Consider the following 56,663-nt stretch of genomic DNA (forward strand, 5'->3'; position numbering starts at 1 on the left):
GCCTCGCAACGGCGGCTGAAGCCAACGCGGCCACGGATACCGACTCCGCCCGCCAGCAGAGCGGCAGCGTGTCGGCCCGTGTGCAGGATCAAGCCACGCCTGCTGCCAGCGGCCGTGATGAACTGCGTCTGTCCAAGGCCGACCGCACCGGTAAGGCCGGGGCGGCCGCGGCCCGCGATGAGGAACTCGTCGCCAAGGAGCGCGCGCTCAAGGAAATGGAGTCGCGCGTTGCACAGTTGGAGAAGAATCTCTCTGACATGCAACGCCTGGTTGAATTGAAGAACGCTGAACTGGCCAAGGCTGCCAGCGCTGCCAAGCCGGCCGCTGGTGCTGCGCCGTCGACGGCTGCTCCGGCAGTGGCGGCAGCCAATGCGCCGGCTCCCGCGCCGGTGGCAGCCGCATCGTCAGCGCCGGCTCCTGCTGCCGCTGCTCCCGCAGAAACGGCAGCCGCTGCACCGGCTTCCTCGACGACGGCCGCGGCGGCAGCTTCTGCACCGGAAGCGGCATCGGCGCCGGTGGCTGCAGCCTCGGCACCGCAGGCTGCCAGCGCCCCGATGGCGGCTGCCTCGGCTCCCGCCGCCGCGCCGAAGAAGGCGCCGGTCGTGGTAGCCCCGCCGCCCCCGATTCAAGAGGAATCGTTCCTCTCGTCGCTGCTGGGCAACCCAATGGCTCTGGGCCTGGGCGGCTTGGTGGTCGCCTTGCTGGGTGGTCTGGCGGTGTATCGCCGTCGCCAGCAGAAGCCTGAGCAGGCACATGGCTTCCAGGACAGCCTGTTGTCGCAGGAAAGTACCGTGATGGCGGGTGCCAACTCGCTGTTTGGCGCGGCCGGTGGTCAAAGCGTCGACACCTCGCAGCACAGCGTGTTCGGTGCGGATTTCCGCATTGGCGGCGGCAACGAGAGCAATGAAGTCGACCCGATTGCCGAGGCCGACGTTTACATCGCCTACGGTCGCGACGTACAAGCCGAAGAAATCCTGCGCGAGGCTCTGGAACAGCATCCGGAGCGCCAAGCTATTCGCCTGAAGTTGATGGAAATTTACGCCAATCGTCAGGACGCCCATGGCTTCCAGACCATTGCTGAAGAGATGCTGGCGCAAGTTGGCGCGGCCTCTTCGGAATGGGCAGAGGCTGCTGCGATGGGCCGCAAGTTCGACCCAGCTAACCCGCTGTACCTGACGGTGCAGGGTGATGGAAGCCATGTTGGTGCCGAAGCGCATGCGGAACCGAGCCACGCTGGCGCCGCAGTGGCAGGTGCCGCCGCCCTGGCCGGTGTGGGCGCCGCAGTGGCTGCCGAGGCCTTCAGCCCGACGGTGACGGGGCAGACTACCCGTCGCGGGGACGACTGGACCACGCTGTCTCCAGATCTGGACCCGTCCGCACCGTCGACCAAGGCACCGCAACTGGCCGATTTCGATCTGCCGCTGGAGTCGTTCCCGGCGCCGGCAGCAGGCGAGCCGATCACCGCGCCTGAAGAAGCATCGGACATCTTCAAGGTGCATGCCGAACCCGAGGCGGATCTGCCGCAGTTCAACGCGCACGCTGGCGAGGCTTATCAGCCCGTCGCCGCGCCCCCGCTGCATATGGATCTGTCGGATTTGTCGCTGGATTTGAACCCGACGCCGCCCGCCGCAGAAACGGCGGCTCCGGCAGCCTCGGTTGCCGCGGAGGAAAGCCTGCCGAGCTGGGCTCAGCCGACCGATCTGTCGCAGGCTCCGATGCATTTCGAATCCGAGCCGCATCACGCCGAGGTCGCGAACGACGAACCGCAATCGGCCATCCGTCTGGACACCAACCTGCCGCACACGCTGTCCGGCGAGCACGGTGCCGACGGTGTGCGCGATCTGCAGATCAAGTTCGATCTGGCCAAGGCGTACATCGAGATCGGCGACAAGGAAGGCGCTCGCGAACTTCTGCAGGAAGTGCTGGACTTGGGCGATCCGTCGTTCCACGCCGAGGCGCAAGCCTTGATGCGCCAGATCGGCTGACGCAACGCGTTTTACGCCATCGACAGCGCCGGCAGGGTGGTATCCTGCCGGCGTTTTTCTTTCCGCACGAGGATTCACAAGGCATGACGCGCATCGCGCTTGGCATCCAGTACGACGGTGCCGCGTTTTCGGGTTGGCAATCGCAGCCGCACGGCAACACTGTGCAGGACGCGCTGGAGGCGGCGCTGCGGCAGTTTGCCGGCGTGGCGCTCCCGACCACGGTGGCCGGCCGCACCGATGCGGGTGTGCATGCGCTGGGCCAGGTCGTCCACCTGGATACCGACCTCGTGCGCGAGCCGTTCTCGTGGGTGCGCGGCACCAACGCCTTTCTGCCGCCCACGGTGGCCGTGCGATGGGCGCAGGAGATGCCGGAGGATTTCCACGCGCGCTTTTCCGCCCATCGCCGCACGTATTACTACGCGCTGACCTTCGGCCCGACGCGCGCACCGCTGCTCGAAGACAAGGCCGGCTACGTGATGCTGCCGCCTGGCCAATCCCTTGACGTGGCAGCCATGAGCGAGGCTGCACAGGCGCTTGTTGGCGAGCACGATTTCTCGTCTTTCCGTGCGGCCGAATGCCAAGCCAAGTCGCCCGTCAAAACGATGTACTCGATCGAGGTGCGAGGCGAGGGCGAATGGGTATTCGTGCGCATTCGCGGCAGTGCATTCCTCCATCACATGGTGCGCAACATCATGGGGTGCCTGGTGGCGATCGGGCGTGGCCGGCAGCCGGCATCCTGGATGCGCGATGTGCTGGCTGCCCGCCGCCGCGTAGCCGCCGCCCCGACTTTTATGCCCGACGGGTTGTATCTGGCTGAGGTCGGCTATCCTGACGTCTTCTCGTTGCCGGCATCTCCGGCATCGTCCAGCCTGTTTCGTGGCGTGTTCGACGAATACGCCGGCCCGTGAATTCCGCTTCCGCCATGCCGTTGCACCGTACCCGTATCAAGCTGTGTGGCCTGACCCAGCCGGCCGATGTCGACCATGCCGTCGCGCTCGGCGCCGATGCGATCGGGCTCGTTTTCTATCCGCCCAGCCCGCGTTACGTCGCCATCGAGCGCGCGGCTGAGCTGGCGCGCCGCGCTGGTCCATTCGTCACCGTGACCGGCCTGTTCGTCAACGCCAGCGCGGATGATGTGGCGCGGGTGCTCGACCAAGTGCCGCTTACGTTGCTTCAGTTCCACGGTGACGAGTCGGCAGAGCTTTGCGCTGAGATTGCCGGAAAGGTGGGGCTGCCCTGGCTGCGCGCCCTGCGTGTTCAGCCCGGGGCCGATTTGGTAGAATTCGCCGATCGGTTTGCCGCTGCCCAAGGTCTGCTGCTCGACGCATTTGTTGAGGGTTATGGCGGTGGCGGCCACGTCTTCGACTGGACCCTCATTCCTCCGCAATGGCTCCCGCAATCGCCATCCTTGCCAACCACAAGCGCCGCTCCTCGGCTCGTTTTGAGTGGTGGGTTGAGCGCGCAAAACGTCGCTGGCGCGATTGAACGCGTGCGGCCGTACGCTGTTGACGTCAGCAGCGGGATCGAGGCCGCACGGGGCGTGAAAGACCACGCCCGGATGACCGCGTTTGTGCGTGCGGTCCGCGAGGCCGATGCAGCCCAGGGCGCATCGGTTCAGGCTTGAGCCGATCTGGCCGGTTTCTCGCGACGTACGCCTTCCTGAATATCTCCGCCGACAGGTCTTCAACCTGATCTCGGCGGATGCCTCGAGAGATTGCCATGTACAACCTGCCCGACGCCCACGGCCATTTCGGCCCCTACGGCGGTACCTTCGTTGCGGAAACGCTGTCTCACGCGCTCGATGAATTGCGCGACGCCTACGCGCGTTACCAGCACGATCCCGAATTCGTCAAGGAATACGAATACGAGCTGAAGCATTTCGTTGGCCGTCCGTCGCCCATCTATCACGCACGCCGCCTGACCGAACACTGCGGCGGTGCGCAGATCTACCTCAAGCGCGAAGACCTGAACCACACCGGCGCGCATAAGGTGAACAACGTCATCGGCCAGGCACTGCTGGCACGCCGCATGGGCAAGCCACGCGTGATTGCTGAAACCGGTGCCGGCCAGCACGGCGTGGCCACGGCCACGATTGCCGCGCGCTACGGCATGGAATGTGTCGTCTACATGGGCAGCGAAGACGTGCGCCGCCAAGCTGCCAACGTCTACCGCATGAAGCTGCTGGGCGCGACCGTGGTGCCGGTGGAGTCGGGCTCGCGCACACTCAAGGACGCGCTGAACGAAGCGATGCGCGACTGGGTGACCAACGTGGCTGACACCTTCTACATCATCGGCACGGTGGCGGGCCCGCATCCGTACCCGATGATGGTGCGCGACTTCCAGGCCGTGATCGGCGAGGAATGCAAAGTGCAGATGCCGGAGATGACCGGGCGCCAGCCCGATGCCGTCATCGCCTGCGTGGGCGGCGGCTCCAACGCCATGGGCATCTTCTATCCGTATATCGACCATGCCGACGTGAAGCTGATCGGCGTGGAAGCGGCGGGCGAGGGCATCGAAACCGGCCGCCACGCCGCGTCGCTCACGGGCGGCTCACCGGGCGTGCTGCACGGCAATCGCACCTATTTGCTGCAGGATGAGGACGGCCAGATCATCGAGACGCATTCGATTTCGGCCGGGCTCGATTATCCGGGCGTCGGTCCGGAGCACGCCTGGTTGAAGGATGTGCAGCGCGCGGAATACGTCGGTATTACCGACAAGGAAGCGCTGCAGTCCTTCCATGACCTGTGCCGCATGGAGGGCATCATCCCGGCGCTGGAATCGAGCCATGCGCTCGCGTATGCGTGCAAGCTGGCGCCGACGCTGCCCAAGGACAAGATCCTGCTGGTGAACCTGTCCGGCCGTGGCGACAAGGACATGCATACCGTCGCCGAATTCTCCGGCATCAAACTCTAACGGCACTGGCACACGCATGACCGAGCGCGCCATCGACGGCATCTTCAACGAGGACTGCATTACCGGGGTCGGGCATCTGGCCGACGGCAGTGTGGACCTTGTCATCGCCGATCCGCCGTACGGGCTGGGCAAGGATTACGGCAACGACTCCGACAAGCTGTCGGGCGACGCGTACCTCGCCTGGTCCGAACGCTGGATCGATGCGGTGCGGCCAAAGCTGGCGCGCAACGGATCGCTCTACCTGTTCTGCACGTGGCAATACGCGCCCGAACTGTTCGTCATGCTCAAGCGGCGCCTCACGATGGTCAACGAGATCATCTGGGATCGCCGTGTGCCCAGCATGGGCGGCAGCACGCGCAAGTTTTCGTCGGTGCACGACAACATCGGCTTCTTTGCTGCCTCGCGCGATTACTACTTCGACGTCGACGCCGTGCGCATTCCGTACGACGCCGAGACGAAGAAGGCGCGCAGCCGCAAGCGTTTCGAGGGCAAGAAGTGGCTGGAAGTCGGCTACAACCCGAAAGACGTGTGGAGCGTGTCGCGCCTGCACCGGCAAGACCCGGAGCGCGCAGAGCACCCGACGCAGAAGCCGCTGGAACTGGTGGAGCGCATGATCCTGGCAAGCTGCCCGCCGGGCGGCTTGGTGCTGGACCCGTTCCTGGGTAGCGGCACCACGGCTGCGGCATGTGCGCGGCTTGGACGCCGCTTCGCCGGCTTCGAGATCAACGCCGACTATTGCCGCGTGGCACGCGAGCGCGTGGCTGCCGTGCATGCCGCCGCTGCCGCCAACGCCCAACCGACTGAATCGCAGGCGCCTGAGACCATCAAGGTTGCCTGACACACTGATCCCGCTATGTCCCGCATTGCTCAAACTTTTTCGCAGTTGTCCGCACAGGGTCGCAAGGGCCTGATCCCGTTCATCACGGCGGGCGATCCGTACCCCGAGATGACCGTCGACCTGATGCACGCGCTGGTCAAGGGCGGTTCCAACGTCATCGAACTGGGCGTGCCGTTCTCAGACCCGATGGCCGACGGCCCTGTCATCCAGCGTGCGTCGGAGCGCGCATTGGTCAACAAAGTCGGCCTGCGCACGGTGCTGGAGTATGTGCGCACATTCCGCACCACGGATTCAACGACGCCCGTGGTGCTCATGGGCTACGCCAACCCGATCGAACGCATGGGCGTGGATGCCTTTGCCAAGGCTGCATCCGAAGCGGGCGTCGACGGCGTGCTGGTGGTTGACTATCCGCCCGAAGAGTGCGAAGCCTTTGCCAAGACCATGCGCGCCGCCGGCATCGATCCGATCTTCCTGTTGGCGCCCACGTCCACCGAGGCGCGCATCGCGCAGATTGCCCGCGTGGCGAGCGGCTACATCTACTACGTGTCGCTTAAGGGCGTGACAGGCGCGGCCACCATCGACCTGGACGCGGTCGCCGCGCGCATCCCGCAAATTCGCCAGCACGCGAGGTTGCCGGTGGGTGTCGGGTTTGGCATCCGTGATGCGGCAACAGCACGCGCGATCAGCGGTGTGGCGGATGCGGTAGTCATCGGATCCCGCATTGTGCAATTGCTTGAAGAAGCACCTCGCGAACAAGCGGTACAATACTTGACTGATTTCATCGCAGAGATTCGCCAGGCGCTCGACGCCTGATCTCGGCGACACTGCATTCAAGGAGCACGCATGAGCTGGCTGGACAAACTGCTTCCGCCCAAGATCCAACAGACCGATCCGTCGCAACGCAAGGGCATTCCGGAAGGCCTCTGGGTCAAATGCCCGGCCTGCGAGTCGGTGCTGTACCGTACCGACGTCGAAGCCAATCTGCACGTCTGTCCCAAATGCGATCATCACATGCGCATTGGCGCGCGTGCCCGTCTGGACGCGCTGCTGGACGCCGAGGGCCGCTATGAGCTGGGCCAGGAGATCCTTCCGGTCGACGCGCTCAAGTTCAAGGACAGCAAAAAGTACCCCGACCGCATCAAGGCGGCCATGGACAACACCGGCGAGACCGATGCCATGGTCGTGCTGGGCGGCGCCATCCATGCGCTGCCGGTGGTGGTGGCTTGCTTCGAGTTCGAGTTTATGACGGGCTCGATGGGCTCTGTAGTGGGCGAGCGTTTCGCGCGTGGCGCACAGATGGCGCTGGAACAGAAGGTTCCGTTCATCTGTGTGACGGCGTCAGGCGGTGCGCGCATGCAGGAAAGTCTGCTGTCGCTCATGCAAATGGCCAAGACCACTGCGATGGTCCAGAAGTTGGCGGAAGCCAAGTTGCCGTTCATCAGCGTGCTGACCGATCCCACCACGGGCGGTGTGTCTGCCAGCTTCGCCTTCATGGGCGACGTGGTGATCGCCGAGCCCAAGGCAATGATCGGCTTTGCCGGCCCGCGTGTGATCGAGCAGACCGTGCGCGAGAAACTGCCGGAAGGCTTCCAGCGCGCTGAGTTCCTGCTGACGAAGGGCGCCATCGACATGATTGTCGACCGCCGCAACATGCGCCGCGAGATCGCCGAGCTTCTGGCGCTCCTGCAGAAGCAACCGGCCGACGCACTGGCCTGATGCAGCACATCTGTTGAACCGAAGCGCGGGCGTGAGTCCGCGCTTCTTGTTTTTGCGCGGCCCGTTTCCGCGAAGCCGCGCCACTTATTTCGCATGCCTACATTCGACACGTTGCCCGACTGGCTGGCCCACCTGGAAACCGCACACCCGGTCGGCATCGACATGGGCTTGGCCCGCATCAGTCGCGTGCGCGAGGCGCTCGGGCTGGAATTCAAGTCAGTCGTCTTCACGGTGGGCGGCACCAATGGCAAGGGCTCGACCTGCGCGATGCTGGAGGCGATCCTGCTGGCCGCCGGCTACAAGGTGGGTTGCCATACTTCGCCGCACCTGATCGACTTTAACGAGCGTGCTCGCGTAAATGGGGAGATCGCCACAGACGCGATGTTGCTGCCGCACTTTGAGGCGGTGGAGCGTGCGCGCTGCAGCTTCCCCGAGCCCGTCAGCCTGACCTATTTCGAATTCACCACGCTGGCGATCATGCATCTGTTCGCCAATTCGGGGCTCGATGCGGTGGTCCTGGAAGTCGGCCTGGGCGGCCGGTTGGATGCGGTCAACATTATCGATACCGATTGCGCCATCATTACCAGCGTCGATCTCGATCACATGGCCTACCTGGGCGATACCCGCGAGGCGATCGGCTTTGAGAAAGCCGGCATCTTTCGCGCGGGCAAGCCGGCGATCTGCGCTGACCCGGTGCCGCCGATTTCCGTGGCGAAGCACGCCGAGGCCATTGGCGCGGATCTTTGGCTGATCGGCCGCGATTTCAATTTCCAAGGTGACAAGCAGCAGTGGGGCTTTAGCGGCCGCGGGCGCCGTTGGCCGAGCCTCGGCTATCCGGCATTGCGCGGGGCAAACCAGTTGCTGAACGCTTCGGCCGCGCTGGCGGCGTTGGAATCAGTGCGCGACCGGTTGCCGATCTCGGCGCAGGACGTGCGTCTGGGGTTGTCGCAGGTGGTGTTGCCGGGGCGCTTCCAGGTCTTGCCGGGCCGTCCGTCCGTCGTCCTGGACGTTGCGCATAACCCGCACGCGTCGGCTGCGCTGGGGCAGAACCTCGAGAACATGGGTTTCTACCGCTACACCTACGCGGTGTTCGGTGCGATGCAGGACAAGGACATCGCGGGTGTTCTCGGGCACATGCTCGACAAGGTCGATCACTGGTGCCTGACCGACTTGCCGACGCCGCGCGCCGCGAGCGCTGCAAGCCTGGCGCAAGCTCTGGCCGACTGCGGTTTCCACGCAGGCAAGGAATCGAGCGTGAGCACATTCAGCGATCCCGCCACAGCCTATCGCAACGCCATGGAGCGGGCGACCGAGGATGATAGAATCGTGGTCTTCGGATCGTTCTACACCGTTGCCGGCGTGCTGGCGGAGCGCAAGAGTCGCGCGCACTAAAACCGGGGCCCTCATGGGACTGTTTTCCATCTTTTCCTCCCGCAAGAACGCTGAAGGCGAACGCACACGCGGCGCAGCCGCCGGCAGTGCTGCCGATGTGGCTCGCGATGCGGTGCGTGGTTCGCGCGCATCGTCGACTGCTCGCAGCCGCGCCTCCCGTCGCACCGACGATGACGACGACGGCCTTGATCCCGAACTCCCGCAAAAGCAACGCGCTCGCCGTCGGCTGATCGGCGCCTTGGTGCTGGTTGGCGCTGCCGTCATCGTGTTGCCCCTCGTGTTTGATGCCAAGCCGCGCCCCGTGACCGATGCCGTGGCCGTGCAGATCCAGGATCAGCCGGTTGATCGTGGCGCCAAAGCCTCGACCGATGAGCCGAAGGTCGCCAGCCGGCGTTCTGCGTCGCGTCCGGCAGCCTCGTCGACGGATCAGGCGCAGGCGCTTGACCAGGGCGAAGAGGTGGTTGCGAGCAACGACGCGCCGTCGGAGGCTCAGAACCCGCCGGCTGCAACTAAACCGACGACACCGCCCAAGCCTGTCGCCAGCCTGACGCCACCTGCTGAATCCAAGCCCGCGACGAAACCCGCCCAACCGGCAGCCCAGCCCACACAGCAAACGGCCGCAGCGAGCACCGATGCCAACGGCGGCAAGTTCATTCTCCTGATCGGCGCGTTTGCTTCCGAGGACCGCGCCCGCAATTGGCTGGGCAAGCTCAAGGGCGAGAAGATTCCCGGTTACATCGAACACAAGAAGGTGCCTGAGAAGGGCGATCTGGCCTTGCTGCGAGCGGGTCCGTTCAACGATCGTGCATCCGCCGAAGCGGCGCAGAAGCGTGCTGAGCAGATTGGCCTGACGCCAAAACTCGTGCAGCAATGACGATGCGGCCGAACGTGTACTCAGCGCGCTCGTCAGATTTGCTGATTCATCACGCCGCATTCCGCCACAGTCAATCCAAGCCGCTGCCCGATGCAACCGACTTTCTTTGACTACGGTGTGCTGTTCATCATCGTCACATCGGCGCTGATTGGGTTGTTTCGCGGGCTGATCCGCGAAGTGCTGGCGTTGCTCGGGTGGTTGTTTGCCGCGTGGGTGGCGTACACGTTTTCAGGCGTGGCGGCGGGCTGGATGCCGGAATCGCTGCCCGGTGGGCCAGTCGCACGCACCATTCTCGGTTTCGTCCTACTGTTTATCGTGACGGTGATTGCAACTTCGCTGGTGGGTGCGCTGCTCTCGGCGGCCCTGGCGAGCGCGGGGCTCAAGCCGGCGGATCGCGGTCTGGGTATGGTGTTCGGGTTGGCACGCGGTGGCGTGATCATCCTCGTACTGATGACGGTGGCCGGTTTTACCAGCCTGCCTGAGCAGCCGTTCTGGCGCGATGCGATGACAAGGCCTTACGCGGAGCAGGCAGCACAGGCGGCCAAGCCGTTGTTGCCACCGGATGTCGCGAAGTATGTTCACTATTGATCTGGAGCGTCTGGCCACAAGCTAGGCAATCCGGGAAGCTTTTTCGGCGCCCGCAACGGGTGTGGGCGCCACCAAATACGTTCTCGCTGGAGTTCGACATGTGCGGTATCGTTGGGGTGGTCTCAGCCACGCCCGTCAATCAGCTGATCTACGACAGTCTGTTGCTCCTGCAACATCGCGGGCAAGACGCGGCGGGCATTGCCACCGCTTCGGGCAGCACTTTCCACATGCACAAGGCCAACGGCATGGTGCGTGACGTGTTCCGCACGCGCAACATGCGCGGTCTGCCGGGTACGAGCGGCATTGGTCAAGTGCGCTATCCGACCGCAGGTTCCTCCAGCGAGGAAGAGGCCCAACCGTTCTATGTCAACGCGCCGTTCGGCATCGTGCTGGCACATAACGGCAACCTGACGAACTCGGATCAACTGCGCGATGAGATGTTCCGGCGCGACCGCCGCCATATCAACACGCAGTCCGACTCCGAAGTGCTGCTCAACGTGCTGGCCGACGAGCTGCAACGCGCCAGCAACGACATCCCGCTGAATCGCGACTCCATCTTCACGGCGGTGGAAGGCCTGCACCGCCGCGTGCGCGGTTCGTATGCCATCGCTGCCGAGATTTCGGGCTACGGCGTGCTGGCTGTGCGTGACCCGTTCGGTATCCGTCCGCTCGCGCTGGGCAGCCAGGAAACGCCGGATGGCGACATCGAATACATGGTTGCCTCGGAATCGGTGGCGCTGGAAGGCATCGGCTTCAAGTTCGAGCGCGATGTGGCTCCTGGTGAAGCCATCTTCATCGACCTCGAGGGCAAGCTGCACACCAAGCAATGCGCCGCGAACCCGGTGCTTTCACCGTGCATTTTTGAATACGTGTACCTCGCCCGTCCGGACTCCCGCATGGACGGCGTGTCGGTGTACGACGCACGCCTGCGCATGGGCGATTACCTCGCCGAGAAGATCAAGCGCGAGGTGACCGACAAGATCGACGTGGTGATGCCGATTCCGGATTCGTCGCGTCCGGCCGCAATGCAAGTGGCCAACCACCTGGGCGTGCCGTATCGCGAAGGCTTCTTCAAGAACCGCTACGTGGGCCGCACCTTCATCATGCCGGGCCAGGCGGTGCGCAAGAAGTCCGTGCGCCAGAAACTCAACGCCATGGCGATCGAGTTCAAGGACAAGAACGTGCTGATCGTCGACGACTCCATCGTGCGGGGTACGACGTCGTCGGAGATCGTGCAGATGGCGCGCGATGCCGGTGCGAAGAAGGTGATCTTCGCTTCGGCTGCGCCGCCGGTGAAGTTCCCGAACGTGTACGGTATCGATATGCCGACGCGCGGCGAACTGGTCGCTTATGGCCGCACGCACGAAGAGATCGCCAAGATCATCGGCGCAGACCAGCTTGTGTACCAGGACGTGGAAGACATGAAGCGTGCCGTACGCGACGTCAATCCGGAGCTGAAGGATTTCGATGCGTCATGTTTTGACGGCAAGTACGTGACGGGGGACATTGACGAGGCGTACCTCGATCGTCTGGAGGCCGCGCGCAACAGCTCGGCCAAAGCCGACCGTGAGAATGCGCAGAACGATGATCCGCGTACGCAATTGCATCTGCAGCGCTCCGCCGTGAACGAGTAAATCTCGAATGCAGCAAAAAAAAAAGCCCGTCATTGCGACGGGCTTTTTTTGTTGGCTGTCCGGACCGCGCCTTACTTGAGCATGCGACGACGCAGCAGCCACAAGCACAGCAGCAACGCGCCAACGGCGTAGAGCAGCAACACGCCGAGGTGCAGCAGGATGTTGTCGGGCGTGCGGCCCAGCATCAGTGGGCGGATCAGGTCCACCGCGTGCGGCAACGGCAGCACGCTCGTCGCCGCGCGCACCGGTGCCGGCAGTTGCGACAGCGGAAAGAACACGCCCGAGAGCAGCATCATCGGCGTGATCACCAGCGTCTGGTAGAACATGAAGAAGTCGTAGTTGGGCGCAAGCGCCGTCATGTTCATCGCCAGGCAGGCAAAGGTGAAGCCGGTCAGCACGATGACGGGCAGGGCGAGCAGCGCCTGCGGCATCGACGCATACCCGAGCGCACCTGCGACCAGCATGATCGCCAAGCCCGAAAGCACCGACTTGCTGGCAGCCCAGAGCAGCTCGCCGAGGACGACGTCGCCCAGGCTGAGCGGCGCGTACAGAATCGCCTCCCACGTGCGTTGCACATGCATGCGCGAAAACGCGGAGTACATCGCCTCAAAGCTCGCAGACATCATCGTGCTGGACGCCACCGTGCCGGCCGCCAGGAATGCGATGTACGACACGCCGTCGACGCGCCCGACCAGCAGGCCCAGGCCGAGCCCAAGGCCGAACAGGTAAATCATCGGGTCAGCCAGATTGCCTGCCATCGATGGAATGGCCAGCTTGCGCCACACCATGAAGTTGCGCAGCCAGACGTACTGCCAGTTGCGGAAGTTCAATGGCAGCAGCGGCTGTGGAAAGGCTTGTTTCTGCGTTGGGGTGAGTGCAGTTTCAGTAGACATGGGCGGTTCTCTCAGTCGCGCATTTCGCGGCCGGTCAGGCGCAGGAACACATCTTCGAGATTGGCCGGGCGGTGCAGGTAGCGCAGCCCAGGCATGGTGTGCGTTTCTGCCTGCGTGCGCAGCGCGGCCACCAGCGGCTGCGGATCGCGTGCATAGCAGAAGAGCGTTTCGCCACTGGTTTCGACGCGATCAGCGAGCGGTGTGAGCAGCGTGCGCAGGGCGTTGAGGTCGTCACCGTAGACTTCAACGACGTCGCAGCCGATTTCGCGTGCGATGAGTTCTTGAGGCTTGCCTTGCGCGATCTTGCGGCCGTTGTCGATCACGCAGAGCTCATCGCACAGGCGCTCGGCTTCTTCCATGAAATGCGTGGTCAGCAAGATGGTCTTGCCGGCGGCGAGCAATGAGCGCAGGCGCTCCCAGATCAGGTGCCGCGCTTGCGGGTCGAGCCCCGTGGTGGGCTCGTCCATGACGAGGATGTCGGGATCGTTGATCAGCGCGCGTGCGACCGTCAGCCGCCGCTTCATGCCGCCCGAGAGCGCGCGCACAGGCGCATCGGCTTTCTGTTCGAGCCGCGCAAACTCCAGCAGGGTAGGGATGCGCTCGCGGATGGTGGCAGACGACAGGCCAAAGTAGCGTCCGAAGATGCGCAGGTTTTCCGAGACGGAGAAATCAGGATCGAGATTGTCGAACTGCGGCACGACGCCCACGCGCATGCGTGCACGGTGTGCGGCTTCGGGGACGGGTTCGTCGCACAGTCTCAGGCTGCCCGCATCGGGCATCGTCATGCCGAGCAGCATGCGCAGCGTGGTCGTCTTGCCGGCGCCGTTGGGGCCGAGCAGGCCAAAGCACTGGCCGCGCCGAACGCTGAAGCTCAGGTTGTCGACGACAGTCTGGTCGCCGTAACGTTTGCGCAGGCCTTCGACGCTGAGGATCGGTGTGCTGCTCACGCCAAAACCTTCTTGCTCGTATCGCACATTGCCTCCGTTGCAAAACGCCGATTATGCGCCGGCATTCGCATATGCGTATGAGGGGAATGTGCAATGGCAGTGCGCCGCTCTCAGGCAACAAAAAGGGCCAGGCGATATGGCCTGGCCCGAGCTTGCAGCGCGCGCATCGCTGCGCGCTTGGGGGCTACTTGGTGACGGCGTTACCGACCACGCCACCCAGTGCCGCACCACCCAGCGTGGCGCCCGGACCGCCCCAGATGGCCGCCCCGGCGACACCACCTGCGGCTGCGCCTAGCGCAGTATTGCGCTGCTTTGGCGTCATGTCCGCGCATCCGCTGACGGATGCCAATGCGGCCGCCAGAATCAAGGATACGAAGGCACGCATAACAAACTCCTTTTGTCGTCTGTGTATCTTCATTCAAGAACACGCACGCCAGTATGTGCAGGTCAGGTTGCCTGAAAGGCGTGTCAGCCAATTCCCACACCTTCAGCGCGGCTGCGGAGGACAAAGTTCCCCCGGGCATCAGGCCTTGGCAGGCTTTGGCTGACGCTCGTACTTGAATTCGGGCAGCGCCTTGATGGCGTCTTTGGTCGCGCCCGGCAGCACAATCCTGCCTTGGTCGTACTGGAACTGATTCACGGGAATGGCCACGTCATGACGGCCCACGCCCACGAAGCCGCCCGCACCAACGATAGCGAACGAGACGGCATTCTCGGGCGTCAAGATCAAGTCCTGCACATTGCCGACCTTCTCCTTGGCCTCGTTGTAGACCGGCTTGCCGAGCACCTGCTTCTTCACACTCACGCCTTTGATGACGGCATCGAGTTCAGTAACGGATACCCCTAGCGCAGCGTGGCCAGCAACTTGTGCGAAAGCCTGCGGTGTGGCGGCAATGGAAGCGCTAGCGATCAGGGCAGCGGCGAGACGTTTCATCGTGACTCCGTGGTTTGGTGAATGAGGCGTTCGACTCTAACGCGCACATGGCCGGCACCGCAGGCGAAGACGTCCGAAACGCATGTAGGACAAACGGGTGAGGTCAAAGAAATCGGCGTCGCGCGCAGCTACACTGAAACGCCCGGCACATGCTGGACGTATTTACCGATCTCACGAGGGAGTAACCGACATGATGACTCTGGAGCAACTCGGCGTTCTGCAACGATCGCAGCTCGAAACCTGGATGGCCGTCACGGAAGAGGCCGTAAACGGCGTCAATCGCCTGATCGGGCTCAATCTGCAGGCCCTCAAGACCGGTCTCGGCGAGACGGAACACTGCTTGCACGACGCCGCAGGTGCGCAGGACGCAGGCCAATGGTGGAACGCACAAGCGCGTTATCTGCAACCGGCCGGCGAACGCGTCTCGGGCTATACGCGCAACTTTGTTGAGATCGGCGTCGAGACGCAGAACGGGATCGCCCGCGCCTTGCAGCAACACGGTGACGAAGTGCGCCGGCAATGGGGCTTCGTCGCGGAAAATTTTGTGGACGCCGCGCCTCCTGGCGCCGAGGCCGCCGTGAATTTCTTCAAAGCATCGGTCGGCCTGGAGGTGGCTGCGGCAGAGGCGGCTGAAGAGGCCGGTGCGAGCCGTATCCCGAGTCCAAGTGACGTAGCCGCCAGGGACGGCACTGCACGCTAAGGCTCCTCTGTACGGGTGAGAAGCGTCGGCGTGGGCCGACAGTCATTTCGGTACAGTCCTACAAAAGGGCGCGGGCGGAGGTCGACACTCTGCCCATGCGCGCGTCTTTACACTTCCTACATGCCTATCAACATGTGGGAGGTTGTCATGCCCTATCTCGTTGCGTGGCTCTTGGGTGTTCCCGCGCTTGTGTTGCTGGTGATCTGGCTCTTCGTGCATTGACACGAGGCTGGGCCAATCCAATACGAACCGGAGGACACATGACTTTCCGAGACGACTGCAAAATCGAGGTATCTGCCTATGAACTCTCGCCGCAAGCTTGGCGCGCCGAAGTGAGCATCTTGCGCGCCAGCAACGGTGAGACCCTCTTAGCCCGTACAACCGTGCGCGAATCGGCGAATACGTATCCGAGCGCGGCGAGCGCGCTGGAAGCCGCGCGAGCGTATGCCGAGGCGATGATCGCCTCCGGCGAATTCGACTGCAGCCCCGCGCTTGACTGACGGAGCGACCCTTATTGGGTGGTGTTACGTTCTGTTACTAATTCGCCAGCACCGTATCACCTGTGTCAGCGGCTCTGAATACAATACAGATACCGTATTTCGCGCCGGCTACGGATTCGCCCGGCGCTTCAGCTGCAGATGATGAAGATGATTCGACGCAATGTGCTGTGGATTGCAGGTGCAGCCGCACTGGCAGTGCTGGCCGTGCCGCAGATGGCGTCGGCGCACGTGAGCGTCGGCATCGGGTTTGGCGTGCCGGTGGCCCCTGTGTATGTGGCCCCTGCACCGGTGTACTACCCACCGCCGCCTCCGCCTCCGGTCTACTACGCGCCACCGCCGCCGGCGTATTACGCACCGGCGCCTGTGTATTACGGTCCGCCCGCTTACGGCCCGGCACCTGTTGTGGTGGGCGCAGGCTGGTACCGTTGGGGCCCGCGTTATCGCTGGTACGATGGCCGTCACTGGGGCCGCTGGCGCTAAGCGGCGCACCCGCCTAGAGAAAGGCTCCTTCGGGAGCCTTTTTCCTTGGGCGGCAGGTGCCAGCGTGGCACGCCATGTGCGTCGATTTGGATGACGGGTAAGCGCGCTACCGCCCCGTGACAAAGCAGCGCGGTGCAGAACTGGGCGCTCGCTACCCGGTCGATATGACGTCCGCGTGAACGACGCGGACACGTGTGCCGCAGCGGCGCACGTCATGTTCGCAGTGTCATGACCGAAGGAGTCCTCATGCAAGTCACCACGCAACGCTTTGCAACGCGCACCTTGGTTGCGGCCGCAAGCGGCTTGGCCCTCGCGCTAGGCGCGGCGGTCGCGCACGCCGGTTCGATCGATCCGTATCAGACTACCCACAAGGTGAGCCGCGCCGATCCGTACACTGACGGTGCCAAGGTAAGCCGCGCTGATCCGTACACCGATGGCGCGAAGATGGGGCGTGCCGATCCCTATACCGACGGTGCGAAGATGGAACGCGCCGATCCGTACACCGACGGCGCCTGCACTGATCGTCAACCGTAAAGGAGCAGCGGCAGGGTCGCTGCCGCATCGCAACATCAAGCCCGGGCGATACCCGGGCTTTTTCTTTGTGCATCTTTCTGACGCTTGCCGCGTGTTAACGTTGGCTCGCAAGGGACGCAAGAAACGCTCGCGTATGGCGCAGGCGGAACGATACTCAACGATACTGAAGCGCAGGAATGTATCGGCTCTTTTGCGTCATTGGTGCACGATCATGCTGTGGAAGCGAACGATGCCGATGGCATACTTTTGCCTGATACGGGCTTTACGCAGCCCTTGCGCCTTTTGCATTACAACCACCAAGGAGAACGTCATGAAAACGAAACCGTGCCTGTGCCAGGACGATGTCACCAAGATCCTGGACGCTGCCGAGAAAGAAGCGCGTGCGCACCAATGGAACGTGACGATTGCCGTGGTGGACGATGGGGGCCATCTGATGGGCCTGCGCCGCATGGACGGCTGCGCCACCATCTCGGCATACATCGCTCCGGAAAAGGCGCGTACCGCAGCGCTGGGCCGTCGCGAGTCGAAGATCTACGAAGACATCATCAACAACGGCCGCATTTCGTTCCTGTCGGCGCCGCATCTGCAGGGCATGCTTGAAGGCGGTGTGCCTGTGATGGTGGAAGGCGTGTGTGCCGGTGCGGTCGGTGTGTCGGGCGTGAAATCCACGGAAGATGTGGTGATCGCCAAGGCGGGCATTGCCGCTGTGAACGTGATCTGCTGATACGCAATCACGGCAATCGAATCAACAAAGGGAAGGGCGCGGCAATGGTCGCGCCCTTTTTCTTTGGGCGCGCCGCAATGCGGGGAAAGAACGGCATGGCTGGCAATCGTCTGGCGATGCGAAATGACGAGGGCTGGCTAGGGCCGAATGTCTCCTGAGAGAGACGTCCCCACAAAAGCCGGTGCGTGTTGCAGTGTTACTTGGTCAGAATCAGCTTGCCGAAGCGCGTCACGCGCAGCGTGTAGATTGCCCCGTTGTGGCGGATGGCCACGGCGTTCTGGCCGGCAAAGAGTTGCTCGGAAGTCATCACCCGCGTGTCACCGATGGCAGACGGGATATCCCGCACGGCTTCGGGTGCCGCTGATGCGGCCTCCGTTGCGGGCGCGGCATTCAGATCGGCGGGGCGTTTGCGAGCCACGATGACGTGACGACGACGCGTCACGGTACGTCCTGCGTCTTGGTGTTCGGCAACATTCATAGCAATGTCCTGGCGAGCGAAAAACGAGGCTGGGGCGCTGGCTGAAGTCAGCCCAGCGAATTCCAGATAGGGTAAATGAGAATCGTTATCACTACAAGTGTGATCTGAGAATGCGCTGATCCGTGCTCGAAAAAAAACCGGGCGCGTGGCCCGGTTGCGTTAGGTCATGAGGCGACGAACCCTCGAAGACGAGGTTCGTTGGGCACGGTGATGCGTGCCGCTTAGTGCTGCGGCTCCGTCACGAAGCCGATGCGGGAAAGCCCGCCGCGTTGGATGGAAGCCATCACCTGCGCTACACGCTCGTAGCGCACGTTGCGGTCAGCGCGCAGGTGCATTTCCGGCTGCGGCTGCTGCTGCGCGGCCTGGGCGATGTCGGCCTGCAGCGTGGCCTCGTCAACCGGCTGGTTGTTCCAGAACACCTGGCCGTCTGCGTTGATCTCGACGTTCACGCTTTGCGGCTTGGCGTCGTCGGGTTTGTTGGACGCGCGCGGCAGGTCGATCTTCACCGCATGGTTGATCACCGGAATGGTGATGATGAAGATGATCAGCAGCACCAGCATGACGTCGACCAGCGGCGTCATGTTGATCTCGCTCATCACCTCGTCGTCGCTGTCGAAAGATCCGAAGGACATGGCCTCTCCTTACTGCTGCTTGACCGCCGCCAGACGCACGCCGGCGTCGTCACGCGAACTGCCCGGGCGCAGGCGCGCGCCGGTCACAAAGTAAGCGTGCAGGTCATGCGCAAAGCGGTTGAGCTTGGCGATGATGGCCTTGTTGCCGCGCGTGAGGGCGTTGTAGCCGAGCACCGCCGGAATAGCCACGGCCAGACCGAAGGCCGTCATGATGAGCGATTCGCCCACGGGGCCAGCCACCTTGTCGATGGTCGGCACGCCCACGGCGCCGATGCCGAGCAGGGCGTGATAAATACCCCACACCGTGCCGAACAGGCCGACGAACGGTGCAGTTGAGCCGACCGATGCCAGCACAGCCAAGCCCGATTGCATTTGGCCCACGGCCTCATCGATGGCGCTCTTGAGCGAGCGCGTGATCCAGTCGGAGATGTCCATCACATCGTGCAGCTGCGGCTGGCTCGCGCGGTGGTGCTGCGCGGCCTCGCGGCCGGTCTGCGCCAGCGTGTGGAACGGGTTGTCCTTGGGCGAGCCCAGCGTCTGCATGGCGTGATCGAAATCGTCCGAGTGCCAGAAACGCTTTTCAGCGCCTTGCGCCATCGACTTCAGACGCACGATGTCCCACGCCTTGGTGAAGATGACGATCCACGAGGCGAGCGACATGATGAGCAGCAGAATCGCCGTCGCGCGCGTGACGATATCGCCTTGTGTCCAGAGGTGAGAAAGACCGAGTTCCTGCATGATGAATGTCCTGAATTGAGCGAGAGGCTAAGCGAGAAGCGGAATCGAATTAGTTATCGAGCTTGAAGACGAACGGCTTGCTGGCCACCACGGGCACGGCATGGCCGTTCTGCTTGTAAGGGCTGCACTTGATGGCGCGCGCGGCATCGGTGGCGGCACGGTCAAGGCGCGGCGAGCCGGACGACGAGGTGACTGCCACGTTGGTGACTTCGCCGGCCGTGCCGATGGAGATCTTGACCATGGCGCGGCCTTCTTCGCCCATTTTCTGCGACATGCTGGGATACACGAGCGGCGGATCGCTGCATTGGATGTCGTTGATGCCGACGCTGATCGGGCCAGATGAAACCGGTGCCGGTGCGGGAGCAGGTTCTGGAGCCGGTGCCGGCGGCGTGGGCGGTGCGGCAGGCACCACGGGCGCGTTGTCCGACGGCGGCAGTGTGGGGGTCGGCATCGGCGTGGGCTTGGGTTGCGCGACCGGCTTGACGATGTTGACGGGCTTGGGAGCCTCTTGCTTGACCGGCTGCTGCTTGGGCGGCTCCGGTTGCTTGATCGGCTCAGGCGCGGCCGGAATGATGTGCGCCTGGATTTCGAGCGGTTCTTCGACAGGCGGGCGCGGGGCGATCAAGCCAAGCTGGATCAGCATCAGCACGCCCGCGTGCAGCAACAGTACGACCACCAGAATCTTGAGAGTACGAGGGTGAATCATCAACGACCGGGAATCGAAAGCAGAAAAAAGGAATGCAATGCGATGGTGGTGGGATGAACAACGAAAGCGGCACAGCGTCAGCGCTTGCCGAAGACGATCAGTGAAACCCCAATGCTGATGAGCAGACTCAGGAGCAATTCCATGGCGCCTAGCGTTGAAGCTGGCGGGGTCGCCGCCAGCGTGACAGGTATTGTAGGCCTGCAACTGCAACAGTGTTGCGACAACCGAGCACAGTTTGCGTTCAGCCTATTGTGTCGATAGGTAAAGTATAAACGATAATGATTCCTATTTGCGCACAAATTCCCTCTCTTTCGTGGGGTGAGGCTCACGTCCAGACGGCTGATGGCGAGAAACTGCCTGTGCAGGCGGTTGGCCATTCGAGGCGCTGCGGGCTCGCAACTTGCAAAGACACGGGTCCACCCGGGGTACGCTGTGTGCGCAAACGCGCTAGGATGAAAATCATTCAAACACGGTGACCGGCCGGCCAACCGTGAAACGGGGAAGAAGGGGGCGACCATGGATGAAGCCAACCTCAACATGGACGACGCTGACGACGATGGCACGTTCGTCCCCACGGGCGGCAGGCAGCCGCAGGCGCTGTTGTTGTCGTCGCTGGATTCCATGTGCGCGCAGTTTGCGCTGCGCACGGTCTGCGCGATGGGCCTGCGCTTCAACCTGCGCACCAATATCAACGACATCCTCACCGTGTGCGCGCCGGAGCTGATCTGGCCCGTGACGGTCATTCAGCGGCTGCAGCGCTTTCTGTCTGCACGCTGCGCCGACATGCCGGGCTGGCGCGCGGTCGGCAAGCTCGACCTGCCCACCTTCATGGACCGCCACGGCCAGTGGAGCAGCGCCTTCGACGAAGGCTCGCTCTTCTATTACCTCGACGAGTACGTCAAGCATCACGCCAAGGACATGTTCACGGTGTTCGGCGCGTCGTGCGATGCGCTGGGCGAGCGGCTCTCCGGTGAACGTGTCCTGCTCGTCGGCAACATCGACATGCTGGCCCGCGTGCTCGGCCTGCCGCCGCACGAACGCGCGCTGCTGCTGTTTGCTTCCCTGGTGAAATACAAGCGCGATCTGCGCGCAGTGATGGTCGATTGCAAGGTCGCGCACAGCCAGGAAGCGTTTCAGCTGCTCGCCAGCCTGGCGGGGGCGAGCACGTCCGAAGTTGCTGCGTCATTGCGGCCCGGTTCGCGGCTGGAGACGTTGGGTCTGATCGAGCCTCCGCTGCCCGAGAACAGCGTCACCGACCTGGGCGATCTGATGCGCATCTCCGACCGCCTGCTGCACGTGCTGCTGGGCGACTACGCTAGCGAGGCGGACATGATGGCCGTCTTCACGCGTCCGGCACCGCCGACCACGCTGTCGCAGTCCGATTACCCGCATGTGGAAACCGATGCGCGCTACCTGACCGCGCTGTTGGAGAACGCGTCGCAGCAACGCGCTTCGGGCGTGAACATCCTGCTGTACGGCGCGCCGGGCACCGGTAAGACTGAGCTGGCCCGCGTGCTGGCGCGCGACGCCGGTTGCGAACTGTACGAAGTGGATTGCCTCGACAAGGACGGCAATAGCCTCACGGGCAAAGACCGCTACCGCTCGCTGCAGGTGTCGCAGGCATTCCTGCGCGGGCGGCCCGGCGCCGTGCTGCTGTTCGACGAGGTGGAGGATGTATTTCCCGGCCCGACGCGTGAGCTGATGAGCCTCTTCGGCCACGAAGAGCCGCGTGGCTCCGTCAACGGCAAGGCGTGGGTGAACCAGACGCTGGAGCAGAACCCCGTGCCGGTGATCTGGGTGTCGAATTCCATCCGCCAGATCGACCCGGCGTACCTGCGCCGTTTCCAGTTCCATCTTGAGCTGAAGGTGCCGCCGGCGACGGTGCGCGAGAGCATCATCCGCAAGCACCTGGAGGGGCTGGAGGTGTCGGACGCGTTCATGGCCAAGCTGGCGGCGCGCAAGACGCTCACACCTGCGCAGATCGATTCTGCTGCCCGCTTTGCCCGCCTGACGCAGCCGGCCATGGAGGAGTCCGCTGAGTCACTGATCGAGCGTCAGCTCGACCACGCGGATCAGGCGATGGGCTTGCGGCCAGACGTGCAGGCGCATCGCGTCGTGACCGAATACAAGCTGGATTATCTGAACCTGGAGACACGGTTTTCCGTCGAACGCATCATCGAAGCACTGCGCGCGCGGCGACGCGGCACGCTGTGCTTCTACGGGCCGCCGGGCACGGGCAAGACGGTGCTGGCTGAACACATTGCTGCGCAGCTCGACATGCCGTTGATGATTCGCCGTGCGTCGGACTTGATGAGCAAGTACGTCGGCGAAACCGAGCAGCAGATTGCGGCGATGTTCTCGCGAGCCGAAGAAGAACGTGCACTGCTCCTGCTCGACGAGGCGGACAGTTTCATGCAGAGCCGCCAGGGCGCGGTGCGCAATTACGAGGTGTCGGAAGTCAACGAGATGCTGCAGGGCATGGAGCGCTTTGACGGCATCTTCGTCTGTACGACCAACTTGTTTGATCGTATTGACGAAGCGGCGCTGCGGCGGTTTGCGTTCAAGATCCGCTTCAAGCCGCTGGTGCGTGCGCAGCGCGAGCAGATGTTCATTGCGGAAGCGCTGGGCGGCAAAGCCGAGGCGCTCAAGCCTGTGTGGCGCGAGATGCTGGCGTCGCTCGACATGCTCACGCCGGGCGATTTTGCGGTGGTCAAGCAGCAGTCTTTGCTGTTGGGCGAGACGCTTGACCCGGAATCCTTCCTCGCACAACTGCGACAGGAGCATTCCATCAAGCCGGAACTGCGCGAGCGGCGTTCCATCGGATTCACACCGCGCTGACGCTTAACGCATATCAAGCGCATGCAGAGGCGGCTGCGCTAACGTGGTCGGCTAGATAGATATCCGGCCGGCCCGATGTCAACTGCCCCCACGCTTTTCTACGAACGCATGCCGCCCGCTGGCGTGGTGTTCGGCTGCCTGCTGCCGGTGCCGTGGGTGGGCGCCGCGGCGGGTCTTCTATTAGCGCTGGGGCCATCCGCGGGTTTGCCTGACCGATTCGCGCCGCTGTCGCTCGCGCTGGTTCATGCCTTGGCCGTGGGCGTGCTTTTTCCGGCGATGCTCGGTGCGCTATTTCAATTGCTTCCCGTGGTGGCCGGCGTGCCTGTGCGTGGCGCGAGATGGGTTTCGCCATGGGTGGCGCTCTCGTGCGTGGCAACGGCATCTGCACTGGCGACCGGTTTCCTGGGCGCAAATCATCGCGCGTTCGTGCTGGCTGCATGGATGGGGGCGCCGCTGCTGGCCGTGCCCGCTGCGTTGATCGTCCTTGCGGGCATGCGCGTGGTGCAGACGCGCGCCACGCACGCGACGGTGCGAACACTGCGCCGCATCGGCTGGGCCGTGTTGGCAACGCTGGCGAGCGGCGCGACGCTTGCCACGGCCTTGGCCAGCGGATGGTTTGCGCTATCCCCCGGCCTGCTGGCTCTGCATGTCGGCTGGGGCCTCGGCGGTTGGCTGGCCACGTTGGTCGCGGGCGTGGCGTCGACAGTGTTGCCGATGTTCTGGCAGACGCGGCGTTTGCCGGAGCGCTGGCATCGGCTGATGCCGTGGTGGCTGTGGGCGCCGCTGATCATTGGCAGTCTGCGGGGCGTCGGGCGCGGCGCGGTGCTTTGGCAATCGTGGGGCTGGCTCGCCGTGGCAGCGCTGGCGATGGTGGGCGCGCAGGCAGTGCGCAGCGCGCGCCGTCGGCACGATCCGGGCTGGCGGCTGTGGCTGGCGGCTTCCGTCGCTTGGCTGGTGGTTCCCGTGCTGGGTCTGACCGCGTCTTGGCTGCCAGCAGACTGGCCCGTCGCGTGGGAGATGGGCGTGCTGGCGCTCGTGGGCGGCGGCGTGCTGCCTGTCAACGCGATGCTCGGCAAGATCATCCCGTTCATGATCTGGATGCATCTGCGCAGGCGGGTGCCGCGGCATGTGCGGCTGCCGGCTATGCAAACGTTGATCGGCGAGCGGCAACAGCATTGGCATGCCCGCCTGCTCCTGCTCGTGTTGCTGGCGCTGTTGCTGGTGCCGTTGCAACCTCAACGAATGGCGGTGATCGCCGGCGTGCTGTTCGCGCTGTCGCACGTGTGGCTGGGTGCGATGCTGTGCCGGGCGCTGCTGACGTTTCGCCGTGTCTCGCGAGCGTTTGCGCCCGGTTGACGGAACGCAAAACCACATTGGCGGACAAGTCGCAGACTGGCCGCCATGACACAGAACGCTTCCCCAATTGAACTGGTGGCGCCAGCGGGCAGCCTGGCCGCACTCAAGGCGGCCGTGGAGGCCGGGGCCGACACCGTCTACCTCGGCTTGAAGAATGCGACCAACGCACGCAACTTCGCCGGCCTGAACTTTACCGAGAGTGACATCCGCGCTGGCGTTGAATATGCGCATCGAAAAGGGCGCCAGGTGCTGTTTGCCATCAACACGTTTCCGCAGCCGGGCCGCGCCATCGAGTGGCGCATGGCCGTCGATGCCGCCTACATGCTGGGCGCCGATGCCGTCATCCTGGCCGACCCTGGCTTGATGGCCTATGCGCGCGACCGCTATCCGAACCTTCGGCTGCACCTGTCAGTGCAGGGTTCGGCCACGCATGCCGGCGCCATCGAGCTGATGCGCGAGCAGTTCGGCATCCACCGCGCTGTGTTGCCGCGTGTGCTGACCTTGACCGAAGTCGAACGCGTGATCCAGCAGACGTCGGTGCAGATCGAGGTGTTCGGCTTTGGCAGTCTGTGCGTGATGGCCGAAGGGCGTTGCCTGTTGTCGTCGTATGCCACGGGTGATTCGCCCAACAACAAGGGCGTGTGTTCGCCAGCGCATGCGGTGCGCTGGGTGGAGCGCGACGGCAGCCTGGATGCACGCCTGAACAACATCATGATCGACCAATACGCACCGGGCGAACCGGCTGGGTATCCGACGCTGTGCAAGGGGCGATTCCTCGTCGACGGCGAGATCGACCACGTGCTGGAAGAGCCCACGAGCCTCAATGCGCTCAGCCTGTTGCCCCGGTTGATCGCCATGGGCGTGTCGGCAATCAAGATCGAGGGGCGCCAGCGCAGTCCGGCGTACGTTGCGCAAGTAGTGGCTACGTTGCGCGCCGCATTGGATGCGGCACAGGCGGACCCGGCGCGCTTCTCCGTCAAGCCCGACTGGCAGGCGGCACTCGTGCGTCACGCAGAAGGCGCGCACGTCACGCAAGGCGCGTTTGATCGCCCCTGGAAATAGAAAGGCACATCATGTCCTACGAAATTTCGCTTGGTCCGCTGCTGTATTACTGGCCGCGGCTACAGACATTCGACTTTTACACGGAGGTCGCCGCCAGCCCCGTCGACATCGTCTACGTGGGCGAGACGGTCTGCAGCCGCCGCCACGAATTGCGGGCGGACGACTGGCTCGATATCGCGGCCATGCTGCGCGAGGCGGGCAAATCGGTGGTGCTATCGACGCGCACGCTCATCGAAACGAGTGCCGAGGCACAGGCGTTGCGCAAGCAATGTCAGCAGGACGACTGGATGGTCGAAGCCGGCGAGCTTGGCGCTGTGCGGTTGCTGAACGGCCGGCCATTCGTTGCAGGACCGCATTGCAACGCGTATCACGGCGCGACGCTGGCATGGCTGGCCGGGCTGGGTGCCGTGCGTGCGGTCATGCCGCTGGAGATGAGCCAGACCACACTGGCCGATCTGATGCATGAGAGGCCTGCCGACTTGGCAATCGAAGCGATGGTGTGGGGGCGCTTGCCGCTGGCATTTTCTGCACGCTGCTTTACGGCGCGGCACTTTCGCCTCAACAAGGACGACTGCGGCTTCCGCTGCATCGAGCATCCGGATGGCCTGGCCGTGCGCACGCGCGAAGGGCAGGAGTTTCTCGCCATCAACGGTATCCAGACGCAATCGGGGCAATGTCTCGACATTCTCGATCAGGCGCCCGCGCTGTCTGCGCTGGGCGTGAAGGTGCTGCGTGTCAGCCCGCAATCGCAAGGCACGCTGGACGCCGTGGCTGCACTGGATGCCCTGCGCCTAGGTCTGCCCGTGCAAGACGTGCAGCCGCCCGAGGGCATCGGTCGCTGCAACGGCTATTGGCACGGGCAGTCAGGCATTGAATGGCTGGAGGCGCCGCAATGACGCGACTGCGCCCACCCGAAGTGCTTGTTCGCATGGCGCGCCGCCTGCCGGCACCAGTGACGTCGTTTCCCTTCGTGATGGGGCTCGATTTGGCTCGCCGCCTGTCTTGGCTCACGCCGCCCCCGGAACTGGAAGGGCGGCGCTTTGCCATCACCGTAGAAGATCTCGGCCTGCGCGCCTGCTTTTGCTGCCGCGGTGGAGCGTTCCACACGCTTTCCGCTTCAAGCCCAGAACCCGAACTGGAGTTGCGTGCCGGCGTGGGCGATTTCGTTGCGCTCATTCGTGGCACTGCCGACGCAGATACGCTGTTTTTCCAGCGCCGCCTCAAGATTGCGGGCGACACGGAGCTTGGGCTGATCGTCAAGAACTGGCTCGATGCGGCTGCTCGCCCGGCGTGGCTTGCACGTTGGCAATCGCGGTAGCGAGGGGTGCCATGTCATCACGTGCATTGCCGCTCGTCTATGCATGCTCGGGTTGTTCAAGCGTGGCGCAAGCGGCAAACCGCCTGGCCGTCGATCTGGACCGTGCAGGCAGGGCAGAGATGTCTTGCATCAGCGGTGTCGGCGGCGGGGTGCGCGCGCTCGTCAAGACAGCGCGCAGCGGGAGGCCTATTCTCGGGCTCGACGGTTGCGCGCTGGCGTGCGTCAAGGCCTGCCTGGCAACGGCGGGCGTGGCGCCGGACATTCACCTCGTGCTCAACCGGTGCGGCGCCAAGAAGCGTTATCACGCCGATTGCAGCGACGATGAATTGACTGCCGCCGCCGCGCTGGTGGATAACGCCGTCAACACGCTCCAGCATCGCCTCGACACCGCAGGCGATTGATCTGCATTGGCTTCCCGCTTTTATCCCGCGCTGAGCTGACGTTGCAACGCCGTGGTGTTCGGGATGACAACCTCGCGGCCTTCCACGCGGATCAGTCCGTCGCGAATCAACTGCCGCAGCGTGCGGGAAAGCGTGGCCGGCGCCAGCCCCAGCTTGGACGCGACAAGGCTCTTGCTGCATGGAAATCGCGTGCGGTCAAACTTGCGCGGCAGCGAGAGCAAATACCCGATCAGCCGTTCATTGGCACTTTGCAGGTTCACGGTTTCGATGTCGCACATCAGCGTGTGCAGGCGCGAGGACAGCCCCGCGAGCATCCGCCGCGCAAGCCGCGGATGCACGTGCAGTGCATCGTCGATGGCGCGCTTGTCGATCCAGACCAGCAGGCTGTCTTCCATGGCTTGCGCATCTGCGGCGTAGGGCCGGTTCAGGAACATGAAGGGCTCGCCAAAGCACTCGCCGGGCCCGAAGAACTCGATGACCTTGCATTGGCCGTGCGCGCCCGGCAACACGAGCTTGATCGCGCCGACCACCACGACATAGAAACCATCGGCACGATCGCCACGATGAAACGCGAAGTCGTGCCGCAACACGCGCACTGCGTGGCTGTCGCGCGTGAGCACAGCCATGTCATCGTCGTCGAAGTCCAGGAACAGCGGGCTGTGCTTGAGCAGATCGCCCACATTGAGGGGGTCTTGCATGGTGTCACCGGCAACAGAAAGAAGAAAAACAGGCGGCCAATGCGCGCTGGGTGCCCTCGCTGGGCAGCGTGATGGCCGGGGTTCCGGGGGCACTTCGGTAGGCTTGTAATGCGTAGTGTTTCACGCCGCGCTGGCTGAGGTTTTGCGCCAGCGCAAGAAGCTGCGGCTCGGGCAGCCAGTCGGGGTGCCACGTGGTGCGGCACTCGAATGCGCCGCCGTTGTGCAGCAGAAGATCCAGGCAAGCATCGACGGGCGCAGCGCTGCCGCGGCGGCCTGTGAGCGCATCGTAGCGCGGTGCGCTGGTCTTGATGTCGAGCCCCACCCAGTCCACCAGCGGCAGTACGTCGGCCAGGCGCGCCGGATAAATGCCGCCGGTGTGCAGGCCAACCTTGTAGCCCAGCGCACGCACGTCGCGCATCAGTTGCGGCAGTTGCGGCTCGCTCAGCGGTTCACCGCCGGAAAAGACAACCGCATCAAGCAGCCCAACGCGACGCTGCAGAAACGCGAAAACATCATCCCAATCCAGCGTGCGTGCACGCGTTTGCAGGTGCGGGTTGTGGCAGTAATGACAGCGCCACGGGCAGCCGGCCACAAACACCACTGCCGCAAGCCGCCCGGGCCAGTCGACGCTGGAAAACGGTGCCAGGCCGCCGATGGCCGGCGGCGGGCAGTGCGGTAGCTCAGCGGGCGCGGTCTTCAACAAAGAAGCGGCGTTCACAGAATTCCCCTTGCTTGCCGATGTTGAACGAGCTGACGGGCCGGTGATAACCCATCACGCGGGTCCAGACTTCGCAGCGCGTGCGCTGGTTGTCGTCGAGTGCAACGGTGAGGTTAGCGGTGTGTGCAACGGTGCTCATACGGAGGCTCCTTCGTGATGGAGGTGGGTGGAAGAACCTGGAGTGCCCGCCGTTGTGCAGCCGCACTTGCCGCTAGGCTGCTGAGCCAGCAGTTCTGCATCGCATTTCGGACAGAACGCGTGATGGCCGGACAGGTAGCCGTGCTTCGGGCAGATTGAAAACGTAGGGGTAATGGTGATGTACGGCAGGCGGAAGTTCGCGAGCGCGCGCCGAACGAGTTCCTTGCACGCCTGCGGCGAGGAGATCGCTTCGTTCATGTACAGGTGCAGCACCGTGCCGCCCGTGTACTTGCTCTGCAGCGCTTCCTGGCGCGCCAGTGCTTCGAACGGGTCGTCCGTGTAGCCGACGGGCAGCTGGCTGGAGTTGGTGTAGTACGGCTGTTCTGTCGTACCGGCCTGCAGGATGCCCGGCCAGCGCTTGCGGTCTTCGCGGGCGAAGCGGTAGGTCGTGCCCTCTGCGGGCGTGGCTTCGAGGTTGTACAGGTGCCCCGTTGCTTCCTGGAATTCGGTCATGCGCTGGCGCACGTGGTCGAGCAGGCGCACCGCCATGGCGTGACCGAATGGCGTGGTGATGTCGTCGGCATCGTGCGTGAAGTTGCGCACCATCTCGTTGATGCCATTCACGCCGAGCGTGCTGAAGTGGTTGCGCAGCGTGCCCAGGTAGCGGCGCGTGTACGGATACAGCCCCTGGTCGATCAGCCGTTGGACGAACTTGCGTTTGACTTCCAGTACGTCGCGGCCGAGAGCGAGCAGCGTATCAAGCCGCGCCAGCAGCGCCGCCTCATCGCCCGCGTAGAGATAACCCAATCGCGCGCAATTCACCGTCACCACCCCAATGGAACCGGTCTGTTCAGCCGAGCCAAACAACCCGTTGCCGCGCTTGAGCAGTTCACGCAGGTCCAGCTGCAGGCGGCAGCACATCGAGCGCACCATGTGTGGCTCTAGATCGGAATTCAGGAAGTTCTGAAAGTAGGGCAGCCCGTAGCGTGCTGTCATCTCAAACAGCAGCGTGGTGTTGGGGTGCTCCCAATCGAAATCCGGCGTGATGTTGTAGGTGGGAATCGGAAACGTGAACGCGCGGTCCTTTGCATCGCCCGCCATCATGACCTCGATGTACGCGCGGTTGATCATGTCCATTTCGGGCTGGAGATCGCCGTAGGTGAAGGGCATCTCTTCGCCGCCGATGTACGGAATCTGCTCGCGCAGGTCCGCTGGGCAAGTCCAGTCGAAAGTGAGGTTGGTGAATGGCGTTTGCGTCCCCCAGCGGCTCGGCACGTTCAGGTTGTAGATCAGCTCCTGCATGGACTGCTTGACCCCCGCATACGACATCCCGTCGCGGCGAATGAACGGCGCCATGTACGTATCGAACGAACTGAACGCCTGTGCGCCGGCCCATTCGTTCTGCAGCGTCCCGAGAAAGTTGACGATCTGCCCGATGGCTGCGGACATATGCCGCGGTGGCGTCGCTTCCACCTTGCCCGGCACGCCGTTGAATCCCTCCGTCAGCAACTGCCGCAGCGACCAGCCTGCGCAGTAGCCCGACAGCATGTCGAGATCGTGGATGTGGAGGTCGCCCTCGCGATGCGCTGCGCCCGCCTCGGGGCTGTAGACATGCGAGAGCCAGTAGTTGGCCGTGACCTTGCCCGCCACGTTCAGGATCAGGCCGCCAAGGCTGTACCCCTGATTGGCGTTGGCATTGACCCGCCAGTCGCGCTGCTCGAGGTATTCGTCCATCGTGCTCTCGACATCGACCAGCGTGTGCTTGAGCGAACGCAGCCGGGCGTGCTGCTCGCGGTAGACGATGTAGGCACGCGCGGTGCGCCAATAGCCGGCGTCGACCAGCACCTCTTCCACGCAGTTCTGGATGATTTCGATACCGGGGCAGGGGAGCGAGGCGAGATGTTCGAGCACGCCCGTGGTCAGGCGCTGCGCTTCGACGGTGTCGAATTCGCCGGTGGCCTGTCCGGCTGCCGCGATGGCCTGGCGGATCTTTTGCGCGTCAAACGGAGCCAATGAACCGTCGCGCTTGGTGACTTGCTTGGTGACCTGTGTGCCCGTCATGAGGTACTCCATCTAGTGGTATGGAGCCAGACTAGCACTACATATTGTGGTCGGTGAGCCCTAAAGACCTTGATTCTTAAATCGCTTGACCCCGGTCAACCGGGGTCATTTGCGACGCAGAATGGTCGTGTCGCTGTCAGTCGACGATGAACAGCCGGGCGCCGTTCTTGGTGTACGACTGATGGGCTTCAGCATCGTCGCCCACCTGATAGCTCATGCCGGGCGTGAGGGTGAACTTGCGGCCATCTTCCAGTGTGGTTTCCAGTTCGCCATCCAGACAGAACAGGATATGGCCCTTCTTGCACCAATGGTCAGCCAGGTAGCCGGGCGTGTACTCGACCATGCGCACGCGGATGCGGTTCGGTTCGTCGCCAAAGTAGCGGGTGCGCCAGATCGCCATGCCGGTCTCGCCGGTGTGTTCGGTAGGTTCAACGGCGGACCAGTCGGTCGTGCCGAAGGCAAACGGCGCCATTTTCATCGCGGGACTCCGGTCGGTAGCGTAAGTCGATGATGGTATCAGCGGCTGACGTGGTGCAGGCGTCGCATTTGATGTGCTGGAAACGGCGCTTGTTGGTACGCCGTGACGGCATTGCGTGCGGCTCAACAATCCGCCTCTCACCGGCTGGTTCCACTGCCCGTGCGGCATTGCAGCAGGGTGTCAACGGCACCATATCAATGTATGCAGAAATTGCATGGTGCCATGCAACATCGACATAAAGATCGCCATGCGCTTCTCTAATATCGTCGCTTTTTACAAAGCGTGACGAAGTTGGGCCGGCCCTTGGCCCCATGAGATCCGCGTCTGTCGCGCGCCGTCCCTCCGGCCACGATATTCCTTGGAGAAAGTCTTGAACACCAAACGTCTGACCTCCCATATCGGGCTGGCAATGCTGCTGGGCATTGCCGTCGGCTGGGGTTGCCACGAATATGCCAAGGACGCTGCGGCGGCCAAGGACATCGCTTCGTACTTCAGCATCATCACCGACATCTTCCTGCGCATGATCAAGATGATCATTGCACCGCTGGTGTTCTCGACCCTGGTGACGGGCCTGGCGAGCATGAGCGGCGGCCGCTCGGTCGGTCGCGTGGGCCTGCGCGCGATGATCTGGTTTGTGTGCGCATCGGCTACGTCACTGGCGCTAGGCATGCTGCTAGTCAACTTCTTCCAGCCGGGGGTGCACATGAACCTCGCCCTGCCGGACGTGTCGGCCACGTCGGGCCTGAAGACCGGTGACTTCACCCTCAAGGCCTTCATCACGCACGTGTTCCCGCGCAGCATCGTGGAAGCCATGGCCACCAACGAGATCCTGCAGATCCTGGTGTTCTCGCTGTTCTTCGGCGCTGCGCTGTCGACCATGAAGAACCCGATGGACAGCGTGATCGGCCGTGGCCTGGAAGAGCTGACCAAGCTGATGTTCCGCATTACCGACTACGTGATGCGTTTCGCACCGCTGGGCGTATTTGCCGCCATGGCCGCCGCCATCACGGTGGAAGGCGTGGGCGTGCTGTGGACCTACGGCAAGCTGATCGGCGAGTTCTACCTGGGCCTGGCGTTGCTGTGGGCGATCCTGTTCTTTGTCGGCTACCTGCTGCTGGGTCGTTCGCTGGGCCGCTTGCTGGGGCTGATTCGCGAGCCGACGCTGCTGGCGTTCGCTACGGCAAGCAGCGAATCCGCCTACCCGAAGACGATCGAGGCGCTCGACCGCTTTGGCGTGCCCAAGCGCATTTCGAGCTTCGTGCTGCCGCTGGGGTATTCGTTCAACCTGGACGGCTCGATGATGTATCAGGCGTTTGCGGTGCTGTTCATCGCACAGGCCTACAACATCGAGATGAGCTTCACCCAACAGGTCACCCTGCTGCTGGTGCTGATGCTCACGAGCAAGGGGATGGCCGGCGTGGCGCGTGCCTCGCTGGTGGTGGTGGCGGCCACGCTGCCGATGTTCCACCTGCCGGAAGCGGGTCTGCTGCTGATCATCGGCATCGACCAGTTCTTCGACATGGGCCGCACGGCCACCAACGTGATCGGCAACAGCCTGGCCACGGCCGTGGTGGCGAAGTATGAGCCGGCAGAAGAGGAAGCGGCGGAAGAGGCCGCAGAAACCGCAGTGCAGCCGACCGTCGGCTGACCTTAGGCCAAGATGACAGCGCCGCCTTTCAGGGCGGCGTTGTTGTATCTGAGCGGCGTTATTCCGGTTGAGAAGCGAGCGATGCCACGGCTGGGCTCAGGGGCATATCGCCAATATCGACGCGCTGTGCCATCGGCGCTTCTCCCAGCAATGCAGCCACCATGGCTTGCAGCGGAAGCACGTCGCCGGTGCTCATGAAGCGTGGCGACGCGGCTTGGCCGGATGCCTGCAATTCCGCTGCTGCCAGTGTGCGGCCCAGATGGCGCGCGACGGCGTGACCGGTGTCGATCAATGTCAGCCGGTCGCCCGCAATCTCGCGGATGGCGTCTTCCAGGAACGGGTAGTGCGTGCAGCCGAGCACCAGCGTGTCGGCATGCGCGTCCAGCATCGGCTGCAGATAGGCCTGCAGCAGCTCGAGCACCGCAGGCGAGTGGGTATCGCCGCGCTCGATCAGGGGGACGAGGCCGTAACCGGGTTGGCTCAGCACCTTGCAATCGCCGGAGGCAGCCGCCAGCAGGCGTGCAAATTTCTCGCTGCGCAGCGTGCTTTCGGTGGCGAGCACGCCAACCACACGGCTCTTCGACGTGGCAACCGCTGGCTTTAGGCCCGGCTCGACGCCAATCACCGGCACCGCCAGCTTTTCGCGCAGCACGTGCACGGCCTGCGCCGTGGCGGTATTGCACGCGATCACCAGTGCCTTGCAGCCTTGATTGACCAGCCATTCGCACACTTGCAGCGTGCGGTCGGCAATGTATTCGGGAGATTTTTCCCCGTACGGGGCATGGCGGGAATCCGCCAGGTAGAGAAGCGATTCGGCCGGCAGTTCGGCACGAATCGCGCGCAGGACGGAGAGCCCTCCGAGGCCGGAATCAAAGACCCCGACCGGTGCCTGCGCGCATGTCGTCATATCGCGTGAACGGATCAGCCTGCTGCGACGGGAATCTTGCCAATCTTCGCTTGCCATTCCGCCGGGCCGGTCTTGTGGACCGATGTGCCCGAGCTGTCCACGGCCACGGTGACAGGCATGTCCTTCACGTCGAATTCGTAGATGGCTTCCATGCCCAGGTCTTCGAACGCCAGCACCTTCGAACCGCGGATGGCCTTTGACACCAGGTACGCCGCGCCGCCCACGGCCATGAGGTAAGCCGACTTGTGCTTCTTGATGGACTCGATGGCGACCGGGCCGCGCTCGGCCTTGCCCACCATGGCAATCAGGCCCGTCTGGGCGAGCATCGTCTCGGTGAACTTGTCCATGCGCGTGGCCGTGGTCGGGCCTGCCGGGCCAACGACTTCATCGCGCACCGGGTCGACCGGGCCGACGTAGTAGATCACGCGGTTGGTGAAGTCGATGGGCAGCTTCTCGCCCTTGGCCAGCATGTCGGCGATGCGCTTGTGTGCGGCATCGCGGCCCGTCAGCATCTTGCCGTTGAGCAGCAGCGTCTGGCCCGGCTTCCACGAGGCGACTTCTTCCGGCGTGAGCGTGTTCAGATCCACGCGCTTCGACGTTTCCGTGTTCGGTGCCCACTCGACCTTCGGCCATTGCGACAGATCCGGCGCTTCCAGCTTGGCGACGCCGCTGCCGTCCAGCGTGAAGTGCGCGTGGCGTGTGGCAGCGCAGTTCGGGATCATCGCGACCGGCAGGTTGGCTGCGTGGGTCGGGTAGTCCAGGATCTTCACGTCGAGCACGGTGGCCAGGCCACCCAGGCCTTGCGCGCCAATGCCCAGCGCGTTGACCTTTTCGTACAGCTCGATGCGCAGCTCTTCAGCGCGGTTGCTCGGGCCGCGGGCGATCAGGTCCTGAATGTCGATCGGCTCCATCAGGGCTTCCTTGGCCAGCAGCATGGCCTTTTCAGCCGTGCCGCCAATGCCGATGCCCAGCATGCCCGGCGGGCACCAGCCGGCGCCCATGGTCGGCACGGTCTTGAGCACCCAGTCGACGATCGAGTCAGACGGATTCAGCATCACGAACTTCGACTTGGCTTCGGAGCCGCCGCCCTTGGCTGCGACGATCACATCCACCGTGTCGCCCGGCACGATCGACATGTTGATCACGGCCGGGGTGTTGTCCTTCGTGTTGGTGCGCTTGCCGGCCGGATCCGCCAGCACGCTGGCGCGCAGCTTGTTGTCGACGTCGTTGTACGCGCGGCGCACGCCTTCGTTGACCATGTCTTCCAGGCTCATCGTGGCGCCGTCCCAGCGCACGTTCATGCCGACCTTCAGGAACACGGTGACGATGCCGGTGTCCTGGCAGATCGGGCGCTTGCCTTCGGCGCACATGCGGCTGTTGGTCAGGATCTGCGCAATGGCATCCTTGGCCGCCGGGCTCTGCTCCTGCTCATAGGCGCGGCCCAGAGCAGTGATGTAGTCCATCGGGTGGTAATAGCTGATGTACTGCAGCGCGTCGGCGACGCTCTGGATGAGGTCTTCTTGACGAATGACGGTCATGGTGGGGGACCAACGTATAGGAATGAAAAGCCGGTGCGGCAGGGCAGTGGTCGGTGACCTTCACTCCCTGCCTGTGACCTGGACGGCGGGCGCCGCAGGCTCAGAACAGCCTGAAATCATACACCCAATGTCGGGCGCGGATTGTCCGAGCGCGTTCGTCGGAATCGCCGCGCCAGCAAGGGCGCAGCGTCAATGTGCGTCGGCAGCCTCGCCGTGCGGATGCGCATGCGAAACGATGCGGTCAACCCAGGCCATCACCAGCGCAGACACCAGGAACGCCATGTGGATCGCAACCTGCCACAGGATCGTGTGCGTGTCTTTCTGGGCCGCGTCGATGAACGTCTTGAGCAGGTGGATTGACGAGATGCTGATCAGCGCCATCGACAGCTTCACCTTCAGTACGCCCGCGTTGACGTGATCCAGCCATTCGGGCTCATCTTCATGTCCCTCAATGCCGAGCTTGGACACGAAGATGTCGTACCCGCCGATGATCACCATGATCAGCAGGTTGGAGATCATCACCACGTCAATCAGCCCCAGCACGGCCAGCATGATCTTGGTTTCATCCATCTCCCCCAGGTGCGCAACCAGGTGCCAGACCTCGACGACGAACAGATACACATATGCGGCCTGGGCGATGATCAGCCCCAGGTAAAGCGGCAGTTGCAGCCAGCGGGAAAAGAAGATCAGGCGCGGAATTGGGCGCAGCGGGGCGATGGGTGACTTCATTGGCGGAGCGGGACGGAGCGGATGGTCGAAAAACCGCGTGATTGTAACGTTCCGTGATTACAACATCGCTTACAGGAAAACGCTTGCGATGTGCTTTATTCGTGATCGAGCGACGGGTCCAGCGGGTCCAGCGGATCGACCGCTCGGCCGCGCTGCCGCCCGCGCCGCATCGTCGGGCGTGGCCGTGCAGGCCAGCTCGCCACGAGGATGCCCGCCACCACGCACGCCAGCGCAATGCCATGCGGCCAGCCAGGCGTTTCGCCCAGCGCGACGATGCCGTAGGTGGCTGCCGCAATCGGCAGCACCGAGGTGAACACGCCCGCCAGATGCGCCGGCACGTGCCGGATGCCTTTCATCCACAGCCAGAACGAGAAGATGCTGGCCGACAGCGCATACCAGAGCACAAGGCCCCAGATGGGCAACGGCACGCCCGACAGATCGAAGGTGAGCAGGGGCACCAACCCCAGCGGCAGCATCAGCAGGCCGCCAATCAGGTGCGTGTAGGCGCAGATCTCGATGGCGGGCAACGTTTGCGTCAGTCGCCGCGACAGAATGACGTAGATCGACTCGCATAACACCGCGCCCATCACCAGCGCATTGCCCAGCAGCGCTTGCGCGGCATCGGCAGGCGCCGCGCCCGAAGACTCGCCTCCGCGATAGGCGTTGAGAATGGCGACGCCCGCCACGGCCAGCACCACTGACACCAGCGTGCGCCCGGATGGCTTCTCACGCAGCACGAGCCACGACAGCAGCGCCACCGCGGCCGGGATCGTGCTGGTGATGATGCCTGCAGCCAGCGCCGAGGTCAGTCGCACGCCGTTGAGCATCAGCAGCGTGAATCCGAAGGTACCGAAGAACGCTTGGAGGAAGAGGTTGGTCCACTCGCCGCGCGTCACACGGCGCATGCGCGACGGCCTGTACCACGGCGCCATGCAGACGATGGCAATCAGAAAGCGCAGCAGTGCAAACAACATCACCGGCATGACGGCGACGATCGATTTGCCGAAACCGACGTTGCTACCGACCAATGCCATGGCAGCAATCAGGAAAAGGGCGTGGATGGGCACGATGAGGAATCAGTGGAAACCGGCACGGGACGCGGCTCTCTGGCCGACTATGTTGCGTTGCGATGCGTGCCGTAACATGAAGTGACGCATTATAGTAATGCCCTTCACGTCGGTTTGCGGTGCAGAAATGCGTAAGGCTGGAGTCAGGTCAGCCCCTTAGATTCGCCGCAAAACGACTACAGACATCGCTATCAGGAGACACCATGGCTGGCATTGAATCTGTCCTGCAGGAAACGCGCGTGTTCGACCCGCCCGAATCCTTTGTCAAACAGGCAAACATCGCCGGCATGGATGCGTACCGTGCGCTGTGTGCCGAAGCCGAGCACGATTACGAAGGCTTCTGGGCGCGCCTCGCACACGAGCATCTGCTGTGGCACAAGCCCTTCAGCAAGGTGCTGGATGAGTCCAACGCACCGTTCTACAAGTGGTTTGAAGACGGCGAGCTCAACGCTTCGTACAACTGCCTCGAACGCAACCTTGAGAACGGCAACGCCGACAAGGTCGCCATCATTTTCGAGACCGACGATGGCAAGGTATCGCGTGTCACTTACCGCGAACTTCACGCACGCGTCTGCCGCTTCGCCAATGGCCTGAAGGCCCTGGGCATCAAGAAGGGCGACCGCGTCGTGATCTACATGCCGATGTCGATCGAAGGCATCGTCGCCATGCAGGCGTGCGCGCGCATCGGTGCGACGCACTCGGTGGTGTTCGGCGGGTTCTCGGCCAAGTCGCTGCAGGAACGCATCGTCGACGTGGGCGCCGTGGCGCTTATCACGGCCGACGAACAGATGCGTGGTGGCAAGGCGCTGCCGCTCAAGGCCATCGCCGATGAAGCGCTCGCCATGGAAGGCACCGACGCCGTCAAGCACGTCATCGTCTACCGCCGCACCAACGGCAACGTGAACTGGGTGGAAGGCCGCGACCGCGCGATGGACGAGGTCGAAGCCGGCCAGCCCGATACCTGCGAAGTGACGCCGGTGGGCGCGGAGCATCCGCTGTTCATCCTCTACACCTCGGGTTCGACCGGCAAGCCGAAGGGCGTGCAGCACAGCACGGGCGGCTACCTGCTGTGGACGTTGCTCACCATGCAGTGGGCGTTCGACCTGAAACCCGACGACATCTTCTGGTGTACAGCCGATATCGGCTGGGTGACGGGCCACAGCTACATCGCGTACGGCCCGCTCGCGGCCGGTGCCACGCAGGTCGTGTTCGAAGGTGTGCCGACGTATCCGAACGCCGGCCGCTTCTGGGACATGATCCAGCGTCACAAGGTCAACACGTTCTACACCGCACCGACGGCGATCCGCTCGTTGATCAAGGCCGCCGAAGCGGACGAGAAGGTCCACCCCAAGCAGTACGATCTCTCCAGCCTGCGCCTGCTCGGCACCGTGGGCGAGCCGATCAACCCGGAAGCCTGGATGTGGTACCACACGAACATTGGTGGCGGACGTTGCCCGATCGTCGATACGTTCTGGCAGACCGAGACCGGCGGCCACATGATGACGCCGCTGCCGGGGGCCACGCCCCTGGTGCCGGGCTCATGCACGCTGCCGCTGCCGGGCATCATGGCTGCCATCGTCGATGAAACCGGGCACGACGTGCCGAACGGGCAGGGCGGCATCCTGGTCGTCAAGCGTCCGTGGCCGTCGATGATCCGCAACATCTGGGGCGACCCGGAGCGCTTCAAGAAGAGCTACTTCCCGGAAGAGCTGGGGGGCAAGTTGTATCTGGCGGGCGATGGCTCCATCCGCGACAAGGACACCGGCTACTTCACCATCATGGGCCGCATTGATGACGTGCTGAACGTCTCGGGCCACCGCATGGGCACGATGGAGATCGAATCGGCGCTGGTGGCGAACCCGATTGTTGCGGAGGCCGCCGTGGTGGGCCGCCCCGACGACATGACCGGTGAAGCCATCTGCGCGTTCGTGGTGCTCAAGCGCTCGCGCCCCGATGGCGACGAAGCCAAACAGATCGCCAACGAGCTGCGCAACTGGGTCGGCAAGGAGATCGGGCCGATCGCCAAGCCGAAGGACATCCGCTTTGGCGACAACCTGCCCAAGACGCGCTCGGGCAAGATCATGCGCCGCCTGTTGCGTTCGCTGGCCAAGGGCGAGGACATTACGCAGGACACGTCCACGCTCGAGAACCCGGCCATTCTCGATCAACTGAAGGAAACGCGCTAACCCCCAGCGCTGGTCGCCAACCTTGGCCGCCGACTCCCAACAAGACAGCCGCTTTCGCAAGCGGCTGTTTCTCTATTACGGGCTCTATACCGTAGGGCTGCTGCTCTTCATCGTGATGATGGGCGCGATCGAGCGTGTGCGTGGGCCGGGCGTGTGGCTCGGCTACGTGTTCCTGTTCGTCACCATCGCCATCTATGCGTGCATCGGGCTGATCTGCCGCACGGCCGATCTGACCGAGTATTACGTGGCAGGGCGCCGCGTGCCGGCGCTCTTCAACGGCATGGCCACGGCGGCCGACTGGATGAGCGCCGCCTCGTTCATCGGCCTTGCGGGCATCGTGTTCGCCTCGGGCTACGAGGGCCTCGCTTACGTGATGGGCTGGACGGGCGGCTACTGCCTGGTCGCTTTCCTTTTGGCGCCGTACTTGCGCAAGTTCGGTGGTTACACGGTGCCGGATTTCCTGGCCAATCGCTACGGCAACGGCGAGCGCGGCGGCAGTTCTGTCGTGCGCGGCATCGCGGTGCTGGGCGCGACGCTGTGTTCGTTCGTCTACCTCGTTGCGCAGATTCAAGGTGTGGGGCTGGTGGTCACGCGTTTTATCGGCGTCGAGTTTTCGGTGGGCGTGTTCTTCGGGCTGGCGGGCATTCTGGTCTGTTCGTTCTTGGGCGGCATGCGTGCCGTGACGTGGACCCAGGTGGCGCAGTACATCATCATGATCGCGTCGTTTCTGGGCGTGGTGTCGATCATCGGCTGGCATCGGTATCACGATCCGGTACCGCAGCTTTCGACGGGCCGCATGCTGCTGCAGATCGAGAAAGAGGAACGGCGCATCGCGCACGACCCTGCCGAGCAGCACGTGCGCGACCAGTTCCTGAGCGAGGCGCAGGCGCTGCAGGAGCGCATCTCGCAACTGCCGCAGTCGTTCGAGCATGCGCGGGAAACACTGAATACGCAGCTCAGGCTTGCACGCGAACGTAATGCGCCACTGCGCGAGATCAAGTCTCTGGAGCGCCAGCGCGAAGAATTTCCGCCCGATGCGGCCGCCGCGTCGATCCTCTGGAACCAGCAGCGCGAAGACGCGCTGGCACGCAGCCGCATGGCGCCGCCATCCACTGAGCCATTTCCGTCGGCGTCGCAAAACGAGCGTGGCACCGAGCGGCTGAACTTTGTGCTCCTGGTGTTTTGCCTGATGGTCGGCACGGCCAGCCTGCCGCACATCCTCACGCGCTTTCACACCACGCCGTCGGTGCGCGAGACACGCAATTCCGTGAGTTGGACGCTGGTTTTCGTGGCGCTGCTGTATGTGTCGGCGCCAGCGCTGGCGGCCCTCGTCAAGCTTGATTTGCTGCAGCACCTGGTCGGGGCGCCGTTTGCTGACCTGCCGCAGTGGATCGTGCCGTGGCGCAAGGTCGACCCACCCGTGTTTGCTCTGCATGACATCAACGGCGACGGCATCGTGCAGTGGGCAGAGGTGATGATGCAGCCAGACATGATCGTGCTGGCCGCGCCCGAAATTGCGGGGCTGCCGTACGTGTTGTCCGGGTTGATTGCAGCGGGCGCGTTGGCAGCGGCGCTGTCGACTGCCGATGGCCTGCTGCTGACGATTGCCAACGCCCTGTCGCACGACGTCTACTTCCACATGATCGACAACACGGCCAGCCACCAGCGGCGCGTGACGAGCGCCAAGGTGGTGTTGCTCGGGGTGGCGTTGCTGGCCGCTTATGTGACGTCACTGAAGCCGGGCAACATCCTCTTTCTGGTGGGGGCGGCTTTCTCGTTGGCGGCGTCCTGCTTCTTTCCGGTATTGGTGCTGGGCGTGTTCTGGAAACGCACCAATCGTGCCGGTGCCATCGCGGGCATGCTGACGGGGCTGGCCGTGAGCGTGTACTACATCATCGCCAACTACCCGTTCTTCACGCGCATGACGGGCGTGCTTGGCCAGCCGTGGTTTGGCGTCGACCCGATCGCCTCCGGTGCGTTCGGCGTGCCGGCCGGTTTTGTCGCTGCGATTGTCGTGAGCCTCGTGACCAAGCCGAATCGGCCGGTGATCGACAAACTCGTCGGCTACATTCGCGATCCGCAGTAAAAAAAGCCGGCTCCCGACGAGCCGGCAAAGGGCAGGGCCGAAGCGTGGGAACTCCGGCCCTGGGGCTGACCTCTCCCGCCAGCCCACAACACGAGTGGGGGCAGCGCGGCGAGGCGGCGCGCTCAGTCGGGCAAGGGATGCGCCTGCGGCTTGTCGTTCGATAGCGTCTGGATAGACCGCTCCAGCGGCGCCGCGCTGACGCTGACTTCGCCTGCAAAGGGCCGGTCCACGGCCAGCACAAAAAAGAACGCCAGGCCCAACGTGGTCGCCCACACCGCCACCAGCGCCATGTGAAACCGCGTGGCCGGCAGCGCGTAGAGCAGCAACAACGACAGGCCGCTGGCGATGAGCATCACGCCCCAAAGCGTGCCGGGCATGGCGGCTTCCAGGTTCTGCAGGCGTTTCTCCCGGTACTTCACCATCTCGTTGACGCGGGCGAGCACTTCAATCAGCAGCACGCGCTCACGGTCGTCATGGGGCGTGATGCGGTTGGCCGTGGCAAACATGCTGTTGAACGCAGCCTCAGTGTCCGCATCAGGACGCGCATGCTGCTGCATGCTCGGCCATTCGTCGTGGACGACATGCTCCAGATACGTGATCAGCTCGCGCCGCGCGGTGGTGGCGCTCGGGTGTGAGAACGCCGAGAGATCGCGGGCAAGTTCCGTGGCACACGCAGCTTCGGCGGCCACGATGTCCGCGGCGGCTTGATACGCACCCCATACCGAGATGGCCGAGAAGGCGACCAGCAGCGAGTTGATGGTCGTGACGGCCGTCATCATGGCGATGGTCATGTTGCGCTGTTCGGCGTCGAGCGTGACTGGAAGAACGCGGCGGAATAGCACATAGCCGCCCAATGCCACGAACAGCGTGGCGAAGACGATGATCGCGCCCATCGCCCACGCGGGGATGTTGTAGAGGAACAGCATGAGGTCACTCCTTGGACGGGCGGTTGGAAGCCGGTGCAGAAACCGTCGGATCGCCGGCGGCAAGCATGGCGCGTGTGAAATCGGCCAGCCGTTGGCGCATCGCCTCGGGCGAGGCGCTGCTATCCAACGTCTGTTGCAGATCGATCAGGTTTGCGGCGAGTTCGCTTTGCCACTGCGTACGCTCACTGGCAGCGCGGGCGCGATAGGTCTGCATGGCAGCGTCGGCATCGGCCGAGCGGTCGCCGCGTACGAGTGTTTCGAGCGCATCCACCAGCCGCTGCAATAGCCGGTGCACAGCAGTGGCAGAGAAACCGCCCAGCATCGCCAGCGTCGGTTTCCCGAAGTTGTGCATGCTGCCGCCATCGAACAGATGCGCCGGCAGCATCTCGACCAGAATCAACCCCGCAATCACGCCGAGGATCAACCGTGCGCAGTAGGAAGCGTCGTACTTCGGGTCGTAGGTGGCTGCGGCCACATAGCGATGTGCCTGAAACAGCGTGGCAAACGACGCGCCCAGCCCCGCGCAGAACAGCAGGAACAGCGTGTTCCATAACAGGGGCGCGCCGTCCGAGTCGAGGAAGCCCCGGTCGATGTTTGCGCTCGATACGTCGGGCGACATGCCGGTGGCAATCACGGCGATCAGGAAGACGATCGCAGCGCTGGTCAGCAGCCGGATCAACGGCACAGGACCGAGCCATGGGAATGGATGATCGCTGCGATGCTGCGTGTCGAGCAGCGTGACGGCCTGCGGCGTGGCCGGTGCAATGGCGGCCGCAAGCTTGCGGTGGATGGCTGCCAGCGCGTGGTGCGGTGTGGCCTGCGGCGGCATCTGGCGGTCGATGAGCGGGCCGAGCTGGGCGATGAGTTCTGGCGCGACTGGCAAGCCGTGATGCAGGGCGTAGCGGGCCATCGCTTCGCATTCTTCACGCAGTTGTTCAACGAGTGGCGGGATTGGTTGTGGCTGCGGTGCCGCACGCGGGCGCAGCCAATGCGCGAAGCCGAGCGGGATCATGCGAGCCTCCCGTCGTTGGATGGCATGCTCGGCAGGAAGGCAGAAAGCGAGCCGCGTTGCAGGTGTGGGCTGTTGTGTCGCATGGTGGCTTTCGTCCCAGGACGGGCCGTGCACGGCCCCGGCTTGCCCCGTCGCTTGTCTCACGCGGGGCCAGTCCACTTTGCGTCGCGCGTACGAGCCCGCCAATGCAGCGGAAGTCACGAACGACGGCCTAACGAAAGACACAGGACAGAAAAGAGAAAACGCCCGCGGCCTTTCGGCGGCGGGCGTAATGACAGCTTGGAGACGACAACTGCTATGGTGAGCGTGCTCCGGTCAGGCGCGTGCGGCGTGCGGATCGACCCGGAAGAAGGACATGGCCGCGTTCAGCTCTTGCCCCTGGTCCTGCAGCGATTGCGATGCGGCTGCGGCTTCTTCCACCAGCGCCGCATTGCGCTGCGTGACTTCATCCATTTGGGAGATCGCCTGGTTGACTTGTTCGATGCCGCGCTTCTGCTCGACCGATGCGGCGGCAATTTCTTCCATGATGTGCGTGACGCGGGCCACGGCTTGCGTGACCTCCGTCATGGTCTCGCCGGCCTCGCCCGCCAGCGTGGAGCCGTCGTGAATGCGCTCCACCGACGAGGCGATCAGTTCCTTGATCTCCTTGGCCGCCGTTGACGAGCGCTGCGCCAGGCTGCGCACCTCGCTGGCGACCACCGCAAAACCGCGCCCCTGCTCGCCTGCGCGTGCGGCTTCCACGGCGGCATTCAGCGCGAGGATGTTGGTCTGGAATGCGATGCCTTCGATGATGCCGGTGATGTCGGCAATCTTGCTCGAACGGTCACTGATGTCCTGCATGGTCGATACGACCTGGCTGACGACCGTGCTGCCCTTGAGCGCCACTTCGGACGCAGTGGAGGCGAGCGCGGTGGCGTGCTGAGCATTGTCGGCGTTCTGCTTCACGGTGGAAGTCAGCTCTTCCATGCTGGCTGCCGTTTCCTGCAACGACGATGCCTGTGCTTCCGTGCGCTGGCTCAGGTCGGCATTGCCCGCTGCAATCTGTTTGGCTGCGCCGGCCACGCTGCTGCTGCTGTCGCGCACCTTGTCGACGATCTCCGTCAAGCGGCCGTTCATGTCGCGCAGGGCAGAGAGCAGGTGGCTCGTCTCATCCTTGCCTTGTACATCGATGCGGCTGCTCAGATCACCGCGCGCCACCGTCTGGGCGACTTCCACCGCCGTGCGGATCGGCTGCGTGATCGAGCGCGTGATGATGATGCCGGAGATCACTGCCAGCAGCACCGCGCCGATCGACAGGCCGGCCAGCAGATTGCGCTGCATGACGTACTGCGCCTCATACGCCTGCACGAGCTGCTCCTGGCGCTCGTGCGTGTACGTGGCATACGCGTCGGTGGTCTTGATGAGGGCGGCCAGCAGCGGGCGGCATTCGTTGTCCATCTTCTGGATGGCTTCGTCGTGTTTGCCGGCCAGCGCCAGCCCGACGATGTCGGTCGCCACGGGGCCGTACTTGGCTTCCACGCGGTTGATGTCTTCCACCAACGTACGGGCGCGATCGTTGACGTCCTTGGCGCCCGCAATCATGTCGTTGAGCTGCTTGAGCTTGCTCTTCACATCGTCGTGCGCACGAAAGACGTCAGCCTTCTCCAGATCCAGATCTTTTGGCGTGACCACGAGGACCAGGTTGCGTGCGGCGATGGCGCGGCGATCCACCGCCGTGCGCACGTCGTTTGCCACATCGGCGCGGGCGCTGATGCCGTGCACGTAGTTCGAGAATCCTTCGGTCGATTCGGACAGCGCCCGCAGGGACATGCCCGATACCACGACAACAATGGCTGCCAGCACCCCAAAGCCCGTTGTGAGCTTGGCTTTGATGGTCATCTGAAAAAGGTTCACAGCGTCCTCCGGTTTGCTGAATGAATTGAGATGTGGTCGCGCACCGGAGCGGCTTGAGAAAGACGGTCGACGACCACGTTAGTTATGCGCAAGGGCTGCGTAGTTAAGAAAGGGACAGGTTGTGTCACGGTGTGACCGATTTTCCCTGGTTGGATTTTCCGGTCTCCACGGGGTTATCGGCATTGAAAAGAAAATCCTGAATAACATTCTTCTGAGCGTTTTAACTTAATGCGGATTAGGGCGGTTGTTTTGCTAATGAAACCTTGCCTGACAAGGGCTGGGGCGCCCTCGTTTCGAATCGTGAGATGGATTATGCAGGCTGGATGGCGTCAACGTTTTTCTACTCTATTTGCGTTATTTATATTCAGATATCGATATTTTCACTACAGTATTCGCGATGCGTAGTTTTACGGATGTAATTGCCGGATTACATATTTTGGTGGTGCCTGGTATCTAAAGAAAACGGCCCGCGAAGCGGGCCGTCAGATCACCGTGGACGGGTGCTTGCTACAGCGCCGTGGCGGGCACCACGGGCAGCACAACCTTCGAGGGATGGGCCGCATCGCTGTAGACCGTCAGCACGCCGAACAGCGAGTTGAGCAGCGTGGGCAGCGGCGGCACGCCTTGCGGGAGGTTGCTTGCGCCCACAGCCACCCGCAGCTTGTGGCCCTTGGCGATAAGCGCACTCGTCGGGAACAACTCCACCGGCACCATGACGGCCTGACCCGGCATGAGCGCCTGCACTGAGCTTGGGGTGAACGGATGCCATGGCTGGATCATCAGGCCGTTCATCGTGCGCGAACGGCTGGCGTCCACCGCACGCAACGAGGCCGTCTGGAGGCCATCGGTGAGCGGCGTGACATTGCCCGCTCCGTCCACGTCGTCAATGCGTACCGAGACGCCGGCGTCCAGCGCGGTGGTCGAGATCCACACGTCCGCTTCGATCGGCCCGTTGAGGTAGACATCGGCCGGCATGGGTGGCGTCTCGAACTTCACGTCGGCGGCTTCGGCGATGGTGTCATCGGTCTGGCACGGCAGCGGGATGAAACCGGTCAATCCAGCGGTCCATTGCGACAGGCTGATCGAACATGCGCCGTTCAGCGGCAGCTGTGCGACCGTGTTGGACGCTTCGTTTGCCGCAGGCGCGGTGGCCGACAGGCTCTTGTCGCCACGCAGAAAGAGTTGCTGCGCCTGTACCTGCGGATGGGGCCAGTCCGTGGCCGTGGTGTAGTGGCCGAGGCCGGTCACGTATTGCGTGACGTTGGGAAGCGCATCGGCGCCCACGTTCATGCCTTTGACGTACTGGTCGAACCATTGCAGCTGAATGTGGTTCAGCGGCGGCACGCCATCGACGGGCAACCCGCTGCCCAACGCGGCCTGCAGATGTGTCCATGGGCCGATCAGCAGCTTGGCCGGCGCCTGCGTCTTGATGCTCTCGTACGTGAGCGGTTCACTGCGCTGGAAAAGATCGTGCAGGCCGCCCACCACGAAAGTCGGCACGTTGATCTTCCCGTCGTTTTCCAGCGGCGAACGCGTCGCCCAGAACGCGCCGTCATAGGCCGTGGCCGTCGTGCCCAGCAGCGCCTGCAGCATGGTCGGCAACTGGAACGTCGTGACCGCAGACACCAGATGTTGCAGCACGGCAGGCAGACCGATTGTCGGGTCTGTCACCAGCGTCGGATCGGTCAGGCTCAGCACTGAAACCAGACCGAACCACGCCGGGATGAAGGTCAGGTTCGTCTGGCCACCCGTGAAGACGATGTCGCGGTAGCCGTCGCCAATCGGCACGATGGGGAAGGCCGCCTTGACCGCCGGATGGTTCTGCGCCGCCGTGATGACCGTCGTGATGCCGAGGTACGACACGCCGTAAAGGCCGATCGCCCCGTTGTTCCACGATTGCTGTGTCACCCAGTCGACCACATGGCCGTAGTCGCTTTGTTCGTCGGCGCCAAAGGCATCCCATGCGCCTTGCGACTGGCCGGTGCCGCGCACATCCACCACCACCGTCGCATAGCCATGCTGGACGATGTACGGATCGGCCGCGCCCAGCGCTGCACCGATCGATGCTTCGTATTGCGCGTTGCCGCCGTTGTACGACGTCTGCACCAGCACCGTGGGGAACGTGCCCGCAGCGGCCTTGCCCGATGCATCGGCGGGCAACGTCACATACGCTGCGAGCTTCGTGCCGTCGGGCATGGTGATGTACTGCATGGCCTGCCGCGCGACGCCCGCATACAGAGCGGGCGGGTTGTAGTCGACCCACTTGGCGCCAGCGTTGCTCGTAATGGACGTGCCTGGCTGCGCCGGTGTGGCGCGCGTACCAAGCGTGGTCCAGTTGACTGCGGCGGGCTGCGCCGGTTGTGTCGGTTGCGTGGTGTTTGAATCTGCGGGGATGCTGTTGGCGACGGCTGAGCTGTCACCGCCGCCGCAGCCCGGCAGCGAAAGCGCCGCGCACAGCAGCGCTGACGTCAGCATGCGGCCGTGCCGCACGCGTGGGTTGCCCACTTGCATGGGGTGTCTCCTCTTGAATGCTTTTGTTGTGTGGGGGGATGGCCGGCGCGCCGAGGGTGGCGGCATGCGGCCGGTCGCTCCCGGTCCGGAAGCGAAGCAAGCGAAGAGGCCGGCGCAGAAGAGGGGTGGGTGACACGACCGACCGCGCGCCAGCGGGCTTGGGCGCACGGATAAAGCACCAAGCATGCCTGTGAGCGCTGTATCCGCGGATGGCGTCGTGCCGCCGTCCGATACATGGATTGGGTAGCGGAACACCCCGCGCGTTACGTAACGTCCCGCGTAACGCGCGGCCGGATGCAGCCGTTTTCAGATGAGGATTTTGCACCCCACCAACGGAGGGAGACTGCCCGCAAAGCCCCGACAGCAGGGTGTTTCAAACAGATCAAAACGACAATGCGTGCATGCAAAAAGCGCGCATTGAGCGGTGCATTGGTGTTGGCATGGACGTTGCATATTCAGGCTGCACGCCCGGCACAGGGCGCCACACGAAGAGCGCAACAACAGCACAGACAGCAAGGGGGCCATCATGAATCGCACCATTCAAGACGTCGAGATTGCCGCTGCCATCGACTCGGACCTGCTTCGCCGCCGCGAGCAGTTTGCCGGTCAGCCCGCCGCCTGGCGGGTGTGGTCAGAAGCCGCACACGTTGCCACATTGAATGAGCGCGCACGCGCTGCGTTTATCGAGCACGTGGCCAATAGCCGCGGTGCCGATATTGCCCTGCGCCTGTTGCTCAAAGCGCAGTCGATTCGCGATCAGATTACACAGACCCTGCTGACGAGCGAGACGCAAGCCACGCTGCATTGAGTTACGCGAGGGGATGCCGACCGCGCGAGACGTGTCGGCGGTGGGATGCAAAAGGCCTTGTCGGGAGACCGGGCCTTTTGTTTTTGGGCGATGGAAAGGTGCCGCAGAAATGGAAATGCCCGCTTGCGCGGGCATTTGTGTTCTGGCGGAGAGAAGGGGATTCGAACCCCTGATAGGCTATTAACCTATACACGCTTTCCAGGCGTGCGACTTCAACCACTCATCCATCTCTCCGGAAGCCCGCGATTATAGCACACCGTGCGGGGCCGCCAAGCCCTGGCGCGTGTGTTACGTAGCAGTCATCAGCGCTTTGATTCCCGCAGTCGCTTTCGGCCCCGGAAAACGCTGCACGACGCCCAGCAGCAATACGTCGATCAGCGTTTCCAGATGTGACTCCGCGTTGATGCGCGGGATCCAGGGGTCGTCCCCGGTGGCGATGCGCAGCGCCGTCATGCCGTGAATGCCTTCCCAGAGTATCTGCGTAAGGCGGTGCAGGCCATCTTCGTCTGCGGTGACGAAGCCTTCTTCGGCGAGCCCGGCCACGATGCCGTAGACGAACGCGTAGGGGTCCCGATCCGGATTGCCAAACTCAAGGCTTGAGGTTTCCACCGGTGCGGCGGGGCGCCGTTCCATGAAGACGAGCACGTATTGCTCGGGGTTCTTCAGACCATAGCCGACATAGGCGCGGCACACGCGGCGCACACGGTCCAGCGCGTCGCCGCCCTGAGCGGCGGCCTGCTGCATCTGCGCGTTGAGCTTGAGCAGGTCTTCGTCCATTGCATGGGCGATGAGCGTGGCCTTATCCCCAAACAGCGCATAGACCACCGTGGTGGAGAACCCGGCCTGCTCCGCCACCTTGCGCATCGTCAGCTCGCGCGCGCCCTCCTTGAGCACCACCTTGCGGACCACCTTGAGGATGTCCTTGCGCCGCTGCTCCATCTCGCGCTGCTTGCGTGCTTGCAGCGTGTTGTTTCCGGTCATGTGTAGAGGGTTGGTTCTAGTCGTCGCAACAATTTTACTCCGCACGGCGTGGGCGCTTGCATTACGGCTGGCTGAGGTGACGGCCAAGACAGGCTGTTGAGGGAAATCCCTGATGCAAAAAACCGACGTTCCATAACGAAAATTGCGTTACCAAAAAAAACAACGTTATTTAAACGACGGAGAGGAGACATCCACATGAGAGAAACAAACGCCTGCGGGGCAGCATTGGCTGTGCTGACAACGCTGCTGGCCAGCAGTGCCATGGCGCAGAGCAGCGTGCAGCTATACGGGTTGGTGGACGCCGGTTTGCGTTATGAGACCAATGCCGTGAGTTACGGCCCAGACGGCACGCCGCTTTCCACCGGCTCGCGGATCGGGCTGACCCCGGGCGGCGGCATGACGGAGAGCTACTGGGGCATCAAAGGCAGGGAAGACCTCGGTGGCGGGCTCAAGGGCCTGTTCCAGTTGGAGAGCCACTTCAACCCGGCCAACGGACGAAACTGGCCGGAGGGCAGCGCGGAGTTCTTCCAGATCGCGTCGGTTGGCATCGAATCATCGACGTTGGGGCAGCTTTCTTTGGGCCGGCAGTACAACGTTGTGATGGAAGGCGTGACGATGGTCTACGGATCGAACCTGTGGGCGGGCGGCGATCAGGACCAGTACGTCAACCTGTTCAAGCCCGAGCACATCTTCATGGCGGGCAGCAAGACGAACAAGATGATCCACTACGGCGCACAACTGGGCGATGTGGTGTTCCTTGCGCAATATGCGCCGGGCGGGCAGCCGGGCTCGTTCAGCCGGGGGAGCCAGGTCGGGCTGTCGCTCTCGTACGTGCCGGAGCAGGGGCCGGTAAAGCTCGGTGCCTCGTTCCTGCGTACCAAGGACGACAACCTGAAGGCCCGCTTTGACGTCTACACCGCAGGCGCGCAGTTGGCGCTCGGCGGCACCACGATCCACGCGGGCTATATCGAGAACCGGCGCGACAACAATTTCACTTCGTTCGCGAACGGGCCGTTCAGCCCGACGGACCTTGCGGGCCTGGGCATCATTGCCCCCGAGCAGACGGTCGACCCGACGCTGCCTGGTGGCTTTGACCGGCGCCGCATGATCTTTACCGGCATCAGCTATCACGTGACACCCGCGTTTGTGGTGGCAGCCAATGGCTGGTTTACGCGACAGACCGGCTACACCGATGCCTTCGACGGTTCGGCCAACCAGTACCAGCTCGTGGCCGGCTACTTCCTCTCCAAGCGCACGCTGCTCTACGCAGAAATCGATCGCGCGCGCTACAAGGGCGGCCTGGTCGGCGCCCAACTGGTGGGCCTTAACACGCAGAGCCCGACGATCAGTTCCAACCAGACCGGCATGATGATTGGCATGCGGCACTCCTTCTGATGACACGACACACGCTTTCCATTTGGATGGCTGCGCTGATGCTGGCCGCCTGCGGCAGCGGCGCGCCTTCTGCGCCGGACTCGGCCACACAGCAGCGCGCCGAGACGCTACGCCCTACCAACGCGGCGCTAGCCGCTCAGTACGAACGCTCCTGCATGGCATGCCACGCGGCCGGCGGCAGCGGAGCACCGCTCACTGGCGCAACCGCGCGATGGCAACCGCGCCTGGCACAAGGCATGGAAGTACTGGTGAAGCATGCCACCGAAGGCTTCAACGCGATGCCCGCCAAAGGGCTGTGCAACGACTGCTCGCAGGCTGATCTGCGCGCGCTCATCGGCTTCATGATTCACGGCAAGGACGACACACATGCATCGACTCAGTAAAGCGGCTCCGGTATCGACGCAACAGCGGCGCGCGGCGCTCAAGGCGGGCGCGAGCGCCATTGCGGCGCTGGCGTTGGCTGGGCACGGCCCGTTAGCGCGGGCTGCACAAAGCGGTACCGCTTCAGCCAGCGCCGCTGACAGTGGGCTGCCGGCTGCCGATGCCGGCCGCCAATCCTGGCAAAACTGGTCCGGCATTCAGTCATGCAAGCCGACCGCCATTGCCACGCCGGCAAACGAAACAGAGCTGGCCGCGCTACTGCGTGGCGCTGAGCGTGGGGTGCGCTGTGTGGGGTCGGGGCACTCCTTTACCGCGCTGGTGCCGACGGAATCGACCCTGGTTTCGCTCGATCGCATGTCTGGCATCGTGTCGATCGACAAGGTGGCCGGCACCGTCACGTTGCAAGCAGGTACACGTTTGGCGCTGGTGTCCCGCTTGCTGGATGCGCAAGGGTTGGCGATGCGCAACTTGCCCGATATCGATGTGCAGTCGTTTGCCGGCGCCATTGCGACTGGCACGCACGGCACCGGCCAGAACCTGCCGGCGTTGCATGCCGATGTGATTGGCATGCGGCTGATGACGCCTGACGGCAACATTGTCGAATGCAATGAACAGAGCAATGCCGATTTGCTTTCTGCCGCGCGCGTTTCGCTCGGCGCATTGGGCGTGCTTACGCAAGTTACGCTGCGTACGGTGCCGGCGTACAACTTGCATCGTCGTGTGTTTCTGAAGCCGATTGAGGCCATGTTGGAAGAGGCCCCCGCCTTGGCTGAGCGGCATCGTAACTTCGAGTTCTACTACCTGCCGTTCACGGGCTACGCTGCGGGCATCGTTCACGACGTCTACGAAGGCAACGACGTGCTCACCCCGCAACCCGCTGACGAGGCCATGTTGAGCGACCTCAAGCGCTTGCGCGACTGGCTCGGACACTTCCCGAAACTGCGTCGCTGGATGGCGCAACGGTTTATCGATGCAGATCAAACCGAAGAGGCCAAGAACCGCTCGTGGAGGCTGCTGGCGACGCAGCGCCCGACACGCTTTAACGAGACCGAGTGCCATGTGCCGCGTAGCGCTGGAATCGATTGCGTGCGTGAGGTGATTGCCACGCTGGAGAAGCGGGACGACGTGTATTTCCCACTCGAATTCCGCTTCGTTAAAGGCGATGACGCGTGGCTGAGCCCCTTTTACCAGCGTGACAGTTGCTCGATTGCGGTGCACACCGCGCATGGTGAGCCGTATGACTATCTGCTGTCGGAAATTGACCTGGTCTACCGCAAGTACGAAGGTCGCCCGCATTGGGGCAAGCTGCACGCCGTTGGCCCCGACAGGCTTGCTGCGCTGTATCCGCGCTGGAACGATTTCCTGGCAGCGCGCGAGAAACTCGACCCGGAGGGCAAGATGCTCAACCCGTATCTGCATCAGTTGTTTGGGGTGAACCGTGGCTGATCGCAAGCGCCGTCGCATTCTGTTGGCCGGCGCGGGGGTTGCCGCGTTGGCCGGTGTTGCCGCGCTGCGGCCGAGCAATAAGGGCGGGGCGCACGACGCGTATTTCGCCGCGTTGTCGAACGTGCTGGAGAAGGCAGGTATCGGCACGCCCGTCATGGTCATTGATCGTGATCGGATGTTTGCCAACGCCGAGCAGGTCGCTCGCAACATCAACGGCCGTACAGGGTTACGGCTGGTGGCGAAGTCGCTGCCTTCGCTGCCGATGCTCGATGCACTGATGCGAGTCACGCGTACGCGGCGGTTGATGGTGTTCAACCTGCCGTACCTGCTGGCGCTGGCGCAGCAGCGGCCGGACACCGATTTGCTGCTTGGCAAGCCGATGCCCGCGTTGGCAGCCCGCACGTTCTATGCTCAGTTCCAGGGCGGCGCATTTGATCCAGCACGGCAGCTGCAATGGCTGGTCGACACGCCGGAACGTGTGGCGGAGTACCGCGATATGGCGCGTGCGCAGGGCAAGACGTTACGCCTCAATATCGAGATCGACGTGGGCCTGCATCGGGGCGGCGTCAACAGCGCCAAGGCGCTCGCCGACATGCTGGCGCTTATTGCCGCCGAACCGTTGCTCGCGTTCAGCGGGCTGATGGGCTATGACCCACACATCGTCAAGGTGCCCGATCTGCCTGGCGTGCGCGCAGCGGCGGAGCGCGATGCCAAGGCGAGCTATCAGGCATACCGCGATCAGGTGCTGAGTACGTTGAAGCCGGCTTCGCCTGACGCGCTCACCTTCAACGCAGCGGGCTCGCCCACGTACCGGCTGCACGACGGCAAGGGTGCTGCGAACGAAGTGTCCGTTGGCTCAGCCATGGTCAAGCCCCATGACTTCGATACCCCGCTGCTCGATGATCTGCGGCCGGCCAGCTTCATTGCCACACCGGTGCTCAAGTCGGGCGATTTTCTGCTGCCGGACGGCGCAGAGACGATCGGCAAACTCGTCAGTGCGTGGGACATCAACCAGCGGCACGGCTATTTCATCTACGGCGGCAATTGGTTTGCGGATCCGATTTCGCCCCCGGGTCTGGGTTTGAGCGAGCTGTATGGCATGTCGTCCAACCAGCAACTGCTGGTGGGGTCGGGTGCACAACGTTTGCGCCCCAACGATTACGTCTTCCTGCGCCCCCGCCAAAGCGAGGCCGTGCTGCAACAGTTTGGCGAATTGGTCGTGATGAGCCAGGGCAGCCTTGTCGAACGCTGGTCTGTGCTGCCGGCCATGCCGTGAGGTGTTGCGCGTGGCATGCATTCCGGAGGGGTGTATTTCTAGTGTTTGCGATCAGAACCAGAGGGGCCTCTCTATTGCGGTGCGAAGGTGTTTGAACGTACGCTTTGCCGCAAAAGTCGCAAGAATAACGATATCCGGAGACCCCCACCCCCATGGATTTGGACGTCAACCACAAGCCGGTCAGCGTTGATTGCGACCCGGCCACGCCCCTGCTGTGGGTGCTGCGTGATCATCTGAACTTGACCGGCACGAAGTTCGGCTGCGGCGTCGCGGCGTGCGGCGCATGCACGGTGCACGTGGACGGCGCGGCCGTGCGGTCCTGCGTGCTGCCGGTGGCGGCCGTGGCCGGCAAGCACATCACGACCATCGAGGGACTTGCCGGCGGCGAGGGCAAACGCCACGCACTGCAGCAAGCCTGGATAGACGAGCAGGTGCCCCAGTGCGGTTACTGCCAATCCGGCATGCTGATGGCCGCGGCGGACTTGCTTGCCCAACACCCTGATCCGAGCGATGCCGACATCGACGCGGCCATGACCAACATCTGCCGCTGCGGCACGTATCCGCGCATGCGCGCCGCCATCAAGCGCGCCGCCAAGGCGTTGCGGGAGGGCCGCGCATGAACGCGAAGGCAACGAAACCGCGTAGCGGACGCCGCCGTTTCCTGCTCGGCGCGCTTGGCATTGGTGGCGCACTGGTGGTCGGTTGGGGCGTGATGCCGCCGCGTAGCCGCGTGGGCGATCCGAGCATCTTCCCTGAGCACAACGGCGAGATTGCGTTGAACGGCTGGATCAAGATCACGCCCGAAGGCAACGTCGTGCTCGCCATGCCGCGCGTGGAAATGGGGCAGGGCATCCACACCGCACTGTCGATGCTGGCGGCGGAAGAACTGGACATTCCGCTCTCGCGCGTGAGCATCGAAAGCTCGCCCGTGGAGCGCATCTACGGCAACGTCGTCGCCATGGGCGACAGCTCGCTACCGCTGCATCCCGATAGCGCCGACAAGACCTGGGCCCGTGCACTGCACTGGGTCATGGCCAAGAGCGCGCGCGAGATCGGCCTCATCATCACCGGCGGTAGCAGCAGCACCGCCGATGGCTGGCAGCCGGTGCGCGAGGCTGCCGCTACGGCGCGGGCGGCGCTGGTGCAAGCCGCAGCACGCGAATGGAACGTGTCGGCTGCGGAGGTCAGCATCCGCGATGGCCAGTTGATTGGGCCCGGCGGCAAGCAATCCACGTTTGGCGGCATGGCCAAGTCGGCCCGCGGTATTTCTGCGCCGTCCAACGTCACGCTCAAGCCGGCCTCGCAATACCAGTTGATCGGCAAGCCGGCGCCGCGCAATGATCTTGCGGCCAAGACAGATGGCAGCGCGCGCTTTTCCATCGACACGCGCTTGCCCGGCATGCTGTATGCCGCCGTCGTGATGTGCCCCGTGTTTGGCGGCAAGCTCCAGACGTTTCAATCGAAAGCGGCGCTTGGCATGCCGGGCGTGCGTTACGTGGTGCCGTTTGAGGGCACTGCCGGCGGCGCACCCGGCGTGGCGGTGGTGGCTGATCATTACTGGCAGGCGCGTCAGGCGCTGGCAACGATCGAGCCCGTGTGGGACAACGGCTCGCATGCCAAGCTCGATTCCGCAGGCATTCGGCAGCAACTCGTCAGCGCGCTCGATAGCGACAAGGGCGGCTTTACGTATCGATCGATGGGCGACGGCCTGAAAGCCTTCGGCAAGGCCGATGGCGCCACCCTCGTCGAGGCGGAATACACCGCGCCGTATCTTGCGCACACCACGATGGAGCCGATCAACTGCACCGCGCAGGTGACGCAGGACGGCGTGCATCTCTGGGCGCCCACGCAGGTCGCCACGCTGGCGCAACTGGTGGCGGCACGCGCGGCTGGTGTCAGCGGCGACAAGGTGCATATCGACATCCCGCTCATCGGCGGCGGTTTCGGGCGGCGGCTGGAATCGGATTTCATCGGTCAAGCCGTCACCATCGCCACCAAGACCGATGGCAAGCCCGTGCAGGTCATCTGGTCGCGTGAAGAGGACGTTCGCCATGACTTTTATCGCCCGCACGCCATCGCTCGGCTCAAGGCGCGTGTCGAGAACGGCAAGGTCACGGCGATTGCGTCGCGCAGCGCTGGCCAATCGATTCTGGCAGGCGAGCTGGATCGACTGTTTGGCGCGCCGTCGGCGGGTATCGATCGCTATACCGCTGAAGGCCTGTTCGACTTGCCCTACGAAATCGAGCACGAGCACATCGCCCACCTGGCAGTCGATCTGCCGGTTCCCGTGGGGTTCTGGCGCAGCGTTGGCCACTCGTACAACGGGTTCTTCATGGAGGGCTTTCTCAACGACGTGGCGACGGCAGCCAAACTTGACCCGCTAGCGATGCGGCGCGATTTGCTGAATGCCCACCCGCGTGAGCTGAAGGTGCTGGACACTGCCGCCGAGGCCGCCGGCTGGGGGCAACCGCTCGCCCCGGCAGCCGACGGCGCGCCGCGTGCACGCGGCATTGCCCTGCACCCAAGCTTCGGCTCCGTGGTTGCGCAGGTCGTGGAGGTGTCGATGAAGGACGGCAAGCCGCGCGTGCACCGCGTTGTC

Annotated in this window: 54 protein-coding genes and 1 tRNA gene (2 of these 55 running past the window's edge); 32 read left to right on the forward strand and 23 right to left on the reverse strand. The window is 63.6% G+C overall.

All coding sequences use genetic code 11. From position 1 onward, the window contains the following. The 11 genes from tapV to purF form a co-directional block, all read left to right on the forward strand. Positions 1-1,985, forward strand: the 3' portion of a protein-coding gene (gene tapV, locus NG898_RS04325; protein WP_252691218.1) for a FimV/HubP family polar landmark-like protein TapV. Its footprint begins 922 nt before the window's first position; only the last 1,985 of its 2,907 coding nucleotides appear in the window; the start codon falls outside the window, past its left edge; the stop codon is at positions 1,983-1,985. A gap of 83 nt (positions 1,986-2,068) precedes the next feature. After that, positions 2,069-2,893 carry a tRNA pseudouridine(38-40) synthase TruA gene (truA, locus tag NG898_RS04330; protein WP_252691219.1) on the forward strand — a complete coding sequence of 275 codons (825 nt, stop codon included), beginning with the start codon at positions 2,069-2,071 and terminating at the stop codon, positions 2,891-2,893. After that, complete coding sequence (locus tag NG898_RS04335) at positions 2,890-3,609, forward strand: phosphoribosylanthranilate isomerase (RefSeq protein ID WP_315862490.1); 720 nt, start codon at positions 2,890-2,892, stop codon at positions 3,607-3,609. Before truA ends, NG898_RS04335 begins: the two co-directional genes overlap by 4 nt. 95 nt (positions 3,610-3,704) lie before the next feature. Then, complete coding sequence (trpB, locus tag NG898_RS04340) at positions 3,705-4,898, forward strand: tryptophan synthase subunit beta (protein WP_252691220.1); 1,194 nt, start codon at positions 3,705-3,707, stop codon at positions 4,896-4,898. Positions 4,899-4,914: 16 nt separating this feature from the next. After that, entirely contained in the window at positions 4,915-5,736 is an 822-nt protein-coding gene (locus NG898_RS04345; protein WP_252691221.1) for a DNA-methyltransferase, read from the forward strand. 15 nt (positions 5,737-5,751) lie between these two features. Beyond that, positions 5,752-6,549 carry a tryptophan synthase subunit alpha gene (trpA, locus tag NG898_RS04350; protein WP_252691222.1) on the forward strand — a complete coding sequence of 266 codons (798 nt, stop codon included), beginning with the start codon at positions 5,752-5,754 and terminating at the stop codon, positions 6,547-6,549. Positions 6,550-6,579: 30 nt separating this feature from the next. After that, complete coding sequence (gene accD, locus NG898_RS04355; RefSeq protein WP_092969676.1) at positions 6,580-7,452, forward strand: acetyl-CoA carboxylase, carboxyltransferase subunit beta; 873 nt, start codon at positions 6,580-6,582, stop codon at positions 7,450-7,452. A gap of 93 nt (positions 7,453-7,545) precedes the next feature. Further along, the gene (folC, locus tag NG898_RS04360; RefSeq protein ID WP_252691223.1) at positions 7,546-8,844 is read left to right on the forward strand and encodes a bifunctional tetrahydrofolate synthase/dihydrofolate synthase; all 1,299 of its coding nucleotides are present in this window, start codon (positions 7,546-7,548) and stop codon (positions 8,842-8,844) included. A 13-nt stretch (positions 8,845-8,857) separates the two neighbouring features. Next, the gene (locus NG898_RS04365; protein WP_252691224.1) at positions 8,858-9,718 is read left to right on the forward strand and encodes an SPOR domain-containing protein; all 861 of its coding nucleotides are present in this window, start codon (positions 8,858-8,860) and stop codon (positions 9,716-9,718) included. Positions 9,719-9,808: 90 nt separating this feature from the next. Then, a complete protein-coding gene (locus NG898_RS04370; RefSeq protein WP_252691225.1) occupies positions 9,809-10,306 on the forward strand; it encodes a CvpA family protein in 498 nt (165 codons plus the stop codon). Between the two features lie 98 nt (positions 10,307-10,404). Further along, complete coding sequence (purF, locus tag NG898_RS04375; protein WP_252691226.1) at positions 10,405-11,940, forward strand: amidophosphoribosyltransferase; 1,536 nt, start codon at positions 10,405-10,407, stop codon at positions 11,938-11,940. A gap of 71 nt (positions 11,941-12,011) precedes the next feature. Here purF and NG898_RS04380 read toward each other — a convergent pair whose 3' ends face one another. From NG898_RS04380 to NG898_RS04395, 4 genes are all read right to left on the reverse strand, one after another. Continuing rightward, complete coding sequence (locus NG898_RS04380; RefSeq protein ID WP_252691227.1) at positions 12,012-12,833, reverse strand: ABC transporter permease; 822 nt, start codon at positions 12,831-12,833, stop codon at positions 12,012-12,014. A gap of 11 nt (positions 12,834-12,844) precedes the next feature. Then, complete coding sequence (nodI, locus tag NG898_RS04385) at positions 12,845-13,807, reverse strand: nodulation factor ABC transporter ATP-binding protein NodI (protein WP_024975362.1); 963 nt, start codon at positions 13,805-13,807, stop codon at positions 12,845-12,847. 157 nt (positions 13,808-13,964) lie between these two features. Further along, positions 13,965-14,165 (reverse strand): glycine zipper 2TM domain-containing protein, encoded by a 201-nt coding sequence (locus NG898_RS04390; RefSeq protein WP_004634401.1) that lies wholly within the window; start codon positions 14,163-14,165, stop codon positions 13,965-13,967. Positions 14,166-14,303: 138 nt separating this feature from the next. Continuing rightward, positions 14,304-14,714: a PRC-barrel domain-containing protein gene (locus tag NG898_RS04395; RefSeq protein WP_252691228.1), complete on the reverse strand. Its 411-nt coding sequence runs from the start codon at positions 14,712-14,714 to the stop codon at positions 14,304-14,306. Between the two features lie 190 nt (positions 14,715-14,904). On the opposite strand from NG898_RS04395, the gene NG898_RS04400 reads away from it, so the two are divergent. The 5 genes from NG898_RS04400 to NG898_RS04420 all read left to right on the forward strand — a co-directional run bounded on the left by NG898_RS04400 (position 14,905) and on the right by NG898_RS04420 (position 17,652). Next, positions 14,905-15,414 (forward strand): phasin family protein, encoded by a 510-nt coding sequence (locus NG898_RS04400; protein ID WP_252691229.1) that lies wholly within the window; start codon positions 14,905-14,907, stop codon positions 15,412-15,414. A gap of 260 nt (positions 15,415-15,674) precedes the next feature. Further along, positions 15,675-15,914, forward strand: a complete 240-nt coding sequence (locus NG898_RS04405) for a hypothetical protein (protein ID WP_252691230.1) — start codon at positions 15,675-15,677, stop codon at positions 15,912-15,914. Positions 15,915-16,055: 141 nt separating this feature from the next. Beyond that, the gene (locus tag NG898_RS04410; RefSeq protein ID WP_252691231.1) at positions 16,056-16,394 is read left to right on the forward strand and encodes a hypothetical protein; all 339 of its coding nucleotides are present in this window, start codon (positions 16,056-16,058) and stop codon (positions 16,392-16,394) included. 246 nt (positions 16,395-16,640) lie between these two features. Further along, positions 16,641-16,928, forward strand: coding sequence for a hypothetical protein (locus NG898_RS04415; RefSeq protein ID WP_252691232.1), 288 nt, complete (start codon positions 16,641-16,643; stop codon positions 16,926-16,928). A gap of 310 nt (positions 16,929-17,238) precedes the next feature. Then, entirely contained in the window at positions 17,239-17,652 is a 414-nt protein-coding gene (locus tag NG898_RS04420; RefSeq protein WP_024972523.1) for a GlcG/HbpS family heme-binding protein, read from the forward strand. A gap of 196 nt (positions 17,653-17,848) precedes the next feature. On the opposite strand, the gene hemP is transcribed toward NG898_RS04420, so the two are convergent. From hemP to NG898_RS04440, 4 genes are all read right to left on the reverse strand, one after another. After that, complete coding sequence (gene hemP / locus NG898_RS04425; protein ID WP_232040387.1) at positions 17,849-18,130, reverse strand: hemin uptake protein HemP; 282 nt, start codon at positions 18,128-18,130, stop codon at positions 17,849-17,851. 221 nt (positions 18,131-18,351) lie between these two features. Beyond that, the gene (locus NG898_RS04430; RefSeq protein ID WP_024975369.1) at positions 18,352-18,762 is read right to left on the reverse strand and encodes an ExbD/TolR family protein; all 411 of its coding nucleotides are present in this window, start codon (positions 18,760-18,762) and stop codon (positions 18,352-18,354) included. Positions 18,763-18,771: 9 nt separating this feature from the next. Next, positions 18,772-19,500, reverse strand: a complete 729-nt coding sequence (locus tag NG898_RS04435) for a MotA/TolQ/ExbB proton channel family protein (protein ID WP_252691233.1) — start codon at positions 19,498-19,500, stop codon at positions 18,772-18,774. Between the two features lie 49 nt (positions 19,501-19,549). After that, the gene (locus NG898_RS04440) at positions 19,550-20,206 is read right to left on the reverse strand and encodes an energy transducer TonB (protein ID WP_252691234.1); all 657 of its coding nucleotides are present in this window, start codon (positions 20,204-20,206) and stop codon (positions 19,550-19,552) included. Positions 20,207-20,722: 516 nt separating this feature from the next. Here NG898_RS04440 and NG898_RS04445 point away from each other — a divergent pair. From NG898_RS04445 to NG898_RS04470, 6 genes are all read left to right on the forward strand, one after another. Beyond that, positions 20,723-23,044 carry an AAA family ATPase gene (locus tag NG898_RS04445; RefSeq protein WP_252691235.1) on the forward strand — a complete coding sequence of 774 codons (2,322 nt, stop codon included), beginning with the start codon at positions 20,723-20,725 and terminating at the stop codon, positions 23,042-23,044. A gap of 75 nt (positions 23,045-23,119) precedes the next feature. Continuing rightward, positions 23,120-24,400, forward strand: a complete 1,281-nt coding sequence (locus tag NG898_RS04450) for a hypothetical protein (protein ID WP_252691236.1) — start codon at positions 23,120-23,122, stop codon at positions 24,398-24,400. Positions 24,401-24,445: 45 nt separating this feature from the next. Continuing rightward, positions 24,446-25,462 (forward strand): ubiquinone anaerobic biosynthesis protein UbiU, encoded by a 1,017-nt coding sequence (gene ubiU, locus NG898_RS04455; RefSeq protein WP_252691237.1) that lies wholly within the window; start codon positions 24,446-24,448, stop codon positions 25,460-25,462. An 11-nt stretch (positions 25,463-25,473) separates the two neighbouring features. Beyond that, the gene (locus tag NG898_RS04460; protein ID WP_252691238.1) at positions 25,474-26,358 is read left to right on the forward strand and encodes a U32 family peptidase; all 885 of its coding nucleotides are present in this window, start codon (positions 25,474-25,476) and stop codon (positions 26,356-26,358) included. Then, positions 26,355-26,780, forward strand: a complete 426-nt coding sequence (gene ubiT, locus NG898_RS04465) for a ubiquinone anaerobic biosynthesis accessory factor UbiT (protein ID WP_252691239.1) — start codon at positions 26,355-26,357, stop codon at positions 26,778-26,780. The genes NG898_RS04460 and ubiT overlap by 4 nt, the downstream gene beginning before the upstream one ends. 11 nt (positions 26,781-26,791) lie before the next feature. Continuing rightward, positions 26,792-27,181 carry a putative zinc-binding protein gene (locus tag NG898_RS04470; RefSeq protein WP_252691240.1) on the forward strand — a complete coding sequence of 130 codons (390 nt, stop codon included), beginning with the start codon at positions 26,792-26,794 and terminating at the stop codon, positions 27,179-27,181. Positions 27,182-27,201: 20 nt separating this feature from the next. Here NG898_RS04470 and NG898_RS04475 read toward each other — a convergent pair whose 3' ends face one another. The 5 genes from NG898_RS04475 to NG898_RS04495 all read right to left on the reverse strand — a co-directional run bounded on the left by NG898_RS04475 (position 27,202) and on the right by NG898_RS04495 (position 31,274). After that, entirely contained in the window at positions 27,202-27,879 is a 678-nt protein-coding gene (locus NG898_RS04475) for a Crp/Fnr family transcriptional regulator (RefSeq protein WP_252691241.1), read from the reverse strand. Positions 27,880-27,883: 4 nt separating this feature from the next. Beyond that, positions 27,884-28,597, reverse strand: coding sequence for an anaerobic ribonucleoside-triphosphate reductase activating protein (locus NG898_RS04480; RefSeq protein ID WP_252691242.1), 714 nt, complete (start codon positions 28,595-28,597; stop codon positions 27,884-27,886). Then, complete coding sequence (gene nrdD, locus NG898_RS04485) at positions 28,560-28,736, reverse strand: anaerobic ribonucleoside-triphosphate reductase (protein ID WP_252691243.1); 177 nt, start codon at positions 28,734-28,736, stop codon at positions 28,560-28,562. Before nrdD ends, NG898_RS04480 begins: the two co-directional genes overlap by 38 nt. After that, positions 28,733-30,796: a ribonucleoside triphosphate reductase gene (locus NG898_RS04490; protein ID WP_252691244.1), complete on the reverse strand. Its 2,064-nt coding sequence runs from the start codon at positions 30,794-30,796 to the stop codon at positions 28,733-28,735. The genes nrdD and NG898_RS04490 overlap by 4 nt, the downstream gene beginning before the upstream one ends. 136 nt (positions 30,797-30,932) lie before the next feature. Further along, complete coding sequence (locus tag NG898_RS04495) at positions 30,933-31,274, reverse strand: DHCW motif cupin fold protein (RefSeq protein WP_252691245.1); 342 nt, start codon at positions 31,272-31,274, stop codon at positions 30,933-30,935. 370 nt (positions 31,275-31,644) lie between these two features. Here NG898_RS04495 and NG898_RS04500 point away from each other — a divergent pair, with 370 nt between their 5' ends. Continuing rightward, positions 31,645-32,922, forward strand: a complete 1,278-nt coding sequence (locus NG898_RS04500) for a dicarboxylate/amino acid:cation symporter (RefSeq protein WP_252691246.1) — start codon at positions 31,645-31,647, stop codon at positions 32,920-32,922. Positions 32,923-32,980: 58 nt separating this feature from the next. On the opposite strand, the gene murI is transcribed toward NG898_RS04500, so the two are convergent. From murI to NG898_RS04520, 4 genes are all read right to left on the reverse strand, one after another. Further along, entirely contained in the window at positions 32,981-33,829 is an 849-nt protein-coding gene (gene murI, locus NG898_RS04505) for a glutamate racemase (protein WP_252691247.1), read from the reverse strand. Positions 33,830-33,843: 14 nt separating this feature from the next. Beyond that, entirely contained in the window at positions 33,844-35,367 is a 1,524-nt protein-coding gene (locus NG898_RS04510) for a fumarate hydratase (protein WP_004634356.1), read from the reverse strand. 189 nt (positions 35,368-35,556) lie between these two features. After that, entirely contained in the window at positions 35,557-36,096 is a 540-nt protein-coding gene (locus NG898_RS04515; RefSeq protein WP_252691248.1) for a TIGR00645 family protein, read from the reverse strand. 95 nt (positions 36,097-36,191) lie between these two features. Then, positions 36,192-37,163: a DMT family transporter gene (locus tag NG898_RS04520; RefSeq protein WP_260771818.1), complete on the reverse strand. Its 972-nt coding sequence runs from the start codon at positions 37,161-37,163 to the stop codon at positions 36,192-36,194. A gap of 203 nt (positions 37,164-37,366) precedes the next feature. Between NG898_RS04520 and acs the strand changes: the two genes are divergently transcribed. After that, complete coding sequence (acs, locus tag NG898_RS04525) at positions 37,367-39,349, forward strand: acetate--CoA ligase (RefSeq protein ID WP_252691249.1); 1,983 nt, start codon at positions 37,367-37,369, stop codon at positions 39,347-39,349. A 22-nt stretch (positions 39,350-39,371) separates the two neighbouring features. Next, complete coding sequence (locus NG898_RS04530; protein WP_252691250.1) at positions 39,372-41,435, forward strand: sodium:solute symporter family protein; 2,064 nt, start codon at positions 39,372-39,374, stop codon at positions 41,433-41,435. Positions 41,436-41,557: 122 nt separating this feature from the next. On the opposite strand, the gene NG898_RS04535 is transcribed toward NG898_RS04530, so the two are convergent. The 4 genes from NG898_RS04535 to NG898_RS04550 all read right to left on the reverse strand — a co-directional run bounded on the left by NG898_RS04535 (position 41,558) and on the right by NG898_RS04550 (position 47,777). Continuing rightward, positions 41,558-42,361: a bestrophin-like domain gene (locus NG898_RS04535; protein ID WP_252691251.1), complete on the reverse strand. Its 804-nt coding sequence runs from the start codon at positions 42,359-42,361 to the stop codon at positions 41,558-41,560. Positions 42,362-42,365: 4 nt separating this feature from the next. Beyond that, a complete protein-coding gene (locus NG898_RS04540; protein WP_252691252.1) occupies positions 42,366-43,373 on the reverse strand; it encodes a hypothetical protein in 1,008 nt (335 codons plus the stop codon). 315 nt (positions 43,374-43,688) lie between these two features. Continuing rightward, positions 43,689-45,251 (reverse strand): methyl-accepting chemotaxis protein, encoded by a 1,563-nt coding sequence (locus NG898_RS04545; protein WP_252691619.1) that lies wholly within the window; start codon positions 45,249-45,251, stop codon positions 43,689-43,691. Positions 45,252-45,773: 522 nt separating this feature from the next. Continuing rightward, positions 45,774-47,777: a CocE/NonD family hydrolase gene (locus NG898_RS04550; RefSeq protein ID WP_252691253.1), complete on the reverse strand. Its 2,004-nt coding sequence runs from the start codon at positions 47,775-47,777 to the stop codon at positions 45,774-45,776. A gap of 526 nt (positions 47,778-48,303) precedes the next feature. On the opposite strand from NG898_RS04550, the gene NG898_RS04555 reads away from it, so the two are divergent. Further along, positions 48,304-48,585: a DUF7696 family protein gene (locus NG898_RS04555; protein WP_252691254.1), complete on the forward strand. Its 282-nt coding sequence runs from the start codon at positions 48,304-48,306 to the stop codon at positions 48,583-48,585. Between the two features lie 143 nt (positions 48,586-48,728). Here the strand turns inward: NG898_RS04555 and NG898_RS04560 are convergent. Both NG898_RS04560 and NG898_RS04565 read right to left on the reverse strand, forming a co-directional pair. Continuing rightward, positions 48,729-48,819 (reverse strand) — tRNA-Ser (locus NG898_RS04560). Between the two features lie 54 nt (positions 48,820-48,873). Continuing rightward, the gene (locus NG898_RS04565; RefSeq protein ID WP_252691255.1) at positions 48,874-49,566 is read right to left on the reverse strand and encodes a TetR/AcrR family transcriptional regulator; all 693 of its coding nucleotides are present in this window, start codon (positions 49,564-49,566) and stop codon (positions 48,874-48,876) included. Positions 49,567-49,761: 195 nt separating this feature from the next. Between NG898_RS04565 and NG898_RS04570 the strand changes: the two genes are divergently transcribed. The 6 genes from NG898_RS04570 to NG898_RS04595 form a co-directional block, all read left to right on the forward strand. Next, a complete protein-coding gene (locus NG898_RS04570; RefSeq protein WP_252691256.1) occupies positions 49,762-50,961 on the forward strand; it encodes a porin in 1,200 nt (399 codons plus the stop codon). Continuing rightward, positions 50,961-51,344, forward strand: coding sequence for a c-type cytochrome (locus NG898_RS04575; RefSeq protein WP_252691257.1), 384 nt, complete (start codon positions 50,961-50,963; stop codon positions 51,342-51,344). The genes NG898_RS04570 and NG898_RS04575 overlap by 1 nt, the downstream gene beginning before the upstream one ends. Next, positions 51,328-52,788: a D-arabinono-1,4-lactone oxidase gene (locus tag NG898_RS04580; protein ID WP_252691258.1), complete on the forward strand. Its 1,461-nt coding sequence runs from the start codon at positions 51,328-51,330 to the stop codon at positions 52,786-52,788. Before NG898_RS04575 ends, NG898_RS04580 begins: the two co-directional genes overlap by 17 nt. Then, positions 52,781-54,064: an alanine racemase gene (locus NG898_RS04585; RefSeq protein WP_252691259.1), complete on the forward strand. Its 1,284-nt coding sequence runs from the start codon at positions 52,781-52,783 to the stop codon at positions 54,062-54,064. The genes NG898_RS04580 and NG898_RS04585 overlap by 8 nt, the downstream gene beginning before the upstream one ends. A 152-nt stretch (positions 54,065-54,216) precedes the next feature. Continuing rightward, the gene (locus tag NG898_RS04590; RefSeq protein ID WP_252691260.1) at positions 54,217-54,684 is read left to right on the forward strand and encodes a (2Fe-2S)-binding protein; all 468 of its coding nucleotides are present in this window, start codon (positions 54,217-54,219) and stop codon (positions 54,682-54,684) included. Next, positions 54,681-56,663, forward strand: the 5' portion of a protein-coding gene (locus NG898_RS04595) for a xanthine dehydrogenase family protein molybdopterin-binding subunit (RefSeq protein ID WP_252691261.1). It continues 315 nt past the right edge of the window; only the first 1,983 of its 2,298 coding nucleotides appear in the window; it begins with the start codon at positions 54,681-54,683; its stop codon lies off the right edge, out of view. The genes NG898_RS04590 and NG898_RS04595 overlap by 4 nt, the downstream gene beginning before the upstream one ends.

It is taken from the genome of Ralstonia mojiangensis (assembly GCF_023955645.1).
GTDB lineage: Bacteria > Pseudomonadota > Gammaproteobacteria > Burkholderiales > Burkholderiaceae > Ralstonia > Ralstonia mojiangensis.

What these genes read in the sequence shown, in the direction of transcription:
- NG898_RS04415 (WP_252691232.1), top strand. Translation starts at nt 16,641, where the DNA reads ATGCAAGTCACCACGCAACGCTTTGCAACGCGCACCTTGGTTGCGGCC.
- trpB (WP_252691220.1), top strand. Translation starts at nt 3,705, where the DNA reads ATGTACAACCTGCCCGACGCCCACGGCCATTTCGGCCCCTACGGCGGT.
- nrdD (WP_252691243.1), bottom strand. Translation starts at nt 28,736, where the DNA reads ATGAGCACCGTTGCACACACCGCTAACCTCACCGTTGCACTCGACGAC.
- NG898_RS04550 (WP_252691253.1), bottom strand. Translation starts at nt 47,777, where the DNA reads ATGCAAGTGGGCAACCCACGCGTGCGGCACGGCCGCATGCTGACGTCA.
- NG898_RS04440 (WP_252691234.1), bottom strand. Translation starts at nt 20,206, where the DNA reads ATGATTCACCCTCGTACTCTCAAGATTCTGGTGGTCGTACTGTTGCTG.
- truA (WP_252691219.1), top strand. Translation starts at nt 2,069, where the DNA reads ATGACGCGCATCGCGCTTGGCATCCAGTACGACGGTGCCGCGTTTTCG.
- ubiT (WP_252691239.1), top strand. Translation starts at nt 26,355, where the DNA reads ATGACGCGACTGCGCCCACCCGAAGTGCTTGTTCGCATGGCGCGCCGC.
- acs (WP_252691249.1), top strand. Translation starts at nt 37,367, where the DNA reads ATGGCTGGCATTGAATCTGTCCTGCAGGAAACGCGCGTGTTCGACCCG.
- accD (WP_092969676.1), top strand. Translation starts at nt 6,580, where the DNA reads ATGAGCTGGCTGGACAAACTGCTTCCGCCCAAGATCCAACAGACCGAT.
- NG898_RS04515 (WP_252691248.1), bottom strand. Translation starts at nt 36,096, where the DNA reads ATGAAGTCACCCATCGCCCCGCTGCGCCCAATTCCGCGCCTGATCTTC.
- NG898_RS04590 (WP_252691260.1), top strand. Translation starts at nt 54,217, where the DNA reads ATGGATTTGGACGTCAACCACAAGCCGGTCAGCGTTGATTGCGACCCG.
- NG898_RS04540 (WP_252691252.1), bottom strand. Translation starts at nt 43,373, where the DNA reads ATGATCCCGCTCGGCTTCGCGCATTGGCTGCGCCCGCGTGCGGCACCG.
- ubiU (WP_252691237.1), top strand. Translation starts at nt 24,446, where the DNA reads ATGACACAGAACGCTTCCCCAATTGAACTGGTGGCGCCAGCGGGCAGC.
- hemP (WP_232040387.1), bottom strand. Translation starts at nt 18,130, where the DNA reads ATGAATGTTGCCGAACACCAAGACGCAGGACGTACCGTGACGCGTCGT.
- NG898_RS04390 (WP_004634401.1), bottom strand. Translation starts at nt 14,165, where the DNA reads ATGCGTGCCTTCGTATCCTTGATTCTGGCGGCCGCATTGGCATCCGTC.
- NG898_RS04575 (WP_252691257.1), top strand. Translation starts at nt 50,961, where the DNA reads ATGACACGACACACGCTTTCCATTTGGATGGCTGCGCTGATGCTGGCC.
- NG898_RS04495 (WP_252691245.1), bottom strand. Translation starts at nt 31,274, where the DNA reads ATGAAAATGGCGCCGTTTGCCTTCGGCACGACCGACTGGTCCGCCGTT.
- NG898_RS04400 (WP_252691229.1), top strand. Translation starts at nt 14,905, where the DNA reads ATGATGACTCTGGAGCAACTCGGCGTTCTGCAACGATCGCAGCTCGAA.
- murI (WP_252691247.1), bottom strand. Translation starts at nt 33,829, where the DNA reads ATGACGACATGCGCGCAGGCACCGGTCGGGGTCTTTGATTCCGGCCTC.
- NG898_RS04365 (WP_252691224.1), top strand. Translation starts at nt 8,858, where the DNA reads ATGGGACTGTTTTCCATCTTTTCCTCCCGCAAGAACGCTGAAGGCGAA.
- NG898_RS04460 (WP_252691238.1), top strand. Translation starts at nt 25,474, where the DNA reads ATGTCCTACGAAATTTCGCTTGGTCCGCTGCTGTATTACTGGCCGCGG.
- NG898_RS04545 (WP_252691619.1), bottom strand. Translation starts at nt 45,251, where the DNA reads ATGACCATCAAAGCCAAGCTCACAACGGGCTTTGGGGTGCTGGCAGCC.
- NG898_RS04510 (WP_004634356.1), bottom strand. Translation starts at nt 35,367, where the DNA reads ATGACCGTCATTCGTCAAGAAGACCTCATCCAGAGCGTCGCCGACGCG.
- NG898_RS04450 (WP_252691236.1), top strand. Translation starts at nt 23,120, where the DNA reads ATGTCAACTGCCCCCACGCTTTTCTACGAACGCATGCCGCCCGCTGGC.
- trpA (WP_252691222.1), top strand. Translation starts at nt 5,752, where the DNA reads ATGTCCCGCATTGCTCAAACTTTTTCGCAGTTGTCCGCACAGGGTCGC.
- purF (WP_252691226.1), top strand. Translation starts at nt 10,405, where the DNA reads ATGTGCGGTATCGTTGGGGTGGTCTCAGCCACGCCCGTCAATCAGCTG.
- NG898_RS04410 (WP_252691231.1), top strand. Translation starts at nt 16,056, where the DNA reads ATGAAGATGATTCGACGCAATGTGCTGTGGATTGCAGGTGCAGCCGCA.
- folC (WP_252691223.1), top strand. Translation starts at nt 7,546, where the DNA reads ATGCCTACATTCGACACGTTGCCCGACTGGCTGGCCCACCTGGAAACC.
- NG898_RS04555 (WP_252691254.1), top strand. Translation starts at nt 48,304, where the DNA reads ATGAATCGCACCATTCAAGACGTCGAGATTGCCGCTGCCATCGACTCG.
- NG898_RS04565 (WP_252691255.1), bottom strand. Translation starts at nt 49,566, where the DNA reads ATGACCGGAAACAACACGCTGCAAGCACGCAAGCAGCGCGAGATGGAG.
- NG898_RS04570 (WP_252691256.1), top strand. Translation starts at nt 49,762, where the DNA reads ATGAGAGAAACAAACGCCTGCGGGGCAGCATTGGCTGTGCTGACAACG.
- NG898_RS04395 (WP_252691228.1), bottom strand. Translation starts at nt 14,714, where the DNA reads ATGAAACGTCTCGCCGCTGCCCTGATCGCTAGCGCTTCCATTGCCGCC.
- NG898_RS04370 (WP_252691225.1), top strand. Translation starts at nt 9,809, where the DNA reads ATGCAACCGACTTTCTTTGACTACGGTGTGCTGTTCATCATCGTCACA.
- NG898_RS04430 (WP_024975369.1), bottom strand. Translation starts at nt 18,762, where the DNA reads ATGTCCTTCGGATCTTTCGACAGCGACGACGAGGTGATGAGCGAGATC.
- NG898_RS04405 (WP_252691230.1), top strand. Translation starts at nt 15,675, where the DNA reads ATGACTTTCCGAGACGACTGCAAAATCGAGGTATCTGCCTATGAACTC.
- NG898_RS04435 (WP_252691233.1), bottom strand. Translation starts at nt 19,500, where the DNA reads ATGCAGGAACTCGGTCTTTCTCACCTCTGGACACAAGGCGATATCGTC.
- NG898_RS04475 (WP_252691241.1), bottom strand. Translation starts at nt 27,879, where the DNA reads ATGCAAGACCCCCTCAATGTGGGCGATCTGCTCAAGCACAGCCCGCTG.
- NG898_RS04535 (WP_252691251.1), bottom strand. Translation starts at nt 42,361, where the DNA reads ATGCTGTTCCTCTACAACATCCCCGCGTGGGCGATGGGCGCGATCATC.
- NG898_RS04445 (WP_252691235.1), top strand. Translation starts at nt 20,723, where the DNA reads ATGGATGAAGCCAACCTCAACATGGACGACGCTGACGACGATGGCACG.
- NG898_RS04490 (WP_252691244.1), bottom strand. Translation starts at nt 30,796, where the DNA reads ATGACGGGCACACAGGTCACCAAGCAAGTCACCAAGCGCGACGGTTCA.
- NG898_RS04580 (WP_252691258.1), top strand. Translation starts at nt 51,328, where the DNA reads ATGCATCGACTCAGTAAAGCGGCTCCGGTATCGACGCAACAGCGGCGC.
- NG898_RS04380 (WP_252691227.1), bottom strand. Translation starts at nt 12,833, where the DNA reads ATGTCTACTGAAACTGCACTCACCCCAACGCAGAAACAAGCCTTTCCA.
- NG898_RS04470 (WP_252691240.1), top strand. Translation starts at nt 26,792, where the DNA reads ATGTCATCACGTGCATTGCCGCTCGTCTATGCATGCTCGGGTTGTTCA.
- NG898_RS04420 (WP_024972523.1), top strand. Translation starts at nt 17,239, where the DNA reads ATGAAAACGAAACCGTGCCTGTGCCAGGACGATGTCACCAAGATCCTG.
- NG898_RS04345 (WP_252691221.1), top strand. Translation starts at nt 4,915, where the DNA reads ATGACCGAGCGCGCCATCGACGGCATCTTCAACGAGGACTGCATTACC.